Here is a 57671-nt window from a genome sequence, read left to right on the forward strand (position 1 = left end):
CCCTTGAATCACTGAATTTAATTTTCACCGCACTTTTACAAGCCAATTATGGACGGGATACCACCATTATCGCACTTGGCGGCGGCGTGGTCGGTGATGTTGCCGGCTTTGCGGCGGCAAGTTATCAGCGTGGCGTGCGCCTGCTGCAAATTCCGACTACCCTGCTATCGCAAGTCGATTCTTCCGTCGGCGGTAAAACCGGCGTGAACCATGCACTGGGAAAAAACATGATCGGGGCATTTTACCAGCCATGCGCCGTCATTATCGACAGTACTACACTGGAAACATTGCCGAAACGGGAAGTTTTTGCCGGCTTGGCGGAAGTCATCAAATATGGCGCTATCCTGGATATTGCATTTTTCGAATGGCTGGAGCGGCATATCAGCGATTTGGTCAGACTGGACACAAACAAATTGCAAAGCTGTATTCAACGCTGCTGTGAGCTGAAAGCCGAAGTCGTAGCGCGTGACGAAACCGAACAGGGCGATCGTGCACTACTGAATCTGGGGCATACTTTCGGGCACGCAATCGAAACACATTTGGGCTACGGCAACTGGCTACACGGTGAAGCTGTGGCGGTCGGTATGCTGATGGCGGCGGCACAATCCCATTTACTCGGCGATTTGAGTCAAGAGGCCGTTGCCCGCTTGGAAAAACTGTTGGCGCAAGCCAATCTGCCGACCGTTTCTCCGGACGGAATGACGGCCGACGACTATTTACCGCTGATGATGCGCGATAAAAAAGTGTTGCGCGGCAAACTGCGCTTGGTACTGCTCAAACAGCTGGGGCAAGCCTATGTCGCCAAAGACAGTGATCCGCAATTGGTACAACAGGCAATCCACATTTACAGCCAGTTTGATTAACCCATGCCGATTGCCGTCAACAGCCCGCTTAAACACCGCCCCTTTCTCAAATGGGCCGGCGGCAAATTTCGTCTGACCGATGAAATCAATAAGCTGTTGCCGGAAAACAAACATACACTGCTTGAACCCTTTGTCGGCGCCGGTTCGGTATTTCTGAATTCTAATTTCAAACACTATATTCTGGCGGATCTGAATTCGGATCTGATTAATCTTTTCAATGTGGTCAAAACCGATGTCGATCATCTGATCAATGAAAGCGTGAAAGTCTTTCGACATACCGATGCCAACAGTGCCGAATTTTATTATCAGAAAAGAGACGAGTTCAACCGCACTTGCGATCCGTTTCTGCGCTCAATCCTGTTCATCTATTTGAACCGTTTCGGCTACAACGGGCTTTGTCGCTATAATAATAAAGGGTTGTTTAACGTACCGTTCGGGGCTTATGTCAAACCCTACTTTCCGGAGCAGGAAATTCGTTACTTCAGTGATAAAGCACGACAGGCAATATTTCTCTGTGAAGCATTTGACAAAAGTTTTCAACATGCCAGTCATAACAGCGTGGTCTATTGCGATCCGCCGTATGCGCCGTTAGTGCAACTTTCCAATTTCACGCATTATGCCGGTAACGGATTTACTCTGATACAACAGCAAGAACTGGCGGATTTGGCAAAACAGTGTGCGGAACTGCACCATACCACCGTCGTGATTTCCAATCACGATACCCCGTTTACCCGCAAAATTTATCGCGGCGCCAAATTTAAAAAGCTGGTAGTACAGCGTCATATCAGCCAAAACGGCGAAAACCGCAATAAAGTAAACGAGCTGATCGCCGTTTTTCAAGCCGGAAAACGCCAATCTAAAAAGACAATTCCGGATTAATCTTAAACGTCAGTCGTTTTGCCTGCGGAAACACCTGTTGTGCCAATTTCAACAATTCCGCCTGCCGAAACAAAATACCCTGCTTCACCGTCGCACTTGCCACTTCGCAATAAATCACTTCGTCCCGCACATTCGCCACACGAAACCGCCCTTGAAACGGCGCCGGAAAACATTGCTGCAATTGCTTGTTCAGATCCGCAAGAAACAGCCCGTGCTTCGCAATCTGGGCAAACGCACTGCGTTCGACAATCTCTTGAATATTTTTCATTTTATTTCGGCGCATAACTTGTTTTTCCGTAATTCGTCCCGATATTTATGACATTCAGGTCATGATGTTCTATAATAGCACAACATGTTTACCACCCCTATTTTGAAAATCACAAGCTGAGCCGCATAATTGATGAATCCGTTTCACCGTTGTCGCAAACCGCACTTTTGGTCGCAATTCCTTTTAGGAATGTTGGCAATTATGTCGTTGCCGGTCAATGCGTCACTCAGCCAAAATCAACCCGCTTACGATCAAGCTTATCAACAATCGCAACAGCTGCAACAGCATAAACCGGCATCATCGCTGTTTTATCAACAGCAGCAACGCCAAATCCGGCTACAACAGCAGGTTATTCGCGAATTGCCGCACTACCGTCCCGTAATCCGATTGTTGATCAGCCGGCAACATCATGAAGCCGTACCGCCAATCCGTGCCGGACCGTACTTTTCTTTCTGACTCCAATAACAACCATATCGGGCGATAAAACGACTCAAAGTGCGGTTTGACCGCACTTCGCTCAACCAATGAATCCATTATCAATAAAAGTAAAAAAGATTATGTTTAGAACCATTGCAACCAAATTATTCGGCAGCCGTAATGAGCGCGTGTTACGCCGCCTGAACAAACAAGTCCAAAAAATCAATCAATTGGAAACGGAATACCAAACCCTCAGTGATGAGCAATTAAAAGCCAAAACAACGGAATTCAAAACCCGCCTGCAACAGGGCGAAACGCTGGAAAAAATTCTGCCGGAAGCCTTTGCTACCGTGCGTGAAGCCTGTTTGCGCACGCTGGGGATGCGTCCGTTCGATGTGCAATTGCTCGGCGGTATGATTTTAAATGATCGCTGTATCGCCGAAATGCGCACCGGCGAAGGGAAAACCCTGACCGCCACCCTGCCTTGCTATTTGAATGCCTTAACCGGACGCGGCGTTCATGTCGTCACGGTAAACGACTATCTGGCGCGCCGTGATGCCGAAACCAACCGCCCGTTATTTGAGTTTTTAGGCATGACCGTCGGTGTGAATATCCCGGGATTGGCGCCGGAACAAAAACGTGCCGCTTATGCCGCCGATGTGACTTATGCGACTAACAGCGAACTGGGCTTTGACTATCTGCGCGACAATCTGGCACATTCGCCGCAAGATCGCTTCCAACGCCCGCTGTATTATGCCTTAGTCGATGAAGTCGATTCGATTTTAATCGATGAAGCCCGCACACCGCTGATTATCTCCGGCCAAGCGGAAGACAGCTCCGATCTGTATATTGCGATTGACAAACTGATTCCGAAGCTGGTGTTCCAAGAAAAAGAGGACAGCGAGGAATATCAAGGCGACGGTGATTACACATTAGATTTGAAAAACAAACAGGCATTTTTGACTGAGCGCGGACAAGAAAAAATTGAAAATTTGTTGACCGAAGCCGACTTGATGAAAGAAGGCGATTCACTGTATTCGCCGTCGCGCGTTACCCTGCTGCACCATGTTAATGCTGCACTGCGGGCTCATACCCTGTTTGAACGCAATGTGGATTATATCGTCAAAGACGGTGAAATCGTAATTGTGGACGAACACACCGGCCGTACCATGCAAGGGCGCCGTTGGTCTGAAGGGTTGCATCAGGCAATTGAAGCCAAAGAGGGCGTACAAATTCAGAATGAAAACCAAACTACAGCGTCCATCACTTATCAAAACTACTTCCGACTATATGAAAAATTGGCTGGCATGACCGGTACGGCAGATACCGAAGCCTTTGAATTTCAACAAATTTATGGACTTGAAACCGTTGTAGTACCAACCAACAAGCCGATGATCCGCGACGATCGTACCGATTTGATGTATAAAAACGAAGAAGACAAATTTGCCGCCATCGTAGCCGACATCAAAGACGCCGTTGCCCGCAACCAGCCCGTGTTGGTCGGGACGATTTCGATTGAAAAATCCGAATTATTATCACAAACTCTGACCAAAGCCGGAATTAAGCACAATGTGCTGAATGCCAAATTCCACGCACAGGAAGCGGAAATTGTAGCCGATGCCGGTGTGCCGGGTGCGGTAACCATCGCCACCAATATGGCGGGGCGCGGAACCGATATTGTATTGGGCGGCAACTGGCGTTCGGAAATCGCCAAACTTGAAAATCCGAGTGAAGAACAGATTGCCGAAATCAAGGCGGAGTGGGAAGCTCGCAATAAAATCGTAATGGAGGCCGGCGGCTTGCATATTATCGGCACCGAACGCCATGAATCACGCCGTATCGACAACCAGTTGCGTGGCCGCTCCGGCCGTCAGGGCGACCCGGGTTCTTCCCGTTTCTACCTCTCGCTGGACGATGCCTTAATGCGGATTTATCTCAACGAAGGCAAGCTGAATATGATGCGCAAAGCATTCAGCGAACCGGGGGAAGCGATGGAATCCAAATTACTGGCGAAAGTCATTGCCAGTGCACAGGCAAAAGTTGAAGCACACAACTTCGACGGACGCAAAAACCTGCTGCAATTTGACGATGTCGCCAACGATCAGCGTCATGCTATTTATGCACAGCGGAATGATTTGCTGGATCACGACGATATTTCCGAAACCGTCAATGTTATCCGGGAAGACGTGTTTAACAGTGTTATCGATCAATATATTCCGCCGCAATCGCTGGAAGAAATGTGGAATATTGAGGGACTCGAGCAACGCCTGCAAACCGATTTCGCCCTATCACTGCCAATCGGTAAGTGGTTGGAAGAAGACAACAGCCTACACGAAGAGAATCTGCGCGAACGCATTCTGGCGGCAGCCGTTGCCGAACATCAGCGCAAGGAAGAGCTGGTCGGGATTGAAAATATGCGCTCTTTCGAAAAAGGGGTCATGCTACAAATCTTGGACGAATTGTGGAAAGAACATTTGGCCGCCATGGATCACTTGCGCCGCGGAATCCATCTGCGTGGTTATGCGCAAAAAGATCCAAAGCAGGAATATAAAAAAGAGTCGTTCCAAATGTTCACCGAAATGCTGGACACGCTGAAATTCACGGTGATCAGCACCCTGAGTAAAGTACAGGTACGAACACAGGAAGAAGTCGAAGAAGCCGAACGCTTACGCCGTGAAGCCGCCGAACGTCAGGCCGCTGCAATGCAATACCATAAAAACGGTGACGAGCCTGCCGCAGAAGGCGAGAATCAGGGTGAAGTGGCCAAAGTCAGCCGCAATGCCCCTTGCCCTTGCGGTTCCGGCAAAAAATACAAATATTGCCACGGCAAGATTAAATAACTTCACCCGACAAAGGCAGGTATCCCCTGCCTTTATTAAATGGAAAAATCATGACCGCACTTACCCCTAAACCGCTTGTTAAAGTCGCTGTCGGCATTATCCGCAACGAATTCAAACAAATTTTTATCACACGCCGCTTAGAAGGCAAAGATTTCGCCCAAAGTTGGGAATTTCCCGGTGGGAAAGTTGATCCGGGCGAAACCGAAGAACAGGCGCTGAAACGCGAACTGGAAGAAGAAATCGGTATTATGGTGCTGAAAACCGCACTTTACGAGCGCTTTCGATTTGAATATCCGACCAAAGTGATTGAACTCAGCTTTTATCTAGTGGAAGAATGGCTGAATCAGCCCTTTGGTCGTGAGGGACAGGACGGCTTCTGGCTAGAGCAGCATGCGCTTGACAGCGGTCAATTTCCACCGGCAAACAAGAAAATTATCGAACGCTTGCTGAATGAAAATTGAACCGTCATCAGCGACGGTACCTGCGTTGAACCGCACTTTGAAAGTGCGGTTCAATTCGGGAAATCACCTCTCAGCGATAAACTTTTTCATTCTATAATGCGGCGATCATTTGTTCGAATCGTTGCATACCCAAAGTGAACTCAGCATCACTGATATTCAATGCCGGTGCAAAACGCAGGACATTCGGTCCGGCAACCAAAATCATTAAGCCGAATTCATTGGCTTTTTTGCACAGTTCCGCCGCTTTACCGTGATATTTTTCAACCAACTCTGCGCCAATCAATAAACCGCTTCCTCGCACCACGGTGAATAATTTCGCTTTTTGATTGATCGCTTCCAGTGCTTGAACCAACTGCTGCGAGCGATGCCGAACTTGCTGCAAAAAGTGCGGTTCACTGATGATATCCACTACTTTCGCCGCCACGGCACAGGCTAACGGATTGCCGCCAAAGGTTGTGCCGTGTACGCCCGGTGCGAAACTTTTCGAGATTTTATCGCTGGTCAACATAGCGCTGATCGGGAAACCGTTTGCCAGCGCTTTGGCGGAAGTCAGAATATCGGGAATTACGCCGTATTGCATATAGGCAAAAAATGCCCCGGTTCGCCCTAAGCCGGTTTGGACTTCATCAAAAATCAGCAACGCCTGATATTGATCGCACAGTTCGCGCAAACTTTGTAAAAAAGCTTGTGTCGCAGGCTGTACACCGCTTTCACCTTGGATCGGTTCAACAATAATCGCACAGGTGTGATCATCAATCACCGCTTTTACTGCGTCTAAATCGTTAAACGGCACATGCACGATATCCGCCGGTTTCGGTCCGAAGCCGTCGGAATATTTAGGTTGCCCGCCAACGCTGACAGTGAATAATGTTCTGCCGTGAAAACTTTGTTTAAAGGAGATGATTTTACTTTTTTGATAACCGAAATGATCAACCGCATAACGGCGTGCCAGTTTTAATGCCGCTTCGTTGGCCTCCGCCCCCGAATTGGCAAACATTACCCGTTCGGCAAAGGTTTTTTCTACCAGTTTGGAACCCAATTCCAATACCGGTTCGTTAGTGAACCAATTACTGGAATGCCACAAGGTTTCCCCCTGACGTTTCAACACCTCGACCAATTCATCAGGGCAATGCCCCAAGGCATTAACCGCAATGCCGCTAGTAAAATCAATATAATCTTTGCCGCGTTGATCCCACACCGTGCTGCCTTTACCGCGCACCGGAATAAAATCCGCCGGGCTGTAATTTTGAATTAAGACCTGATCAAAGGTCGCTCTGCTGTATTGTGTCATGTTGGTTCCTTATCCTGTACACGCAAATGCTTCATCTAAAATAAAACGATTTGCACAGTGGATCAATAGTTATCGCACGCTAATTTGAGAAGTGCGATGTAGAATTGCGTATTGTCTTGCCATTATGGCATATTTGGGCAAGATCGCATCGCAAGGAAAACTATGCCCTTTTCAGAACAGGAAAAAGCACAATTACGCCGGCTGAAATATGTCGGTGATACGGTAATCAATCGCTTAGAACAAATCGGCATTCACTCTTTCGAACAATTGGCAAAAGAGCGGTATGAAGACATCTGTACGCGAATTGCCGCCTTATTAGGCAGCAATTGTTGAAAAAACAGCCCACAGACAAAAGCGGCGATTAACGCCGCCATCGAGTTGGCAAAGCGTGGTGGTTAACTGGTTCCGCCGACAGTAATACGATCGATTTTCAGTGCCGGCTGGCCGACACCGACCGGCACGCTCTGCCCTTCTTTGCCGCAAACACCGATACCCGGGTCAAGCTCCATTTCGTCTGCCACCATTGAGACATTTTGCATCACCTCGATTCCGCTGCCGATCAGGGTTGCCCCAATCACCGGTTTGGTGATTTTGCCCTTTTCAATCAGATACGCTTCCGAAGTAGAGAATACAAATTTACCGGAAGTAATATCCACCTGACCGCCGCCAAAGTGCGGTGCATAAATACCGTTTTCAACCGAAGCGATCAGCTCGTCAAATTTGCTTTGCCCCGCCAACATATAAGTGTTGGTCATACGCGGCATCGGCAAATGCGCATAGGATTCGCGCCGCCCGTTGCCGGTCGGACCGACCCCCATCAGACGGGCATTCATCTTATCCTGCATATAACCTTTCAGAATTCCATTTTCAATCAATATATTACGCTGACTCGGAACGCCTTCGTCATCCACAGTCAATGAGCCGCGCCGATCGGCCAATGTCCCGTCATCCACGATCGTACACAAGGACGACGTCACCTGTTCTCCGATTTTACCGCTGAATAGCGACGATTTTTTGCGGTTGAAATCGCCTTCCAAACCATGCCCGACCGCTTCGTGCAGCAATACGCCCGGCCAGCCTGCGCCAAGTACCACCGGCATCATGCCCGCCGGCGCCTGAACCGCACTTAACTTCACCAACGCCTGACGCACCGCTTCTTTGCTGAACCATACCGCGCGACTGACACCTTGATAATCTTCCAACAGCCAATCCAACGCAAACCGTCCGCCGGCGCCGCTGCTGCCGCTCTGCCGTTTGCCGTCCTGTTCGACCAATACGGAAACGGAAAGGCGAATTAGCGGGCGAATATCCGCCGCCAGTGTGCCGTCGGTTGCCGCAACCAACATCTCTTCATACAGCGAATTAATACTGGCGGAAACCTGAATAACGCGCGGATCTTCCGCTCGTGCGGTTTGATCGATCAAATGCAGCAATTCGATTTTCTTTTCACGGCTCAGACTAGGCAAGGGATTGAGCGCCGCATAACGCATTTCCGCAATGGTCGGTTTTAAAATAATCGCTGTCGTAGAAGAAGATTTGGTTTGTGCAATCGCTTTGGTTGCCTCCACACATTGTAATAATTGCGGCAAATTAATCTGATCGGCATAGGCAAAAGCGGTTTTTTCGCCACTGACCGCTCTAACGCCCACCCCACGGTCAATATGAAATCCGCCTTCTTTGATAATGCCGTCTTCCAATACCCAATTTTCATCCATTGAAGATTGAAAATAGAGATCGGCATAATCAATTTTCCGTGTCGAAAAATGATCCAAAATATTGCTCAATCGGGCAACGGATAGATCACTGGCTTCCAATAATGCTGATGATACTTTTGTTAACATAATTTTTCTCTATTTAGGCTCGGCTGCGATTACATGATCACAACGTCAAATTGTTCTTGGTTATAAAAGACTTCAGTTTTGATTTGCACCTGTTTACCGATAAACACTTCCAGCTCTGCCAAAATGCCGTGTGCTTCTTCATTGATAAGATAGTCCGCTACCGCTCTTGAGGCATACACCAAAAATTGTTCGCTGTCGTATTGGTGATGGATACGCACAATTTCACGCACGATTTCATAACTGACCGTTTCCACCGTTTTCAAATTTCCGCGCCCTTTACACGCCGGACATTCGGTACACAATATATGTTCCAAACTTTCGCGCGTGCGTTTGCGAGTCATCTCAACCAAGCCCAGTTGAGTAAAGCCGTTGACGCTGGTTTTCACCCGATCACGGGAAAGCGCTTCGTTCAGTGATTGCAGCACCCGCTCGCGGTGCTCCTCACTTTGCATATCAATAAAATCAATAATGATGATCCCGCCCAGATTACGCAGTTGCAACTGCTGGGCGATGGTTTGCGTCGCTTCGACATTGGTATTGAAGATGGTTTCTTCCAGATTACGATGACCGACAAATCCGCCGGTATTAATATCGATGGTGGTCATCGCTTCGGTTTGCTCAATAATCAGGTAACCGCCGGATTTCAGATTGACCCGTTTTTCCAACGCACGCTGAATCGCATTTTCCACACTGTATAAATCAAACAACGGCGAATTACCGCTATACAGCGACAAGCGCTGGGTGAGCTCCGGCATAAATTCCTGTGTGAAAGTTTGAACCTCTTGAAAAGTCAGCTTGGAATCAATGCGAATCAAATCAATCTGCGTGCCGACAAAATCACGCAATACACGCTGTGCCAACGCCAGTTCGCCGTATAGCATCGATCGGGTCGGATACTTCTGTTTGCGCTCCATCACTTTACGCCACAGCCGCTTCAAAAACTGTGCATCTTGGCTCAACTCTTCTTCAGAGCTGCCCTCCGAGGCAGTGCGGACGATAAAGCCGCCCAACTCATCACAATAGCCTTCAACCAATGCTTTTAGCCGTGCCCGCTCCTCTTCGCTTTCAATCCGTTGCGAAACGCCGACATGGCTGTTTTCCGGCATAAACACCAAATAACGGGACGGTAGGGTAATATCGGTGGTCAAACGTGCGCCCTTAGTGCCGAGCGGATCTTTCACCACCTGCACCACAATATCCTGCCCTTCACGCACCAATTCACTGATGTCTTTCACAATAAACTGCTTTTTTTCCGATTCATCGACACATTCGGTATGCGACACGATGTCGGAAGCATGCAAAAACGCCGCCTTTTCTAAGCCGATGTCGACAAACGCCGACTGCATACCCGGCAGCACCCGCATTACCCTACCTTTATAAATATTCCCGACCAGCCCGCGTTTGGCTTCGCGTTCAATATGCACTTCTTTTAACACGCCGGTATCGAGTAACGCAATTCGGGTCTCATTTGGCGTTACATTCACCAATAACTCTACACTCGATGTCATACTATGTCCGTTATTATCGAAAATTAATGCGTTGTATTCTATCGTAAAACCGCACTTGGCTGAAATTGGATTTGACTTTCATTCTCTGATTTTTCAGTTATTGTGATAAAGCGCAAAAAGAAACCCGGACTGGCCGGGTCTCAAATACCTATTTTACGGTAGATTAACGGATTACTGTTCCGCTTCCGAAAAACGTTCGATTCGGGCGCCCAATGCACGCAGTTTTTCTTCAATATGCTCATAACCGCGATCGATATGATAAATACGGTCAACAACCGTTTCCCCGTTAGCAATACAGCCTGCCAATACCAAACTGGCAGAAGCACGCAAATCCGTCGCCATCACTTCGGCGCCGTTCAGATTCGCCACGCCGTAGCAAATTGCCGTGTTGCCTTCAATATCGGCTTTTGCCCCCATTCGTACTAATTCGGGAATATGCATGAAACGGTTTTCAAAAATGGTTTCGGTAATAATCCCGGTGCCTTCCGCCACCATATTCAATAGGGTGAATTGCGCCTGCATATCCGTCGGGAAACCAGGGTGCGGTGCGGTGCGGATATTGACCGCTCTTGGCCGATAACCCAGCATATCCAGCGTAACGGTGTCATCGGTAATATCAATTTGTGCGCCGGCTTCACGCAACTTCTCGATTACCGCATCCAGCGTGGAAGCACGCGTGCCGCGGCAAACAATCCGTCCGCCTGAAATCGCGGCCGCCACTAAAAACGTGCCGGTCTCAATCCGATCCGGAATCACATGGTGTTCCCCACCACCCAAGCGTTCAACGCCTTCGATCGTGATTAAGTCGGTACCGGCTCCGCTGATTTTGGCACCCAGTTTGTTTAGGAAAAGTGCGGTATCGGTAATTTCAGGTTCCCGTGCCGCATTTTCGATAATGGTCGTTCCTTTCGCTAAGGTTGCCGCCATCATCACCGATAAGGTCGCACCGACACTGATTTTATCCATCATGATATGGGCGCCTTTCAAACGCCCGTCGATAAACGCTTTGACATACCCGTCTTCCAGCTTGATCTTGGCGCCGAGTTTTTCCAAGCCGGAAATATGCAAATCAACCGGTCGCGCGCCGATAGAGCAGCCGCCCGGCAACGACACCTGCCCTTGACAGAAACGGGCGGCCAACGGCGCCAACGCCCAAATCGAGGCGCGCATGGTTTTCACCAGTTCGTAGGGGGCAACAAAACTGTTAATACGGGAAGCGTCCAGATAAACCGTATTTTTATCTTTTTTCTCGACCGTGACGCCAAGCTTACTGAGAATTTTCAATGTGGTGGTCACATCTTTCAAATCGGGAACATTAGTCAGCGTCACCGGCTCCTCCGCCAAAATGGCAGCGAACAAGATCGGCAGTGCCGCATTTTTTGCACCGGAAATATCAACACTGCCTTTCAAGCAGGATTTTCCATAGATACGAAATTTTTCCATTATTTTTCCTTTACTCGAATCTGTTGCCGTTCAATCAAAGTCCGTTCAATAACCGCACTTTCCGCCATTTTTCAACGGTAAACGTTTTGATCGACAATGCATGAATATCATTGGTTGAGATATACTGCATTAATGGCGCGTAAATCATCTGCTGCTGTTTTACCTTATTCATGGCGGCAAAATCGTCACTGACGGCGGTCACATTGAAATGTGCGTTTTCCCCGCTGACATACACTTCCGCCAGATTCAGCTGATCACGCAAAATCGCTTCTATTGCTTGTGCATCCATTCTCTTTCTATCCTTGGGCTTTACGGCTGTATAAAAGGTTTAATCCACTGTTCGAGATCGTATAATTCGGCAAAATCCTCGACCAAGTGCGGTACGTCGATCAATTTCACCCTGCTGCGCTGCGAATAGTGATGAATAATTTCACATATTAACACAAAACCGGCAGAATCCACCGTTTCAAGGTGACTTAGCTCAATATATAGACAAGCTTTTTGTTGTGCGGCGCTTTCTTCCGCCAACAACGAAGCGCGCTGCCGCCATAACGGCAACAGCGTGCTGCGGGTCAGAGAGCCGCGTAATTGCAGAGTAACAGCCTGTTCACTACTGCTGACATTCCATTCAAAATGCAAGCTGGTAACCTCTAGTTTTCTAATTTGATCGGCGCTGCCGCACTTTTCCGGATTTGTGCGGTCAGGGCGTCAATGCCTTGCTGGCGTAAAATATTACTCCATTCGTTTTTCTTGGTTTCCACCATGCTGACGCCTTCCGCCGCCATATCGTATGCCTGCCATTGTCCTGTTCTGGTATTTTTTCGCCATTTAAAATCCAAATTAATCGGCGCAGCGCCGGTAGTCTGGATAATATTCACCCTGATGCTGAGGATATTCTGATCGCCGATCGGTTTTTCCGCTTCGATTTGGATACGCTGATTTTTATACATGGTCAGCACTTGTGCATAAGACTGTTCAATAAAACCGGCGAAGGCGCTGAAAAACTGATCACGCTGTGCCGGCGTAGTGCTTTTAAAATATTGCCCCAGCACTAACGATCCCGCATAATTGACATGGATATACGGCATTAATTCCTGCTTGACGATGGTGCGCATATAATTCGGATCTTGCCGGATTTTTGACTGATTGTCGCTAATCGAGGCAAACAGTTTGTCCGACGCCTGCTGCATTAATTGATACGGATTATCCGCCGCCGTTGCCTGTAACGAGGTAAACAGCGCCATCAACAATACCGCACTTACAGTAAACCATTTATTTAACATTTTCTTTAGCATTTGCTTTCTCCTGTTCAGAATGTCTTGTCGACTTTCACACCGGCTTATTCTGCCGTCGCTTCAGCTGCTTTGTTGTCACTCGGTTTGTCACCGTAGAGAAACTGCCCGATTAAATCTTCCAATACCATGGCTGACGTCGTGTCATGAATCGTATCGCCGTTTTTCAGCATGGCAACATCACCGTCGTCAAATCCCATATTCAGCGACAGATACTGCTCGCCCAGCAAGCCGGAGGTTTTAATCGATAACGAGCTGGTCTCCGGGATTTTATTGTATTCTTGATCGATACTCAGGCTGACTTTCGGCAAATAACTTTCCTGATCAAGCGTAATATCCGTTACCCGACCGATAACGACCCCGCCGGTTTTCACCGCCGCCCGCACCTTAAGACCGCCGATATTGTTAAAAGTTGCCTGTAACTGATAACTTTTGCTATCGCTGAATCCTTGCACATTGGCCACACGCAAGCCTAAAAAAACCAGCGCGGCAATGCCCAGCAATAAAAATAATCCGACCCAAAATTCATATTTAATGGTTTGACGCATTTTTCTTTCCTTTCCTGTCTAACGCTTCGTCAAGCGCTTAATTTCCGCCGAACATCATGGCGGTTAAAATAAAATCCAAAGCCAATACGGTCAATGAGGCGTGTACCACCGTTTTGGTTGTCGCCCGACTGATCCCTTCCGATGTCGGGCGCGCGTCATAGCCGTTAAATAATGCAATCCAAACTACCGCAACGGCAAAGACAACACTTTTAATCACACCGTTGAGAATATCCGTTTTCCAACTGACCGAATTTTGCATCACCGACCAGAAGCTGCCGCCGTCTACGCCTTTCCAGTCAACGCCGACCAGTGCGCCGCCCCAGATTCCGATCGCCACAAAAATCACGGTTAAAATCGGCATGGATATAATCCCGGCCCAAAAACGCGGCGAAATCACTCGCCGCAGCGGATCCACCGCCATCATCTCCAGACTGGAAAGCTGTTCGGTCGCTTTCATCAATCCGATTTCCGCCGTCAGCGCCGACCCCGCCCGTCCGGCAAATAAAAGTGCGGTCACCACCGGCCCCAGCTCGCGCAATAACGATAAGGCAACCAGCTGCCCCAGACTGCTTTCCGCCGCAAAGCCGACCAAAACGACATACCCCTGTAAGCCCAATACCATGCCGATAAACAGGCCTGATAATAAAATAATCAACAGCGACTGCACACCTAATACATAAAGCTGTTTCACCAGCAGCGGAAAATATTTTTTCGGTTGCGGTATGCCGACCAGTGCGCCATACAGCATGAAACCGGAACGCCCCAATGCCCGAAACGTGCTGATCACTGCACCGCCGAGTTTAGAAATGGCTGAAATTATCATACAAATAGCTCGTCTATATAATTTTGTGCAGGATAGTGAAATTGCACCGGTCCGTCTTCCTGACCGGACAAAAATTGAATGACTCGCGGATCCTCGCTTTGTTTCAATTGTTCGGCACTGCCTTCGGCAATCACCGTCTGATCCGCTACAATGTAGGCATAATCGGCAATACTCAAGACTTCCTGCACATCATGTGAAACCACAATCGAGGTCAACTTCAGGGTTTTATTCAATCGTTTTATCAGGCTCACGATAACGCCCATGCTGATCGGATCCTGTCCGGTAAACGGCTCGTCATACATCACCAAATCCGGATCAAGCGCTACCGCTCTTGCCAATGCCACCCGCCGCGCCATACCACCGGAAAGCTCCGACGGCATTAGCCCGGCGGCACCGCGCAGTCCGACCGCTTCCAACTTCAATAACGTTAACTGTCGAACCAGCGCTTCCGGCAGATGACTGTGTTCTCGCAGCGGAAAAGCGACATTATCGAAGGTGGAAATATCGGTAAACAATGCTCCCGACTGAAACAGCATCCCCATTCGTTTACGAACCTGATACAACCGGCTGTTCGACAAACGGGTAATATCCTCTCCGTCAAACAGAATTTGCCCCGAATCGGGAAACAGTTGCCCGCCGATAAGCTTCAGCAGGGTTGTTTTGCCTATGCCGGAAGGTCCCATTATTGCGGTGATTTTACCCGTCTCAACCTTCAGATTAAGTCCTTGATAAATAGTTCTTGAGCCGCGTTTAAATATGAGATCTTTCACCTCAACTAAATATTTATTCATTCTACGCCTTGGGTTACTTCGCTTACCGCAAATGGTAATCGGTTCAAATCTTGTATGAAATTCGCCGTAATGTCAAATACTCCCCTGTTTTGAGTCCGGATTAATTCTCTTGGACTTGCCTAAACACAGCAAATTTATGTTAGAATTTCAAATCCCTTAATTTTTGACTCTTCAGCAGGAAAGCAGATGAACGTTCGCTGGAATATGATTCTGATCGTGATAACCCTGAGTTTGCTCGGCTGGTATTACACCTTAAATCAGCAAGAGGAAAGCGCGCTGACCACCCGCATTCAGGCCGATAAAAGCCCGGATTATATTGCCAATCAAATGGAAACGACTCTCTATTCGCTCGACGGACGAAAACAATATGTCGCCAGCGCGGAACAGGTCGAATATTTTCAGCAAAGCGGCGACACCGTCTTTAAATCACCGGTGGTTTATCTGTTCGAAAGCGCCAAAAACAGCGATAATTTGGTGCGCAGCTGGAAACTGAGTGCCGATCAAGCAAAAATCACCAATGACAAAATGTTATACCTTGATAATAATGTGGCGATCGAAAGCTTATTGCCCGAAAGCAAGATTCACAGCCTTAAAACCTCAAGTGCGGTTGTCAATCTAACGACACAGGATATAACATCTGATACAATGGTCACTGTTGTCGGTCAAAGTTTCACCACAACGGGAAAAAGCATGGCCGGAAATCTTCGTCAACAGATTGCAACGTTAAAAGAGCAGGTACAAACCCATTATGAAATTCAAAATAACTAAACCGCTGGTATTATTCAGTGCGCTGTTGCTCTCTTTTTCAGCGTCGGCATTAAAAAGCGATACCCAACAACCGATTAATGTCAGCTCCGACAACCAATCGTTGGATCTGGAAAACAACATCGTGACGTTTACCGATCACGTTGTGATTACGCAAGGATCGATTCTGATTCATGCCGATAAAGTGACGATTATCCGTCCTAACGCCAATGACGGCAACGGCAAAGAAAAAATCGACGCCAGCGGTAATCCGGTGACATTCCAACAACAGCTGGATAACGGCAAATTGATCAACGGCAGCGCCGGCAAAGTGAATTATGATCTAGGCGCACAATACTTAGTGCTGACCGGCAATGCCCGCCTGAAACAACAGGACAGCCGGATTGAAGCCGACGTTATCACCTATGATGTGCAACAACAGAAAATGATCGCCAAAAACAGCGGCAAAGGGCGCGTTAAAACCGTTTTATATCCGTCGCAATTACAACAAAAATAACAGGTTAAGGTTAATATTTCATGTCTATTCTTACGGCGCAAAATTTGGCCAAATCCTATAAAGGACGACAAGTCGTACACAACGTGAGCCTGACAGTCAATTCCGGCGAAATCGTCGGTTTGCTCGGCCCTAACGGCGCCGGCAAAACCACGACGTTTTATATGGTGGTCGGTTTAGTCAAAAACGATCACGGTACAATTAAAATCGATGAACAGGACATTACCCTGTTACCGATGCATAACCGCGCACAACAGGGGATCGGCTACCTGCCGCAGGAAGCCTCGATTTTCCGTCGTCTGAGTGTTTATGACAACCTGATGGCGGTGCTGGAAATCCGCAAAGATCTGAACGGCAAACAGCGCCAACAACGGGCGGAAGAGCTTATCGACGAATTCCACATCGATCATATCCGCAATAATCTGGGGCAATCCTTGTCCGGCGGCGAACGCCGTCGCGTTGAAATTGCACGGGCATTGGCAGTGAATCCGAAATTTATTCTGCTGGACGAACCGTTTGCCGGCGTGGATCCGATTTCGGTGATTGATATTAAAAAAATTATTCTGCATCTGAAAGATCGCGGTTTGGGTGTGCTGATTACCGATCACAACGTGCGAGAAACACTGGACGTCTGCGAACGGGCATACATTGTCAGCGCCGGTAACATGATCGCCACCGGAACCCCGAGAGAAATTTTGGAAAATGAAGATGTGAAACGGGTTTATTTGGGCGATCAGTTCAAATTATAATCCCGTTTGTTCCGCAAGAGGGAGGACATATTAATGAAGTTTACTCATCTACTCACATCAGACAATATTCGCCAAGGCGTCATGGCCTCAAGCAAAAAACGTGTGCTTGAAATATTGAGCGAAATAGTCACCGCCCAAACCGGCGGCGAAACACAGATTTGCTTTGAAACGCTATGCGAACGGGAAAAGGTCGGCTGTACCGCACTTGGCAACGGTCTTGCCTTACCGCACGCCAAACTCCCGGAAGGCAGCAAACCCATTGCTATTTTTTTGCAGTTGGTTAATCCGATTGATTACAAAGCCTTGGATAATCGAGCGGTAGACTTAGTCTTTGCGCTGTTTATTCCGGAAAATCTCTGCGCCAACTGCAAACCGCTATTGCCTGAAATCGCTAAAAAATTAAACAATAAAACGCTGATCAAACAGTTGCGTGCCGCACAAAGTGAAGAGGAAATCTGGAATATTTTCGCCAAACTGGATTTACACGAAGAACAAGACGGCTCGCCTACCGATCCGCAGCCTGAACACTCAGCGGAACACGCCGCCGCATAATCGGAATTAATGAGGGGAATATGGAACTGATTATCGTCAGCGGACGCTCCGGATCCGGTAAATCCGTAGCGTTACGCGCACTCGAAGATATCGGTTATTATTGTATCGATAATCTGCCGCTTGCCTTATTTGCTCAATCGGTTGAAATCCTGACCCAAAAACAAGAGGCTGTCGCAATCAGTGTCGATATTCGTAATATGTCCGATTCCCCTGTGCAACTGGATCGTATCTTACAAAACCTTCCCGCTGAAATCCATGTAAAAATGATTTTCCTGGATTGCGATGCGGGCACACTGATTCGGCGCTACAGCGACAGCCGCCGCCTTCACCCGCTCTCGGTAAAAAATGTCACGCTTGAAACAGCGATAGCACTCGAACGAGAATTATTAGAGCCTTTGTTCCAACAAGCCGATTTAGTGTTGGATACCTCATCTATTTCCACACATGAGCTGGCTGAAAAACTACGCCACTTCCTGCGTGGAAAATCGGATAAAGAATTGAATATCGTCTTTGAATCCTTTGGTTTCAAATACGGCATTCCACTTGATGCCGATTATGTTTTTGACGTTCGTTTTTTACCGAACCCGCACTGGGATCCTGCGCTACGCCCAATGACCGGACTGGACGAAGCGGTTATTGATTTTCTGAATCGACATAATGAGGTGCATAATTTTATCTACACCACCCGTAATTATATCGAAACCTGGCTGCCCTTGCTGGAACAGAATAACCGCAGTTATTTGACAGTCGCTATCGGCTGCACCGGCGGCAAACACCGCTCAGTCTATATAGCCCAACAGTTGGGCGAATATTTCTTAGGGCGCGGTAAAAAAGTACAAATCCAGCACACTTCACTCAGTAAACATAAATCCCCATAACCATTACGAATGTGTAGCTCAGCCGGATAGAGCAATCCCCTCCTAAGGGATAGGTCGGCGGTTCGAATCCGCCCACATTCGCCATCATATAAATCTACTCTATTTTTGATTTAACATCGGTTTTGTGATGATTGCCCTCTCTTTTTGATTTTACTCCTGATAAAATACGCGCCATCTGATTTTACCGATCGCAATAGGTTTACCGAACCGATTGGTCACAATCTGATTTTAAATATGATGACTCTCTTGCTTTGCCGGAGAGTTTTTCCTTTTATAACTAAAATGATGGAGCAGTTATGTTTCTATTACAATTTGCCATAGTATTACTATGTATTTTAATCGGTGCCCGCATCGGCGGAATCGGTTTGGGAGTCATGGGGGGAGTCGGCTTGGCCATTTTAGCCTTCGGCTTCAATTTACAACCTACCAGCCCGCCAATCGATGTCATGTTGATGATTATGGCCGTTGTGTCTGCCGCCGCCGCCATGCAGGCAGCCGGTGGGTTAAACTACATGATTCAAATTGCCACTCGCATCTTGCGCAAAAACCCAAAATACATCACTTTCATCGCCCCTGCGGTAACTTACATCTTTACCGTACTGGCCGGAACCGGGCACGTTGCCTATTCGGTATTGCCGGTGATTGCGGAAGTCAGCCGTTATAACGGTATCCGCCCTTCCCGTCCGTTATCGATGGCGGTCATTGCCTCACAGTTTGCAATTGTTGCCAGCCCGATTGCGGCGGCAGTGGTTGCGATGGTAGCCTATCTTGAGCCGCAAGGCATTACGTTGACCAATGTGCTCAGCGTTACCGTGCCGTCAACGATTTTAGGAATTGCACTGGCCTGTGTTTTTGTTAATAAAATGGGCAAAGAACTGAAGGACGATCCCCACTATCAGCGCTTATTGCAAGATCCAAAATATGTACAGAAAAATGCGGTCAAACTGGACGTAGAAAATATGGAAATCAGCAAAACGGCCAAACTGTCTGTGACACTGTTCCTGTTTGGTGCATTATTGGTGGTCATTATGGGTGCATTCCCTGAATTACGACCGCACTTTGACGGTAAAGCGATGGGCATGGCACATACCATCGAAATTATCATGCTGACGATTGCCGCATTAATTGTCGTCATCTGCAAACCTGACGGCAACGAGATCACCCAAGGCTCGGTTTTCCATGCCGGTATGCGGGCGATTGTGGCGATTTTCGGGATTGCCTGGCTGGGCGACACCTTAATGGGCGCACACAGCAGCGAAGTCAAAGAGATGGTTTCCGGTTTGGTTGAGTTTGCCCCTTGGACTTTCGCTTTTGCTTTGTTTGCTCTGTCGGTCATGGTCAACAGCCAAGGCGCAACCGTTGCGGTATTAGTGCCGTTGGGAATCCTGCTCGGCTTACCGCCCGAAGTGATTATCGCCACCTTTGTTGCGGTTAACGGGTACTTCTTTATCCCGAACTACGGGCCGATTATTGCTTCTATCGATTTTGATACCACCGGCACTACCCGTATCGGCAAATTTATCTTTAATCACAGCTTTATGCTTCCCGGCTTATTAAGCATGATTTTCAGCCTGATCTTTGGCTTTGTGTTTGCCGGCATTTTCCTATAACCCACTCAAGCTATACCGCATTTTTGCGGTATAGCTTTTACTGCGATATTTAACGACTCTCCACCCACGTTTTCAATGCCGCCAAAGATGGTTGCCACTCCTCTTTCATCATGGCAATCCAGCGGGCAATATTTTCTTCCCATTGCGGCGAATCCTCATGCTGCGCCGATTCTGCGACCTCACGAATATCGTTTAATCCGATTGAAGCGGCTGCACCTTTTATTTTATGCGCATCTTCCGCAACCGCTCTTTTTTGCGACACATCCGATTGATAACGGCGATAATGCCCGTCCAGTTCATGCAAATAACCCGGCATCAGTTGTTCAAACAGCTCGATACTTTTCAGTACGGTTGCTTTTCCCAGCAGATCCAATAATTCATTAAGTAACGGATAATCAAAGCGCATGGTATCGTTTTTATTTTCAACAGTATGCAACGGCGCCGACGGCAAAATCGCTTCTTCATCGCCAAACAAGCGTTTCAGCGTACTATTCAGCGCTTCCAGCGCCAATGGTTTGGACAATACATCATCCATACCTTGCTGCAAATAGTGATTTTTGTTATTCATCACATTTGCCGTCAGCGCCACCAATGGCGGCAGATACGCAATTTCATCCTGTTGATATTGTCGGCGCAATGCCATTGCCACGTCAAAACCGGACATATCCGGCAATTGGATATCCAATAACAATAAATCATAGGCATTTTGATGAAATTTTTGTAGCGCTTGTTCTCCGGTCATCGCCACATCCACATGGTAGCCCAATTTTTCCAAAATGGATTTGGCAACAATAATATTCACTTCAATATCTTCAACCAACAAAATATTCAACGGTTGGCTTAGTGGCAGTACTTCAGCATCGGCTTCCGTCTCGACTTGCTGCGCCTTGATATGCAAGGTAAACGTTGTACCGATATTTTCTGCGCTCTCCACCGTCAGATCGCCGGACATCAGAGATGCAATCTGTTTGGATACCGCCAAACCGATTCCGCTGCCTAAGGCACGCATGTTATCTTGTGATTTCACTTGATAATACATCGTGAAAATATTGTTCAATTCCGCCTGCGGAATCCCGATACCGCTATCACTGATTTTAAAACACAACCCGTCACTGCCCGTTCTGGACACCGACAGTTTTACCCAGCCTTGCTTGGTAAATTTGACCGCATTACTGATCAGATTCCACAGCACCTGATTGAGACGAATCGCATCAACTAGAATCCAATTCGGTAAATCATTGTCCAACTTCATTTCAAACCGCAGGTTTTTCTGCATTGCCATCACTGAGGCAATATTATTGATATCATTCAGTAAATGATTGAAATCACATTCTTTTTCAAACAATTCGATTCGATGTGTTTCAATTTTCTCCAAATCGACCAAGTCATTGAAAATATGCCCCAACGACACCGCACTGACTTTAATCGTCTGAAGATAATTTCGTTGCTGCTCATTTAATGTGCCGTCCAATAGAATTCTACTCAGCCCGATAATGCCGTTCAACGGGGTTTTCAATTCATGACTGATCGTCGTCATCAAGTTGGTTTTGTCACGGCTGTTCTTCTCAATGGCTTCGCGATAACTGGTTCGCTCGGTAATATCCCTGCCAAAGCCGATAATAATATTCTGTTTGCTGACTTTATCGTAATAAGGCACTTTTAAAATTTCAAAACACGCCGTTTTGCCGTCAGGGTAGTACAGCCATTGTTCGTAACGTAATCCCTGTTGTTGCCTGCTGACCTGCCGATCACTGTTGACCGCTCTTTTGGCTGCTTGTTCGCTATAGAGATCAAAAGGAGTCAGCCGGACAAGTTCTTCGAGTGTCTTCCCGGTTAATTTTTCCATCGCTTTATTTGCCCCGAGAAAACGATGATCCTCCCCTCGGTAAAAGACCAGATCCGGCGAAGCGTCAAAGAAAGAACGCAATAACTGGGCACTTTGTTCCAATTCCAACTGGATACGGCTCCGTTCCTTAATTTCCTGCTCCAGATGCAGCAGTGCCGAGGTCAGCTCCTGTTCGGCTTTGGCTCGCTCATCAATCTCACGGCTCAAAAGCAAATTTTTCTTATTCAATTCTTGATTTAATTGATAATCCTGCATGCGTAACGTTTTTAACTGGATCAGTGTTTTTTCCAGCCCCTGCCGCGCCAGCTCGAGTTTTTCCACAATCACCAAGAAAAAATAAATCACAAACGGTGCCGAACACAGCCCGAAAATTACCGAGCGCAGAATGTCCCCCCAATCCAGCGATCCGGTGAACCATAACGTACTTCCTGCCTGAATCAACAGTGCGTAAATCGCCAGAATTACCAATCCCAACAAAGAGAATTTGATCTTGCCGATACGGATAATCCAATCAATATAATTTTGTAGATAGGTTTTAACGTTTTTCATAATCTCGTTTCACTAAGGCAAAGTGCGGTTCTGATCCCGATCGCATGATCGTCATCGAATATTTCAAAAAAGGCGGATATCATATCCGCCTGCTTTAATTACTGAACATCAATCTGCCGTTAACGTTTATTTGGTCAATAAATCCAACGCTTCCTGATATTTATCAACGGTTTTTTGAATGATGTCCGCCGGTACTTTCGGTGCGGGCGCTTGTTTATTCCACCCGCTTTGCTCCAGCCAGTCACGAATAAACTGTTTGTCGAACGACGGCGGATTCGTGCCTTCCCGATAATGTTCAATCGCCCAAAAACGGCTGGAATCCGGTGTCAGAACCTCGTCCATCAGGGTCAAAACACCGTCTTTATCCAGCCCGAATTCAAATTTGGTATCGCAGATAATAATCCCTTTGCTCAAGGCATAATCCGCCGCTGTACGGTAAAGTTCGATGGCTTTACCTTTTACTTCGGCAGCCAGCTCTTTACCGATTAATTGTTCACACTGGCGATAACTGATATTTTCATCATGATCCCCGACTGCCGCTTTGCTGGACGGTGTAAAAATCGGCTCAGGCAATTTACTGGCTTCTTGCAAGCCCTGCGGCAATTGTAAACCGCAAATCGTACCGCTTGCCCGGTAATCTTTCAGACCGCTTCCGGTTAAATAACCGCGTACAATCGATTCTATTTTGATCGGCGTAAGGCGCTTGCAAACCACCGCACGATGCTCAATTTGCTCCGCCTGCGCTTCGGGCAAAACATCATAAACCGTATCGCCGGTAAAATGATTCGGCATAATATGTGCCAACTGTTTAAACCAAAAATTGGAAATTTGCGTCAAAATTTCGCCTTTGCCGGGAATCGGATCATCTAAAATCACATCAAATGCCGATAAACGATCCGTCGCTACCATCAGCATTCTTTCCCCATCAATCTCATAAAGATCACGCACTTTGCCCGAATAAATTTTCTTTAAACCGATTTGTTGCATTGCCTTGTCCCGCCTCAGTAAGTTCCGTATCAATAATCCGTTTTTATTGTAACGCACTTTAAACCGCACTTTGCACTATATTTTTATCTTAAACAATAAAAAAGCCATATTTCTATGAAATATGGCTTCTAAATCAAACATCAGGTTAGATCATAATTTGTGCAGGCACCAAGTAGCCTTGCGGTATTTTTTCTTCATTGGTAAACGTTACATATTCCCAAGCTTCCTGATCAGTCAATACCGCTCTTAACAGCTTATTATTCAAACCGTGACCGGATTTATACGCTTTGAAAGCACCGATAATATTGTGGCTTGCCATATATAAATCACCGACGGCATCGAGCAATTTATGACGCACCAATTCATCTTTAAAACGTAATCCGTCTTCATTCAAAATGCGGTAGTCATCCAGTACAATAGCATTATCCAAGCTGCCGCCCAACGCTAAACCTTGCGATTGCAGATACTCAATATCTTTCATAAAGCCAAAAGTTCGGGCACGGCTGATCTGTTGAATAAATGCTTGGGTTGAGAAGTCCAATTGATAATTCGTCACGTCACCGGAAATCGCCGGATGTTTAAAATCAATCGTGAAATCCAAATAAAAACCATTGTAAGGTTTAAATTCCGCCCATTTGTCACCGTCTTCGACCCGAACCGGTTTCTTAATGCGGATAAACTTTTTCGCCGCCGCCTGTTCTTCAATGCCGGTATCCAACAACAAATAAATAAATGGTGCCGCACTACCGTCCATAATCGGAATTTCAGGCGCATCAACCTCAATAATGATATTGTCGATTCCCAAAGCTGCTAATGCCGAGTTGATATGCTCAACAGTAGAAACCCGAACGCCGTCGTCATTGACCAAGCAAGTACACAACATCGTGTCGCGAATCGCATCCGCTTTCGCGACAAAGCTCACCGGCGGATTAAGATCGGTACGACAGTAGATCACCCCCGTATTCACTTCGGCAGGACGCATCGTCAGCGTTACTTTTTTCCCGCTGTGCAAACCGATTCCGGTCACTTTTACACTCTGTTTTAATGTTCTTTGTTTCAACATAATTTAAGTACCTTTTCAAGATACAGCGCCGCCCTTAGTCGGCCTGATTACGTAAGAATGACGGAATATCAAATAAATTGTTTTCGTCAAACTCTTTGGGTTTGGCAACTTCAGCCCCAACGGCGGTTTTATTGCCGTAATGATTATATCCCTGATTATTAGACTGTTGTTGCGGATTAAAGTTCGTTTGTTGTCCGTCAAAACCGGATTGCACCGTGCCTGCTTGCGGTGCTGCAATATTATTGGCTTTCGGCGTAATAACTTTTAATTCGTTTTCTTCTTTTCTACCGATGCCTGTGGCTACGATGGTAACACGAATTTCTTCGCTCATTTCCGGAATCAGAGTACTGCCAATCACAACCGTGGCATCTTCGGAAGCAAATGCCCGCACAGTATCCCCCACCGTTGAGAACTCGTCCAGAGACAAATCCATACCGGCGGTAATATTGACCAGAACACCGCGCGCTCCGGACAAATCCACATCTTCCAATAACGGGCTGGCAACCGCATCTTGAGCGGCTTTATCCGCACGACCGTCCCCGACTTCACCGGAAGCAACGCCCGTTCCCATCATGGCGTGTCCCATTTCCTGCATAACGGTTTTCACGTCGGCAAAGTCAACGTTGATTAAACCCGGAGAGGTAATCATATCGGAAATACCGCGTACTGCGTTGCGTAAAATTTCATTAGCCGTTGCAAAAGCATTAACCAGGGAGATATTTTTGCCTAATACTTTTAATAATTTTTCATTCGGGATAACGATCAGGGAGTCGACAAATTTGGATAATTCACGAATCCCCATTTCCGCCAATTGCATCCGTTTTTTACCTTCAAAACCAAAAGGTTTGGTCACGACAGCAACCGTCAAAATGCCGAGTTCTTTTGCAATCTGGGCGACAACGGGGGCTGCGCCGGTTCCGGTACCGCCGCCCATTCCGGCGGCAATAAACACCATATCGGCACCTTCCAGAATATTACGAATAGCATCTTTATCATCTTCCGCCGCTTGACGTCCAACGTTGGGATTAGCGCCCGCACCCAAACCTTTGGTTGTGTTGCCGCCGATTTGTACCGTTTGTTTCACCAAACTTTTACGTAATGCTTGAGCATCGGTGTTAATAGAAAAAAATTCAACACCGTGCATTTCTTCCTGCACCATATGATTAACGGCATTACCACCGCCACCACCGACACCGACAACTTTAATTACCGCATCGGTAATGTCGTCAAATTCAATAGGCTCAAACATATATTCTCCCCGTTATGTTTGTTTTATTTCGCAAACTAATAATTTCTATTCTATTCGATAACCAAGAATTATCAAAACTGATTTTTTATCATTGTAAAAAATTTAACAATATTTTCTTTTATACCTGAAATCACACCGATTGAACCGGCTGAAGCGTCACGCTGCCGCATTTCATCTGCATTATTATAATTATGATGCAGTAACCCGAGAACCGTTGCATACTGCGGCTTACTGACATAATCGGTCAATCCGGCCAAATTCAGCGGTGTACCGACCCGCACTTGCGGTCCGAAAATATCCGCTGCGCATTCGGCAATATCTTCGATTTGGGAGCCGCCGCCGGTCAACACGATGCCGGCAATCAAATCAGACTTGATTTGTTTGGCTTCCAGCTCATGTTTTAATACGAGCAATTCTTTTTCGACCAATTTCAGTAATTCCTGATAGCGTGCCGACGTCACGACCGACAGCATTTCTTTTGCCAAACTGCGTGGAGCACGCCCGCCGACACTCGGCACTTCAATTTTCTTGTCCGGATTATTGCGTGGCGGCGTTACCGCACTTCCGTGGGCAACCTTAATTTTTTCCGCTTCCATTCTGGAGGTGCTGAATGCATATGCCACATCGTCTGTTACCCGATTGCCGGCATAAGGGATCACTTTGCTGAACCGCAACGATCCGTTGGTGTAAACAATAATGTCAATCGTTCCACCGCCGATATCAATCAAACAGACACCGAGTTCTTTTTCATCTTCGGTCAATACCGAATAACCGGATGCAAGCCCGGAAAAGACCACTTCATCTACTTTCAAGCCGGCGCGGACTACCGCTTTTTTCAAATTATTCAACCAACTTTGATGACAGGCAATCAAATGCGCCTGCGCCTGCAAGCGAACGCCTTGCAGTCCGAGCGGATTTTTGATGTTTAATTGTTTATCTACGGCGAATTCCTGCGGAATGACGTGCAAAATACTCAGCCCTTCCCCCATTTTGACCGATTGGGCAATATTCATTGCACCTTCAATCTCGTCTTGTGTTACCTCACCGGCGGCAATCGGCACCAAACCGCTCTCGTTCAGACTCTGAATATGCTCTCCGGTAATCGCCAGCGACACGCTGACAATCTGGCAATCGGCAATCGATTCCGCCCCTTCAATCGCCCGTTGAATCGAGTTTACTACCGCATCCAGATCAGTGATACTGCCGCGATCAATGCCTTTTGACGGGCTGCTGCCCACCCCCAGTACATTGACGACACCGTCGGGCAGAACCTCACCGACGACTGCCACGACTTTGGACGTTCCGACTTCTAAACCTACTTTTATTTTCGCTTCAACAATCTTTGCCATATGTGTGTACTTACTTGCCAATTAATTTTCGTTTATTTCCGGTTGTTGGGGAATTGCCTTAAACCCGACAGCCGCCCCGCTGTTATAACGCAAATCGACATAATCGATCATCTGTTGATCGGGTATTTCGATTTGCGGATAAATCGTTGCAAAACGGTCTATTTTTTCTTTCCATTCGCCGCGCCCGAGTTTGAGCTCGATACCGTTGCTCAGGCTGACCTGCCAAGCGCCGCGATTATCAATCCGCATAGCTTGCAATGTCATATTCTTCACTTTTAAAGCATGGCTAATCTGGTACCAAGCGGAAAGCACTTCACGGCTCTGGAAATCATTGCCCTGCAATTTAGGCAACTGTAAGCCTTTGCGTTTATCGGTCGGCAGGCTGAAAATAGCACCGTCAGCAGCCAATAATTCATTATCATTCCAAAATGCTACCGGCGTATATTCCGCTAATGCAATACTGAGTTTATTAGGCCAGATTTTGCGTACCAATGCGCCCCTGATCCAAGGCATTTTCTCAATTTGCTGCTGTAACGCCACGACATCTTGTGAAAAATACCCTTTCAGCTCGCCGTATTGCACCAAACTGTCACGAATATCATCATACGAGGTATATTTCGGCTGTCCGACTACGGCAAACGAATTCAGCGGCTGCTGATCCAAATATGCGAGAAAATTCTGCCAGTGGGTGTAGCAATAATAACCAAATCCTAAGCATAATATCACAAATAGCGATTTTAACGGCAGAAAAAACTTAAAACCGCTCTCTTCTGCCGTTTGTGGATGAATACGATTAGGTTTTACCGCCATGGCTATACACTCAATTCTAAAATTTTGGCCACCAGCTGTTCAAAACTGTAACCCTTGACTTTTGCCGCCATCGGAAACAGGCTGTGGCTTGTCATGCCCGGCGTGGTATTCACCTCCACCAGATTAAACCGCCCTTTGCCGTCAGTCATCACATCCACACGGCTCCAGCCGCGGCAACCGACACTGTCATAGGCGAGCTTGACCAGATCTTTTAATTCCCGCTCCCGCTCTTCGCTCAACCCTGCCGGACAAAAATAACGGGTATCGTCGGAAATATACTTCGCATTATAATCATAAAATTCTGCCGCCGGTTGAATACGGATCGGCGGCAACACTTCTCCGTCCAATACCGGCACCGAATACTCCTCGCCCGCCAGCCACTCTTCAATCAGCACGGTTTCATCATATTGAAAAGCATATTCAACCGCACTTTGCAATGCTTCGCCGTGTTTCACTTTGGTCAGGCCGACACTGGAACCTTCCAATGAAGGCTTCACCATGAGCGGCAATCCCAATTTGGCGACCACCTGCTCCGCATTAAATTCGGCAAAATCGGATTTCGTTACCACCACCATGTCGGCAACCGGCAAACCGAATCCTTTCCATAACATTTTCGTGCGCATCTTATCCATCGTGAGTGACGATGATAAAATACCGCAGCCGGTATAAGGAATACCGAGAAACTCCAATACGCCCTGCACGGTTCCGTCCTCACCGCCGCGCCCATGCAGAATATTAAACGCCCGTTCAAAGCCTTGTAGTTTAAGCTGTTCCAATCCGACTGCTTTGGTATCCACGCCGTGCGCATTAAAACCTTGATTGCGCAAAGCTTCCAGCACCGCTTTGCCGGAATTCAAGGAAACTTCGCGTTCTGCCGATGTGCCGCCGTATAAAACGGCAATTTTTTGTTGTTTTAAGGGTTTCATCAATTTGTCCAACCTGATTATTTTTCGTTATTATTCCACAAATCAACCAAATTACGGGATAATTTACTCACATTGCCGGCGCCCTGCGCCAACACAAGATCTCCGTTTTGCAATACTTGATCCATAATTTCCGGCAATTTTTCCACATCGGATAATAAAATCGGATCGACTTTGCCCAGATTCCGAATCGAACGGCACAGCGCCCGACTGTCTGCACCCGCAATAGGATCTTCCCCGGCGGCATAGACTTCCAGCATGATCAAGACATCGACCGTTGACAATACTTGGACAAAATCATCGAACAAATCACGGGTTCTCGAATAGCGGTGCGGCTGGAATACCATCACCACACGCTTGTCTTTCCAGCCGGAACGGGCAGCCTCAATCGTTACGTTAACTTCTGTCGGATGATGGCCGTAGTCATCGACCAGCATCACATTACCGCACGGACGTTTGAACACCCCCAACTGATCAAAACGCCGTCCGGCACCCTGAAATTCGGCAAGTGCGGTCAGAATAGCTTCGTCTCCCAGCCCTTCTTCTTTCGCAACCGCCAACGCCGCCGTTGCATTGAGGGCATTGTGTTTTCCCGGTACGTTCAGCACAACGGAAATCCGTTTTCCCGAAGGGTAAATCACCTCATACAAGCCCTGAAATGCCGTCTGACGGTAATTTTCGATACGGTAATCGGCGTTTTCACTGAATCCGTAAGTAATCACCTGCCGCCCGACACTCGGCATAATCTCTTCCAGCACTTGATCATCGGCACACATTACCGCCAAACCGTAAAACGGCAAATTATGCAAGAAATCTACATAAGTCTGCTTCATTTTGGCAAAACTGCCTTGATAGGTTTCCATGTGATCCGGTTCGATATTGGTCACAACCGACACCATCGGCTGTAAATGCAGGAATGAGGCGTCACTTTCGTCCGCTTCCGCAATCAGATAACGGCTTAACCCCAAATGCGCATTAGTGCCTGCCGATTTAACCAAACCGCCGTTAACAAAGGTCGGGTCAAGCCCCGCCTGTGCATAAATCATAGCAATCATCGCCGTCGTGGTTGTTTTTCCGTGTGTACCGGCAATCGCGATGCCGTGACGAAAACGCATGATCTCCGCCAGCATTTGCGCCCGCTGAATCACCGGAATCCTTGCCTCACGAGCGGCTACGACTTCGGGATTGTCCGCTTTAATCGCACTGGAAACCACCACCACACTGGCTTCTTGAATATTGGCGGCTTCATGGCGGAAAAATATTTTCGCACCTAATTCAGCCAAACGTCGGGTAACCGCACCGTCGGCAATATCCGAACCGCTCACCATGTAGCCCTCGTTCAGCAACACTTCCGCAATTCCGCCCATGCCGGCACCGCCAATGCCGACAAAGTGAATCTGCTTCACGCGACGCATTCCCGGCACAAAATCTCTCAGGCGTTTTTGAAAATCATGTTCTTTCATTATTATTCACTCATCATTCCACGTATTTTATTCAATCGGATTATTTCGCAATCTCGACAATCACTTCCGCCACGCGATCCGCTGCCAACGGCTTGCCCATTCGTTTTGCCGTTTCCGCCATTGCCGCCAATTCGTTTCTGTCCAATTGTTCAAGCAACGCAACGATGCGCTCCGGTGTTAATTCAGTCTGCGGTACAATTCTGGCGGCGCCGACATCAGCCAGATAGCAGGCGTTCAAATATTGTTGCTGATCTTGATGCTGAAACGGCACAAAAATCGCAGCACTGCCGACAGCGGCGATTTCACACACCGTCAACGCGCCGGAACGGCAAATAATCACATCCGCCCATGCGTAAGCTTGCGCCATGTCATCAATAAATTCGCTAATCCGAACATTGGCTTTTTCGGGATAACGCGCCTGAATACCGGCTACATTGCCCTGGCCGACTTGATGGCGAATCTCCAGCGCCAATGCCGACTGTTTCACCACGTCAGGCAGCAGCATATTCAATACTCTGGCGCCTTGACTGCCGCCGACAACCAATACCCTTAACGCGCCGCTGCGTTGTTGATACCGCACTTCGGGCGCCGGCTGTTCGAATAATGCCTGCCGCACCGGATTCCCGACCACCTCTGCCTCGGCAAATGCTTTCGGAAATGCCTGCAACACGCGTGTGGCAATTTTAGCCAGCCACTTGTTCGTCAAGCCTGCCACGGCATTTTGTTCGTGCAGCACAATCGGTACGCCGCACAGTTTAGCCGCAATGCCGCCCGGCCCGGATACATAACCGCCCATGCCCAATACGGCGTGCGGTTTATAGCGTCGGATAATTTTTACCGCCTGCCAAACCGCTCTTGTAATCGCAAACGGTGCGACCAGCAACGCTTTCAACCCTTTGCCGCGCAATCCTGAAATTTGAATAAATTCAATCGGAATGCCGTGTTTCGGCACCAATGCGGCTTCCATTCGGTCTTGAGTGCCTAGCCAGCAAATCTGCCAGCCCTGCTGCTGTAATTTCTGTGCAACGGCAATGGCCGGAAATACATGGCCGCCGGTTCCGCCCGCCATCACCAGTAAACGTTTTTGTTCTGCCATTTAATCGTCCCTCAAATGAGCATGGCCGCGCATAAGCCGATTTTCATGATCAATTCGCAATAAAATCGCAATCACCAGCGCATTAATAATCAAGCTGGAACCGCCATAACTGACAAACGGAAACGTGAAGCCTTTGGTCGGCAAGATTCCCATCGTCATGCCTAGATTGAACGCCCCCTGAAAAAAGAACCACGCCACTACGCCGAAGGCAAAGTAGCCGCCGAAACGCTGCTCCAGCAGCAAAGACTCTTTGCCGATTTTCAGAATCCGAATCAGCATCAGGGTAAATAACACGATTACGCCGATAATCCCGATTAAGCCGAACTCTTCCCCGACAATCGCCATAATAAAATCGGTATGTGCTTCCGGCAGATATTCCAGTTTTTGGATTGAATTGCCTAATCCCGTTCCCCAAAACTCACCGCGCCCAAAAGCGATCAAAGAATTGCTGAGCTGAAAGCCGGAACCGAACGGATCGGCAAACGGATCGGTATATGACGTGATACGTTTCAGACGATATTCCGAGCTCAAAATCAGCAGGTAAATGGCAAAGAAACCCAGCACCGCCAAGGCGACAAACTGAAAAATTTTCGCCCCGACCATAAACAGCATCATGAAAACAATAAATCCCAATACGACACTGCTGCCCAGATCCGGTTGCAGCAGCAGGAACCCCGAAATGAAAATCAGCACCACCGTCGGTTTCACTACGCTAAGTTGCTTGTTGCGTACCTCTTCGTAGCGGCGCACAAAATAGCTCGACAAATAACATATCAAAGCAAATTTGACGAATTCTGCCGGCTGGAAGTTAAACAGCACCAGCGGAATCCAGCGTCTGGCACCGTTTACCGTTCTGCCGATGCCGGGAACCAGCACCAAAATGAGCAACAGTAGCGCAATCATCAGCAGGTACGGGCTCCATTTCTCCCATTTTTCCACCGGTACAAACACAAAAATATAAGTGGTCAAACACGCCAGTGCCACATAAACCAAATCGCGAACCGCAAAATGGAACGGATCATCATACAGCCGGCTGCCTTCGGCTACCGAAGCCGAAGTGATAATGATAAACCCCAATGTCATCAATGAAATAAACAACCAAAACAAAGTGCGGTCATATAACAAGTTAGTCGGTGTAATCCTTACCCAGCGCGTTGTTTCTGATTTTAGATTTTCGAATGCCGACATCTATGCCTCCGCCGCCAAACGGGCGAATTCATTGCCGCGCTGTTCGAAATTAGCAAATTGATCAAGGCTGGCGCAAGCCGGCGACAGCAGCACCAGATCCCCCGCTTTCAATTGCGGTCGCAAGCTGTCCACCGCCTGCCTCATCGTGTCGAACAGTCGACTTTGCCCGGACAATTTGGCAAGCTCTGCGCCATCACGCCCGAAGCAATATAATTGAATATTCGGTTTGTTGACCGCACTTGCCAATTCGGAAAAATCAGCCCCTTTGCCGTCACCACCGAGCAAGAGATACAACGTTCCGCCAACCTCCAGTCCATTCAGTGCGGCTAACGTGCTGCCCACATTAGTGGCTTTCGAATCGTTAATCCAGCTGATCCCCGCCTTGCGTTGCACCAGTTGGAAACGGTGTGCCAAGCCGGCAAATTCGCGCAAAGCGCTGCATGACGCCGCGCTTGGGATACCCGCAGCATCAGCCAATGCCAACGCCGCCAGTGCATTCATATAATTATGTCTGCCGACTAATCGGATTTCGTCCGTGGCTAAAACGGCTTGTTGTCGGTAGGCCAGAAAAGTGCGGTTATCTTGTTGTAACAGGTGATAATCGCCTTGCGTGCCGAAGCTGAATTGTGCGACCGCACTTTGATTTTCGATGAACGTCAGCGGATCGTCCCGATTGACAATAGCCGTCTCCGCATGAGCGTAAATACCCAGTTTGGCTTGACGATAGGCGGCTAAGTCGGCATAACGATCCATATGATCTTCCGTAACATTCAACACGGTTACCGCTTTAGCGCACAGAGAACGGGTTGTTTCCAACTGAAAACTGGACAGTTCCAACACATACAAATCACAATTCTGTTGCAACAACGACAATGCCGGAATGCCGATATTCCCGCCCATACCAACGTTGATCTCCGCCGCTTGCGCCATGGCATAGACCAGCGAGGTGACGGTGCTTTTGCCGTTAGAGCCGGTAATCGCAATAATCGGTGCTTTCGCTTCGCGGCAGAACAGTTCGATATCGCCGATCACCTCCACCCCCGCCTCAAGTGCGGTTTTGACCTCAGCCGTTGCCAACGCCAAACCCGGGCTGATAACCACCAAATCGGATTCCAACAGCCATTGTTGCGGAATACCGCCGAAATGCGCCTCACGTACATAAGCCGGCAATTGAGGCCGCTTGTCGGCAGGTAGCCGACGGGTGTCAATCACTCGCAAATCGACATGTTTATCTTCAAAGAACGCAATACAGGAGAGACCGCTCTTACCCAATCCCAAAACGGTGACTTTTTTCCCGCTGTAATCATAAGCGGACTGCTGTTTCATCGCGCCGACTCCCTTTGTAAAGCAAAATTAACGTAGTTTAAGGGTAATCAACCCTAACAAAACCAAAATTAAGGAAATAATCCAAAAACGGATGATCACTCTCGGCTCCGGCCAGCCTTTTAATTCGAAGTGGTGATGAATCGGCGCCATGCGGAAAATTCGCTGCTTGCGGATTTTATACGATCCCACTTGCAGAATCACCGAAATGGTCTCCATCACAAACACCCCGCCCATAATCAGCAGCAGAAACTCCTGACGCACCAAAACGGCAATTGTGCCCAATGCTCCGCCCAGCGCCAATGAGCCGACATCGCCCATAAAAACTTGCGCCGGATAGGTGTTAAACCACAAAAAACCCAAACCGGCGCCCACAATCGCCGTACAGACAATCACCAATTCGGCACTCAGTTTGATATAAGGAATATGCAGATAATCGGCAAAATTCACGTTACCGGTCGCCCATGCCACAAACGCAAACGCCCCGGCGACGAACACTGTCGGCATAATCGCCAATCCGTCCAGTCCGTCGGTCAAATTCACCGCATTACTGGTACCGACAATGACAAAATATGCCAAAACGATATAAAACAGCCCCAGTTGCGGCATGATTTCCTTGAAAAACGGCACCACCAGTTTGGTCGCATCGCTGTCTTTACCCAGCGCATACATGGCAAATACGGCAATTAAAGCGACCAGCGACAACCAAAAATACTTCCAGCGCGCAATCAAGCCGTCACTGTTTTTATGTACCACCTTGCGGTAATCGTCGACAAACCCGATTGCGCCGTAACCAAACAGCACAAACAGCACGCACCAGACATACGCATTGCTCAAATCGGCCCACAACAAGGTGCTGATACCGATTGAAAACAGAATCATCACCCCACCCATCGTCGGCGTGCCGCGTTTGCTGAAATGGCTTTCCGGCCCGTCATGACGAACAACCTGCCCGATTTGCAACATCTGTAAGCGGCGAATCACTTTCGGTCCTATCCATAATGAAAGGAAAAGTGCGGTCAAAAGCGCAATAATGGAGCGGAATGTCAAATACGAAACCACATTGAAAATCGAATGATATTGAACCAAGTAATCCGCCAGCCAAACTAACATAATTTATCCTTCAATGAATCGATCACGTCTTCCATTTTCATGCTGCGTGATCCTTTTGCCAACAACACTACATTGTTTTTATTGTTCACTTGTTGTTGAATTTGTTGTTGTAAAAATAAAATCAAATCCGCTTTGTCACTGAAATGCCGTCCCTGCGACAACCGACTGATCACCTCGCTATGCTTGCCCAAACTGACGACCATATCCAGTTTTGCCTGCTGTGTAAATTCCGCCACTTGCCGGTGGCAAAGCTGACTATTTTCGCCTAATTCCGCCATATCTCCAACAACAAAAATGCGGAATCCGGCATAATTTTTTAACACCGCCGCCGCCGACTGCATGGAATCGACATTGGCATTATAGGTGTCGTCCAATAACAGCACGGCAGGATTCACTTGGATCGGAAACAGCCGTCCTTTAACCGCCTGTTTTTGCTCCAAACCGCACTTTACCTGCGCCAAATCCGCACCTGCCGACATGGCAAGTGCGGTTGCCGCCAACGCATTGCCGACATTATGTAATCCCAGATAAGGAAGCTGAATTTCGCTCTTGCCGTAAGGCGTGATCAGCGTAAAATTTGCACCTTGTGCTTGCAACTGAATATTTTCGGCATAAAAATCCGCCTCTGCATTCGATACCGAAAAGGTATAACAACGACGAGTGCCGATCTCTTTTTGCCAATAGCGATCCAAATAATGGCAATCCAGATTCACGATTGCTTTGCCTTGCTCCTTCAGACCGCGATAAATCTCCCCTTTGGCTTGCGCCACGCCCGCCAGCGAACCGAAGCCTTCCAAATGCGCCGGCGCTACATTATTCACCAATGCGACATCCGGTTGTACCAAATCGGTGGTATAGGCAATTTCCCCGGCATGATTCGCACCCAATTCAACCACGGCAAAACGGTGTTTCGGCTCCAACCGCAATAACGTCAGCGGCACACCGATGTCATTATTAAAATTGCCTTGCGTAAACAAGACGTCGCCTTTTTGGCTTAAAATCGCCGCCGTCATCTCTTTAACGGTAGTTTTACCGGAGGAACCGGTCACGGCAACCGTTATCGGCGCCAATTCGGCTTTCAGCCATTTCGCCAACCGTCCCAATGCGAGACGGGTGTCAGCCACCACTAACTGCGGAATATTCAGCGAAACATCGGCCTTTTCAACCACCAACGCCACAGCGCCCTGTTCAATCGCCTGCGCCACATAATGATGACCATCGAAATTCGCCCCTTTCAAGGCAAAAAACAGTGCCTGTTCGCCGGGCTTGCGGGTATCGGTCATGATCTGAGCCACCCGAACCGCACGTTGCCCGATCAATTCGGCGGATAAAATCGCCGCCACAGTTTTCGTATCTAAGCTAATCATTGTTTACTGTACTTATTATTCTGCCAAGAGTAATTGTTGTACAATTTCCCGATCAGAGAAATGTAATTTTGTTTCACCGAGAATTTGGTAATCTTCATGACCTTTACCGGCAATCAGCACCACATCATCAGGCTGCGCCTGCTGTAAGGCAAACTGCAATGCCCGCTCCCGCCCGTGAATCACGGTGGCATGTTGCGGTTGGCGTAAGCCGGCTTGAATATCGTGTAAAATCAATGAAGGATCTTCGGTGCGGGGATTGTCATCAGTCAGAATCACCATATCGGCAAACCGTTCGGCAATTGCGCCCATCAACGGGCGCTTGCCGCTGTCACGATCGCCGCCGCAACCGAACAGACACCATAACCGACCTTTGCAATGTAGCCGAGCCGCCTGTATTGCTTTTTGTAGCGCATCGGGGGTATGGGCGTAATCGACAATCGCCATCGGCTTGCCAAGTGCGGTGAACATTTCCATTCGCCCGCAGACACCGTTCAGTTGCTGCACGCTGCGGCATAACTGTGCTATCGGATACCCCAACTGCAACATTGCCGCTGTCGCCAGCAATACATTACTGACGTTGAACGAGCCGATCAAACGACTGCGCAATGTGCCGCCGCCCCAAGCAGACTGAAATTCGATGGTTGCGCCGTCCTCGTGATAATCAATATTTGAAGCATACAAATACCACTGTCGATCCACCTTATAATCGGCACAGCAGCTAACGGCAACCGCTTGCGGCAGCTGTTTCAGCCATTCGGCACCGATCGCATCATCCGCATTGATGATTCGATTTTCACACGCCAATTCGGAAAATAAACGGAATTTTGCCGCGGCATAAGCTTCCATGGTGTGATGATAATCTAAGTGATCACGGCTTAAATTGGTGAAAAGTGCGGTTTTAAAATGCAGCGCTTCGACCCGATACTGAACCAATCCGTGTGACGACACCTCCATCACCGCCAATTCCGCCCCTTGCCGCACAAAATCGTCCAGATTCGCCTGCACGTCCACCGCCGAACCGGTTGTATTCAGCGCTTCAACGGTTTTGCCGTATAGTCCGTTACCGATTGTCCCCATCACCGCCGCTGTTTTCCTCAGCAGCTGTACCCACTGTGCCAAAAGTTGTGCGATTGTCGTTTTGCCGTTGGTGCCGGTCACGCCCAGCAACGCCAGCCGCTGTGACGGATTGCGATAAAACTCGCCGGCAATTGCCGAAAGGTGTTTGTCGAGCTGATAATAATAAATAATCACAACGTTATTTTGCGTTGTGATTGTTAAATGCCGTTCGGCGAATTCCGTTTGTGCCAACACCGCACTTGCGCCGTTGGCTATCGCCTGCGGGATAAATTCCCGACCGTCTCGCTGATGCCCTATCAGGGCGACAAATAAATCTCCCGACCGCACTTTGCGGCTGTCGGTTGCAATCCGTTGCAACGGTTGATCGGGCAATCCCGGCAGGGAAAAAAGCGTGGCCAATCTTTGCATAACCGCCCCTTACTGAAGATGGTTGGTCGCTGATGAAACCGCCGACTGCTGTTGATCCAATCGGATAATACGCGCTGCGGTTTCCTCGTCACTCAAGGCGTCCGGTTTCACATTTTGCGAACGCAGAGTATGTTCCATAATTTTCGAGAATACCGGTGCGGAAATTGCGCCGCCGTAGTATTTTTCACCCTTCGGTTCATTAATCAGCACCACCAGCGCATAGCGGGGATTACTGGCCGGTGCGACACCGGCTGTATAGGCAATGTATTTATCCACATATTTGCCTTTTTCGATTTTTTTTGCCGTACCGGTTTTGATTGCGACTCGATACCCTTTCACTGCCGCGGCAATACCCCCGCCGCCGGGCAACGCCACCGTTTCCATCATTTCGACCACATCACGTGTCGTTTTCTCCGGGAAAACCCGTGTTCCCAGCACCGGCGGATCAACTTTGGTAATCGACAACGGACGGTAGATACCGAAACTGCCCAACGTGACATAAGCTCTTGCCAATTGCAGCGGCGTGACCGTCAAGCCGTAGCCGTAAGACATGGTTGCCCGTTCGATATCCGCCCAACGTTTACGGTTTTCAAGCTGCCCGCGCTGTTCGCCCACCAGTCCCAGATTGGTCGGTGCGCCGAATCCGGCTTTGGAATAAGCGTCAACCAACGCACTCGGCGGCATCGCCAACGCCAAATGGCTCACCCCGATATTACTGGATTTTTGTAAAATCCCCGCTATCGACAATTTTTCCTGGCGAGATACATCACGAATCGTATGTCCGTTGACTTTGAACGGACGGGTATCAATCACGGTATGTTTGTTTACGATACCGCGTTGAAGTGCGGTCAACACCACAAACGGTTTTACGGTCGAGCCGGGTTCGAAGGTATCGGTAATCGCGCGGTTACGCATCAAATCGGCTTTCACACCGCTTCGATTGTTCGGGTTATAAGACGGCGCATTCGCCATCGCCAACACTTCTCCGGTGCGGATATCCACCAACACCGCCGTGCCAGACTCCGCTTTATTTTCCGCAACCGCTTCTTTGATCTGGCGATAAACCATCGATTGTAATTGTTCATCGATACTGAGCGTCACATTGTGCGCATCATATTTTTTGGTATCATCGACCGCCTCGACCATATTACCATAGCGATCTTTGCGGTAAGTACGTGATCCGTCCTGCCCGATCAGCAATTTGTCAAAACTTTTTTCGATGCCTTCAATGCCGACACCGTCAATATTGGTATAGCCGATCAAATGTGCGGTTTCTTCCACTTTAGGATAGAAACGGCGGAATTCAGTTTGCAAGCTGACGCCCGGAATTCTTAATTCACGCACATAATTGGCAACACTCGGGGTAACTTGTCGGGCAAGATAGAGAAAGCGGCTTTTCGGATTCTTGCTGATTTTATCTTTTAGGGTTTTATTGGAAACCGCAAGCGCTTCCGCCAACGCTTTCCAGCGCTCTTGATCCTGTAATGAGCCTTTTTCAAATACTTCTTTCGGATCAGCCACAACCGAGAACATCTGCACGCTGACCGACAACCATTGCCCGTTACGATCCAAAATCATTCCGCGCGAAGAGTGAATCGCCTGCGTGCGCAAAGAACGTTTGTCCGCTTCTTGATTCATTTTGGCGGAACTGCTGATCTGCACGTCGACCGCCGTTGCCACCAAAGAGGCCATACTGGTCAAAATCACCCCGATCACTGTCCAATAACGCCATTTCACAAATGCATTCATCGGTGGTTTTGCCGCACTTTTTGTGGTGCGGACGACCGGCGTTTTAGGGTTAAATTGCGCACCCTGCCGGTGATTATTTTTATTAAAAATAGCCATTGCAGTACCCTAATGATTGTTCTCAATGATGATAACCTGTTGATTAGGCGTGATATATCCCATCTTCAGACGATTTGCGATGGACGTAATACGCACATTGTCGTCCAGCGCCCGCTCTTCGAGTTTCAAATTAATATATTCGTTTTCCAGCGCCTGTTTCGCCAAAATCAATTCGCCGTTCTCGCTGTTCAGGCGGCGGGTCTGGTGGATAATCCAAATCGTTGCCACCGCACTGACAATCATGCCCGCCAGCAGCAATAATGCTATCTTGTTGGAAACGAACAAATCGTCCAAAATCAATTTTCTTAAAGGATAACGTTCGCCGTTCATCTTTTAACCCGTTCTTTCCGCAATGCGTAATACCGCACTTCTTGAGCGCGGATTTTGTTGTTGTTCTTGTTCACTCGGCATAATCGCTTTGCCGATGGTTTTTAACGTTTGCTTGCGGTCAATCTGATCTTCCCGCAACGGAATGCCTTTCGGAATTTCCTCACCCTTGCTTTGCTTGCGCATAAACCGTTTTACCATGCGATCTTCCAATGAGTGAAAACTGATGATCGACAAACGACCGTGCGGTGCCAATACCTTCAAGGAGGATGCCAACGCCCGTTCCAATTCGTCCAATTCACGGTTGATGAAAATACGAATCGCCTGAAACGTACGGGTTGCCGGATGTTTATGTTTATCCTTGAACGGCACCGCCTGACTGATCACTTCCGCCAATTGCAAAGTGCGGTTCAAACCGCTTTGCCCGTTTTCACGGGCGGTTTTGTTAAAATTCACAATTGCGGTGGCAATCCGCCGGGCAAACCGCTCTTCGCCGAATGTTTTCAATACCCAGCTCAAATCATCAATCGACACCTGATTCAGCCATTCCGCCGCCGACATGCCCTGTGTCGTATCCATGCGCATATCCAGCGGACCATCATTCATAAAGCTGAACCCGCGCTCGGCTTCGTCCAGTTGCGGCGAGGAAACGCCGAGATCGAGCAAAATACCGTCAACCTTGCCCGCAAGCCGATGTTGGCGACAAATCGCTTCAATCTCAGAAAATGCACTGTGTACAATCTCGAAGCGGGGATCGGTAATGGTTTCTGCTTCGGCAATCGCACGCGGATCACGATCAATGGCAAGCAGACGTCCGCCTTCGCCCAAGCGGGAAAGAATCAAGCGGGAATGCCCGCCACGTCCGAACGTGCCGTCAATATAAGTGCCGTCTTCTTTTATCGCCAATCCTGCCACGGCCTCGTTCAGCAACACCGTAATATGCGGGCGTTCGGCTTTCTCTACAGGCAAACTCATATTCTTATTCCATTCTTGGTAAAATGGGGTCGCGGCGTACCCAATATACGCCGCTTGCCCTGCTAGTGCTGCCGCCATTGACGGAAAGATTTTTCTTTCTCTTTTACAATGACAGCGTTTTTAATGCTTCCGAATCGGCAAAGGCACCGCTGCTGCCGATTTCTATGTCTTCAGCGATTTGTGCCAGCCACGCTTCTTCGCTCCAAATTTCAAATTTGTTCAGCTGACCGACCAGCATGATGCTTTTATCCAGCTTGATATGCTCGCGCAGTGTCGGGCTCAATAAAATACGACCGCTCTTATCCAGACTGCATTCGCCGGCATAACCAAGCATAACCCGCTGCAAGCGGCGTTGTTCAGGGTCGAAATTGGAGAGCGCCAATAATTTTTTTTCGATGATTTCCCATTCGCTCAGCGGATAAAGCAATAAACAAGGTTGGCGGATATCAACGGTACAAACCATCTGCCCCTCATTTTGCTGCAAAATTTCGGCGCGATAGCGAGTCGGAACGGCAAGCCGTCCTTTGCTGTCCAAGCTGACTGAAGTCGCACCACGAAACATGAGAAACCCTATTTTTTGCCGATTGTCGCCACAATTTTTTACTGAACGATGTTTTATGTCATTTTATCCCACAAAACACCACAATTCACCACTTCAAACCAAGTTTATTATCTGAACACGCTTGTTGCAAGTTTTTTGTCAATTATTTCTGTGGGGTAGCTCACATTTGCTGTGCATTTTTTAATCTGTCCTGAGACAAAAAAACAAGCAGAAAGGATTTTACGATTTTGTCGCGGATGACGGCATGGGATCCGCACCTCGATCGGCGGATGATTCGCCTGAATTGTAAGGAAATTTACACTACATACTCAGCCTTGCGGCGGAAACTCTTCAGCCAAACAAGCCGAAAGCGCCTGCCGCAGGCACATCAAACGCTGTTTTTTGCTCAATTTGTCGTTTTGCAGGTGTGACGATAACGTCAAGTGCGGTCGGCTTCGGATCAAACGGCTTAGTGCAGGACGGGTTGATGCTAATGTGCGGTTTGCGTCGGCAAAGCCGTGCAATTGGCGCAGATCATCGGCGTTGAGCAACCAATCTATTTCGGGAAAATCAATCTGCCGTTGCAATATCGACAATAATGGATGTTCGGCGAGTGGGAAATGACGTAAAAATCGGCGTTGCGCCTGTCGGCAAAAACGTTCACCATCAGGCGAAAGCGGATAAATCGCCATCGCGCTGTAACAACCGCTACTGGCTTCAGTGCCGTGACTGAGGTGGATCAGTTCAAAACCGCACTTTTGCCAAAATGCCGCCAAAGGTTCGCTATAGCCGAAACTGACCGAGATAAAATCCGGCTCCGTGCGGCAATCCTCAATCAGCTGTTGCAGTAACCGTTTGCCAAAACCTTGCCGCTGCAAGTGCGGTAATACCGCAATACGCGAAATTCGTAATGAATGCAATTCACACGCTTGGGGTAAATCAGCCTGAAAACATAACGCTTGAACCAGTAAATTTCCTTTCGGCCGCCGTTCTCCCAGCCAAATCCGCTCAATTAATGCCGAATCGGTCATTCCGCCCTCTTCAAGCGCCCAAATCCCAGCGACCATCTCGCTACCGAGCTTTGCGATCCAAAATCGCTGCCCGTCGGCGTCCAGCAAACGCCGCAAATCCAACGGAGAAGTGCGGTAATGTGCCAACGTCAGCAGACGATAAAATGCAGTGAGCTTGCGGCTGTCCGCGCGCAATTTGTCGCTGGCAATTTCAAACCGCCGTACTTCACCGCTGATGCGCCCGCCGCTCGGCATCACTTCCCTATCCAGCAATAACAAGGCGTTAATCCATTGCTCCAACGGATCATTCAGCGGATAACGCAAGGGATGAGATAAATGCAAAAACTGCCAAGTGCGGTCGAGCCGTTGGGTTAATTTCAATTCAAAACCACGCCCCGTGCCTTCGTAGCCGTGCGTGGTGCCGGTCAGCAAAATATGGCAAAAATGGCGACAAATCGTTGCTAACATATCGAGCGGAATCATCGCCGCTTCGTCGACAATCAGCCAGTCCTGCGCAAACTGCTGCGGATTTTCCGTCAGTTGCCGAATTAAGTCGTCCGGCGCTATAAAGTGCGGTTTGGTTTGTCCGCAATGGCGATAAAAGGTTTGCACCGCAGTTTGATTCGGGGCGGTCAAAAATACACGCTGTTTTGCCGCCAGTTCTTGTGCCAACATGCCGGCAAGTGCCGATTTACCTCGTCCGCGTGCGGCGGTCAGCACATAAATATCGCACTGTGCCGAGAGGATATGGCGTAACATCCGTTGCTGCTGTTGCAATGCGGTATCCGGCAGCTGCCAGCCTTGCCCCTTCGGTTGCGGCAACCGCACTTCGCTGTCGTGTTGCCGATAGTATGAAATAGAATGCATGCCCAACGAACGTTGCAGCCAGCGATAAAAATGTCGCGGAACCGACGCCTGTGCAGTGCCGTTCCAACGCAGCGAATCCCAATCGGGGCAGTGCGCCAATCTGTGCCAATCCGGCAGTAAGATCAGCAATACGCCGCCCGCTTTCACCATTGCCGCCACGATTGCCAGCGCTTCCAGATTAAAATTCAGCGAATTCTGCTGTCGACCGTCATAAACCGCTGTATCAAATTCCTGTCCGAGTAGATTCTTAGCTTGGGAAAAGGCATAGAACAGGCAATTTTCGGGCTGTGCTTCAATTTGCCGAGCTGCACAATAGACCGCACTTTGTTGCGGACAAGCCGTGAAAAAAGCGGTGAGTTGCCGCTGTAACCAAGCATCATCACCGCTTAAAATCACCGTTTGTCGAAAAAAAGGATTTTCTGCCGCCGCCATTATTCGAAGGCTTCTTGTTCGCTCAAATAAGGATCATCAAACCCTAATTCCGCCATAATCGCACGCTCCAAGCTTTCCATCTCTTCCGCTTCCTCATCGTCAAGATGATCATAACCAAGCAAATGCAAACTGCCGTGCACCACCATGTGCGCCCAATGCGCCAACACCGGTTTTTGTTGTTCGGCGGCTTCCCGTTCCACCACTTGACGGCAAATCACCAAATCCCCCAACAGCGGCAATTCAACCTCCGCCGGCGATTCAAACGGAAACGACAACACATTGGTCGGATAATCTTTGCCGCGATAAGTGCGGTTCAGGGTTTGGCTCTCTTCTTCATCGACAATCCGCACCGTCATTTCCAAATCGTCGATTGTCGGCCTGACCGCACTTTGCGCCCAATGCGCAATTTGTGCCGCTGACGGCAGATTTTGCGGCTGTTTAACGGCTATCTGTAAATCGATTACTATTTTTTTCATGGCGTTTTTTCCGTCTGCTGTACGAATAACCGCTCTTGGCGGCGTTGTTCCGCCTGTTGCTGACGGCGCACTTCTTCTTCTCGTTCCCAAATTTCATAGGCTTGCACCACTTTCGCCACGACAGGATGACGCACCACATCGGCACTGTCGAAAAAATTAAAACTCAGCTCAGGCACTTCTTGCAGCACTTCCATCGCATGACGCAAGCCAGATTTTTGGCTACGCGGCAAATCCACCTGCGTGATATCGCCGGTAATCACCGCTTTGGAATTGAAACCGATACGGGTCAAAAACATTTTCATTTGCTCGACCGTTGTATTCTGACTTTCGTCCAGAATAATAAACGCATCATTTAATGTGCGACCGCGCATATACGCCAGCGGAGCAATCTCGATGACATTGCGCTCAATCAGCTTTTCAACCCGTTCAAAACCGAGCATTTCAAACAATGCATCGTACAGCGGACGTAAATACGGCTCAATTTTCTGCCCCAAATCACCGGGTAAGAACCCCAGTTTCTCACCGGCCTCGACTGCGGGGCGGGTCAGTAAAATACGTCGGATTTCCTGTTTTTCCAACGCTTCGACTGCGGCGGCAACCGCTAAAAATGTTTTTCCGGTACCGGCAGGCCCAATGCCGAAACTGATGTCGTGCCGCAAAATATTGTGCAGATACTGGATCTGATTCACTCCGCGCGGTTTAATCACACCCCGTTTGGTTTTAATTGACGTGGCATGGACAGCCGTTTTGTCGCCCTGTTCACTGTCCGTTTGCAGTAAAATACGGCTTTCCTGAATGGCAATATGCACATCTTCCAAATCCAGTTCCTTTATTTTCCCTTTCACCGGCGCCGTTTCCGCATAAAGCTGCTTAATCAAGTCAGCCACCGATCGTAATAACCGCTCATGCCGGGCGTGCTTGTTATCTGATGCCGCCCTCAGCATAAAAGAGAAATCCCGCCGTGAAATATTCAGGTTAAATGCGCTTTCGATACGCTGTAAATGCCCGTCAAACGCGCCGCAAAGCGACTGCAAACGCGCATTATCCTGCGGCTCCAAAGTAAAAGATTCGGTGAGTTGGTTAGTCAAAAGTGCCTCGTTTTTCGGTATTAACATAGTCATCAGTATATAACTTTTTTAGATATTCGGGAAAAGAAAAAGCCAAGTGCGATCAAAACCGCACTCGGCTAGGTTAATAGCCTAATGAGAGCATTTAATACTGTTCAAATGCCTCAATCATATCAAGCCGCTTTTGGTGCCGACCGACATCATAAGGGGTATTTAGCCACAGTGTCGCCAGCGCTAACGCTTTTTCGCAAGATATGATATTTGCACCAAATGCAATAATATTACTATTATTATGCTCCCGCGACATCAAGGCACTAAATTCATCAGCACACAACGCACAACGAATCCCTTGTAATTTGTTCGCAGCAATTGAAATACCGATTCCCGTTCCACAAATTAATATCCCCGCATTTGCATTACCCGAAACAATTAATTCAGCTACTTTTTCTGCATAAATAGGATAGTCTGTTCTCTCTTTACCGAATGTTCCAATATCAATTAATTGGTACCCTTGCTTTTCTAATTTTTCAATCAAAAATTGTTTATGTTCAAATCCAATATGATCGGAACCTATCGCTACAATTTTATTCATACATTAATTCCTTTGGTTAGCCAGTAACGCTGCACCGATCGCGCCGTTAAACGAAGAGGATGATGCTTTTAATAATTTAAGTTTATTATACGGCAATGGTTTTCTAACATAAGACATACAATATCTTTCCAATAACGCATATGGGAAATCTTTCATATCCATAACGCCACCTCCTAAAATAACAACATCGGGATCAAATAAATTAATACAAGTACTCACAGCTTTAGCGATCCTTATAAGATAACGGTGGATGAAACCATCTTTTTCAGCTTGGCTAAAAATCTCATCGATTGGATAGCCTTTTATAGAACTGTCATGCCAGCGTTTTAATGCAATACCGGAACAATTTGTTTCCAAGCATCCATAATTACCACAGCCACAACGCAAATCATCATCACCATAAGGAATATGCCCTAACTCACCGGCAACACCATGTGCACCTAAGAATATTTCGCCTTCATTCCAAATCGAAAACCCCATTCCTGTTCCCACATATAATCCAAGAACAAGTTTCTCCTTGAGATTAAAATGCATAACATCATATGTCATTTGTAAATTGACATCTCTTTCCAATAATACATTGCAGCCAAACTGAGTACTGAGATACGGAACAAGTTGATCTAATTCGGCTTGACTAATAAACAAATTAGGAACCGATAATACTTTTTGTCTATTACGTGATATAGCCGCCGGTAAACCGATAACAATCTTTTTAACAAGATAAGATTGACAAAAGGAAAAACAAAACGCCTTAATTCCTTGCAAAAAATCATTGCCAATAATATCAGTTGTTTTGCTTTTATCTGTCAATAACACCTCACTCTGTGGATTCATCATACAAATACGAGTATGGGTTGCCCCCATATCAATGCCGATAAAAACTGAAGTCGGAACTGTCATACACACCTCAAGTTAACAGTATTGAGAAATATTTTGCTGCATAATATCCCAAGCTTTTTCAATATCCGGATCATTATTAAATAACCCAGAACTTCCGACAATTAACACGTCGGCACCAGCAGAGATTAATGTTTTATAAGTTTTAGGATTACAGGAACCGTCAATTTCAATTTCATATGATAAATTATTTTTTTCTCTAAATTCTTTTAGCTCATTTATCTTAAGTAACATTTCAGGAATAAAGGATTGTCCTGCAAATCCCGGATCAACTGTTAATACTGTAACTTTATCGACTTTATGTAAATAGTATTTTGCAAATTCTAATGAACTTTCCGGATTAAAAATCAATCCAACTTTCATACCTAAACATCTTATTCTATCAAATAGCCTAAATGCCTGCCCAGAAATAGTTTCCACATGCACAGTAACCATATCACAACCCGAATCAGCTAAATCATCAATATAGTTTTCAGGATTGGTTACCATAAGATGGCAATCTAATGGTTTAGTCGATATTTTATTCACTTGACTTACAAAAAATGGTGATAATGTGATGTTCGGCACATAATGCCCATCCATAATATCAATATGAAAATACCCCACTTTCTTATCTAAAAATTCAATCTGATCTTTAAATTTAACTAAATCCATACACATTAAAGATGGTGAAATTAAAATATTTTTTCTCATAAAACCCTCTACTATTTAACGACTAACCAATCTATCTAATGCGACCGCAGCAATAATAAGGCTACCCATAACAACCAATTGATAATATGTTTGAACTTGAAGAATATTTAGTCCATTATTGATAGCTCCTATAATTAATCCGCCAATGACAACTGAAAAAATTCGACCTTTTCCGCCAAAAAAGCTAGTTCCCCCAATAATTGCACTTGCTATCGCATAAGTTTCAAACCCTACTCCTGCCAGAGGCTCGGCAGCTCCTAATCTTGCTGTCGAAACAATACCTGCTAACCCTGCACATATACCGGAAATAACAAACACTGCCAGGGTATGAAATTTAATATCAATACCAGAATAATATGCAGACTCCCTATTACCACCTAATGCATAAATATTACGTCCTAATCTCATTTTCGTTGTTAAAAACCATAGCAAAATAGCAATAATAACAGCAAAAATAACAGGGATAGGAATACCTATTACATTCCTAGCAAAAAAATCAACAAATTCGAACGAAAATCCATATACTGAATTTGCATCTGAAATTACTAAGGTTGCTCCACGAAAAATAGCATTAGTACCTAATGTAATAATAAAAGGGTGTAATCCTGTATAGTTCACTAATAGTCCATTAATAGCACCCAATCCGCCACCGACAAATACACCTCCAATAATTGCAGCCCATATAGGATCTAAACCCGCCAACATTAATTTTGCAGTTACCATTCCGGATAAAGCTAAAATTGCTCCAACGGATAAATCAATTCCTGCAATCAAAATTGCAAAAAACTCACCCATACCAATTAATACTGTTACTGAACTTTGGACAAAAATTTGTTGGATATTATTTCCAGTTAAGAAATATTGAGGAGAAATAGTTCCAAAAATAATAACAATGATAGCAAGAATAAAAAAAGTCCCATATTTCTCCCAAAAAATAGGGAAATTGAATTTTCTATTCATTATTAATAGCTCCTTCTTCATTAGGTAATGCCCAATTCATAATCAACTCCTCTGTCAGATGCTCATCATTATTCAGAATTTTAGATATTTCCCCTTCCCTAAAAACAACTATGAGATCACACACAGCCATAATTTCAGGCAACTCCGAAGACACCATCAATATTGCCTTACCATTATTTGCTAATTCTCGCATTATTCTATATATTTCTGATTTAGCACCAATATCAATTCCTCTTGTTGGCTCATCAAATATCAAAACTTTAGGCTGACACACAATCCATTTTGCAATAATAACTTTTTGTTGATTACCTCCAGATAGCTCTGAAATATTTTGTTCAATAGATGAACATTTTATTGACAATTTAATTTTCTGTTTTTCCGCCAATTCTGATTCTTCTTGTAAATTAAAAGTTCCTAACGCTCCTTTAAAACCACCATCTTTTAAACTTTTTGAAATCACAATATTTTTATTTATAGAAAAATTAGAAAAGAAACCATTTTCTCTTCGGCTTTCCGTAATATAAGCCATTCCTTTTATAACGGCATCAAACGGAGATGATGGGGTAATATTTTCTCCATTCAGATATATTTCTCCAGAGATTTTCTTATCAATTCCAAAAATACAATTCATTAATTCAGTTCTACCTGCTCCAACTAATCCGGCAAACCCTAGTATTTCACCTTTATTTAGTGAAAAAGAAATATTATTAACCTGCTTTCTTTTTTTTCCTGTCAAGTTTTTTATTTCAAAGATAATATCATTAATTTTTTCAGGCTTACCTACTTGCTTAAACTGCTGTTGTAGCTCTCTACCTACCATTAATCGAACAATATCTGAGTTAGATACATCTTTAATCATACCAGATGTAACACTTTTTCCATCTTTTAAGATCGTATATCTATCACATATTTTTCTTATTTCATTTAACTTATGAGAAATATAAATAATAGCTTTACCATCTATTCTAAGTTGATTCATTATTAAAAATAAACACTCTATTTCTGAATTCGTTAAAGATGAAGTTGGCTCATCCATAATAATAATATTTACATCGGAGATAAGGACTTTCGCAATTTCAATCATTTGTTTATATGATATGGAAAGATTAGCAACCTTCTCATCTAATCCAACTTTAATCCCTAGTCTCAAAAGAATTATTGCTGCTTGAACCCGCATTGCTTTCCAGTCTACAACCGGCACACCGAATACCTTTTTATATAACAACCGACCTATATATAAATTTTCTAATACCGTAAGCTCATCTATCAAACTAAGCTCTTGATAAATAATGCCTATTCCTAATTCAGATGCGGCTTTATGATCCAAAAATTCATATTCGTTTCCTTTGACAATAATTTTTCCTGATGTCGGTCTATGAATACCTGACAGCACTTTCATTAAAGTTGACTTTCCTGCACCATTCTCTCCTAGTAAAGCATGTATTTCATGAGTATAAATATCAATATCTATATACTTTAAGGCGTTAACCACACCAAAACTTTTTGAAATTCCTTGCATACTAGCTAATAATTCACTCATATACATTCCCATTCAAAATAGGGAATAATTGCTATTCCCTATTTTTCTGACAGTAATTATTTAGTAACCAAAATTGAATCAATAGTTTCAAATTTTGGCTCTTGCTCAACAGGAATTTGTTTTCCACTTTTTACTGCATTAACCAATACTATTAGTCCTTTAGCCCCTATTTCAGCTGGATTTTGCGCTATAGTTGCAGTTAATTTTCCTTCTTCAACCATTTTTTTGGCTTCAGGAATTCCATCAGTCCCGACAACTAATACAGAATCCAATTTTCCGGCATTAATTACAGCTTGAGCAACTCCCATAGCCATAGTGTCATTGGCGGCATAAAATGCTTTAATATTTGCATTACGAGACAGTACATTAGTCGCAACATCCAGTGCTTTGATCCTATCCCAATCAGCGGGTTGGCTTGCTACCAATTTAATTTTTGGGTTTTTCTCGAAAATCTCGGTAGCTCCACGACGTCGAGCCTCACCGGAAGCATTTCCCGCTTTACCTTCAATAACTGCAACTTCTCCGCCTTGTTCTCCTAATCTATCTACAATAAATTGAGCTGCTTTTGCACCTACAGACTGATTATCAGTAGTTATACATGCTTCAATATTTCCCTTAGCTTTACGCAAATTATCTAAATCGGCTTTTTCATCAAGATTCACTAAATAGATCCCTTTACGATATGCCTTTGCTGCCGGCATAACTAAATTTGCTGGAGATAGTGGAGCAAATGCAATACCTTTGTATCCTTTGTTTATTAAATCTTCAAAAAGTTGTAACTGTGACTGATAATCTCCTTCTGATGGAGAAGCAAAAATATCTACTGTCACATCTAATTTTTGAGCTTCATTTTCAATCCCCTGTTTCATCTCAACCCAGAAAGGGTTAGAAAGTGTTTTTAAAATAACCGCATATTCTGCGGCTTTAGCCGTCATAGAAAATACCATACCTAAAACCGCCAAGCAGGAAACAATTACTCTGGAATTCTTTTTCATAATTCATCCTTATTCTTAATTTACAATGATCACTGTATGCTCAATGTACCGTACAAAATCCAACAAAGACGAAAGCGCCGTGCTCAGGCATTACTTTATATAAAATATAATTTTGTACAGATAATGGTACTTATAGCACTAAAAAAGAATAAAAAAAGCGATCAACTTCACAAATTTAATATTTTTGTGAAGTTGATCTGTAAATAGTAACTAATCAAGCTAAAACAATTATAATTCACTAAAAATTGGCTTTTAAATATAGAAGGGAATAAATAGAATACAGATCAAGGAGTTATCTAAAGCATTATATAACTATCACAACCTATTTCTGACGAAAATAATCAGTAATATGTGATGTTTTTTCTAAGTTGATTTCAGAGAATTCCATATTTTGTAGGGCGACAGAGACAAAAAAAGCATCTACCAAGATCAATTGAAGGATACGCGCTGAAGCATTTTTACCGAGCAGAGGTGTGTCCGGAGCAGGCGTACAAATAATAAAATCAGACAGATCGGCAATTGGCGAAGTATAACTATGTGTAATGCAAATGATTTTTGTACCATTCTTTCTTGCAACACTAACAGCTTCCAGTAGATCACTTGTTTTCCCGGAATGGGAAACCACCACCACGACATCTTCTTCCGACAACATTGAAGCTGACATCATCATAAGGTGAATATCCCGATATGTATTACAACGAATACCTAACCTTAGAAATTTATGTGCGATGTCATCTGTTACGCTACTTGAACCACCAGCAGCATAAAGATCCCGATTTTTTGCATAAAAAAAACATTTTGCTGCATCCTCTATGACCTTAGAATCAACTATTGATTTTCCTTCCTTGATCGTCTGCAATGAAATATCGAATACTTTGTGTACCAACTCATGCACAGTATTATTTTCAGAAAGCTCAATATTAATGGCATTTTTATCATGAAAATAAAGAGAGAGATTTGCTCTTAAATCACGAAAGCCACTAAAACCCAGTAATTTTGCGACCTTGACGACTAAGGCTTCGGAGACTGACAAGCTTTGTGCCACAGTATGAAGTGCAGTTTTATTGGTTAAATTTTTCGGATTGAGCACCCACTCCACAATTTTCTTTTCAGTCAATGTCATATTTTCTTGAATCATTCTGATTCGTGGAATTAATGATTCAGATTTTCTACTGTTCAATCAAGTAATCTCCATGAGTATTATCCATTGTTCTTTTTATATATAACACTTTACCACACTCGATACCTAGAACTGCCTCACAAAAATTTTATCTACCATAAAAATAGCCTGTTATTAACAGGCTATTTAGCTTAATTCCATGGTCAATTACCATTAACTACATACTTCCCGACCCCGAGTTCATCTTCCTGACGGGTACGTTGAATTACGCTTTGCGGGCTTTGCTGTATGCGCAGCCCCATTTGATCTTCAGTGCGCACCACTTCGCCGCGCAGCGAGTTGGTCCAGACATCGGTGATTTTAATATCGACAAATTTGCCGATCATGTCCGGAGTACCGGCAAAGTTAACAATACGGTTGGTTTCGGTGCGGCCGGTGAGTTCCATCACATCTTTTTTGGACGGTCCTTCAACCAATACCCGTTGTTCTGTTCCCAACATTTTGCGGCTGTACTGCATAGCTTGCTGGGTGATACGTTGCTGTAGCAGATATAACCGCTCTTTTTTCTCGTCTTCACCGACATTGTCGGGCATGTCTGCCGCCGGGGTTCCCGGACGTGCGGAATAAATAAAACTAAAGCTCATATCAAAATTCACTTGCGCAATCAGATCCATGGTTTGCTGGAAATCCTCTTTACTTTCCCCCGGAAAACCGATAATAAAATCGGAGCTGATCTGAATCTCAGGCCGTACTTTGCGCAGCTTGCGAATAATTGATTTATACTCAAGTGCGGTATGATTCCGCTTCATCATGGTCAATACGCGATCGGAACCGCTTTGCACCGGCAAATGCAGAAAACTGACCAGCTCCGGCGTATCGCGGTACACATCAATGATGTCGTCGGTAAATTCAATCGGGTGACTGGTTGTAAAACGCAGGCGATCAATCCCGTCAATCGCCGCCACTAAACGCAATAATTCGGCAAAAGTACAGATCCCGCCGTCAAATGTCGCCCCACGGTAGGCATTCACGTTCTGCCCCAGCAAATTGACTTCCCGCACGCCCTGCTCCGCCAGCTGTGCAATTTCAAACAATACATCGTCCGCCGGACGGCTGACTTCCTCGCCGCGAGTATAAGGCACGACACAGAACGAACAGTATTTATTGCAGCCTTCCATAATCGAAACAAATGCGGTCGGGCCTTCCGCTTTCGGTTCAGGCAAGCGGTCGAATTTTTCGATTTCCGGAAAACTGACGTCGACAACCGCACTTTTTCCGCCCCGAATTTGATTCAGCATTTCCGGTAAGCGATGCAATGTTTGCGGACCAAAAATAATATCGACATAAGGCGCACGATCCCGAATATGCGCCCCTTCCTGAGAAGCCACACATCCGCCCACGCCAATCACTAGTTTCGGATTGGATTTTTTCAAATCTTTCCAACGCCCTAATTGGTGAAACACTTTCTCTTGTGCTTTTTCACGAATCGAACAGGTGTTCAGTAGTAAAACATCGGCTTCTTCCGCCTGTTCCGTCAGTTCAAACCCGTGCGTACTGTTTAATAAATCCGCCATTTTTGATGAATCGTATTCATTCATCTGGCAGCCCCAGGTTTTAATGTGTAATTTTTGTGTCATCTTTATTTCTTCGTTAGGCCGCGGCTTAACCGCACTTTGATCAACATGGGAAACCGTAGCGCGTGTTTGCGATCCGGTTTAAAGTGGCGCTATTTTACAGATTTGCATGATTGCTGACCAGTAAAAAACCGATTTTATTTGTGATTTGCTTTAGAAAACGGGCGGCGACAGGTAAAATAGTCGGCAAACAAACGGGACGAGGTGGATATGGTTCATCAAAAAGAGATAATTGTCGTCGGGGGCGGAATGGTCGGTTCCGCCGCTGCGCTCGGTCTGGCACGCTTGGGGGTGAATGTTCACCTTATCGAACGTGCGGCACTGCCGCACTTTGAACCCGGACAGGCTTACGATATTCGAATTTCCGCCATCAGTGCCGCTTCCGTCAATCTACTGAACGCATTACAGGCCTGGCCGAAAATTGCCGCTATGCGCACTTGTCCTTACCGCCGTTTGGAAACGTGGGAAATCGACGGATTTTCAACGCAGTTTCACGCCCAAGATCTCGGCTTGTCCGAACTGGGCTACATGGTGGAAAACAATCTGATCCAGCTCGGATTATGGCAAACCTTTGCCGATTATCCGAATTTGACCTATAGCGTAAACCGTGATATTCGAGCGGCACAAAAGTGCGGTCATGACTGGCAGATTAGCGTAAGCGGTGGGGAGCGCTACGCCGCACCGCTGTTATTGGCGTGCGACGGCGCAAACTCTAAGCTGCGCCAACTGGCCGGAATCGGCCTGAGCGGTTGGCAATATCGCCAAAGTTGTCTATTGATTCTGGTTGATACCGCACTTGAACAGCAGGATATTACTTGGCAGCAATTTTTCCCGACAGGTCCGCGTGCGTTTCTACCGCTGCCGGGGAACCAAGCCTGTTTGGTTTGGTACGACAGCCCGGAACGCATTCGTCACTTACAACAATTGCCGCTGGTGAGCCTTAATCATGAAATCCAACACGCCTTTCCCGCCCGATTGGGCGAAGTGAAAAGTAAAACCACCGCTTCATTTGCTCTCACCCGCCGCCATGCGCAAACGTATTTTAAAAACGGCATCGCTTTGCTCGGCGACGCCGCTCACACAATTAATCCGCTAGCCGGACAAGGTGTCAATTTAGGGTTTAAAGATGTCAAAGTCTTGTTAGATGTCATCGCCGAGGCGCAAAAGTGCGGTCAAACGATAACCGATGAGGCGGTATTGAGGCGTTATTCGCGTTTGCGCACACCGGATAACGTATTGATGCAAACAGGCATGGATCTGTTCTACAAGAGCTTCAAAGAAACGCACTTACCGCTCAAAATTTTGCGTAATGCGGCGTTAGTCGCAATCGATAAAGCTCTGCCAATCAAAAAACAGGCGTTGAAATATGCACTGGGACTGTGACTTGCATCACCATGCCTATTGCACAACCAACATGCCCATACAGCCTTTATCCGCCAGCATTAAATCACTGCTGCCGAAGGTAAAAGGATAGGTATTGGACGAGGTGTGATCAAATTTGACCAAAATGGAAAGATTGCCGTTCACCCAAACCGTATCACGCCAGCTCAACTGGGAGACATCAACCGGCAGTCCGTTGAAAGATTCCAGCATAAATTTCGCCCCTTGCACGCTAAATCCGATCGGCGCGGTTGCGGTTAAATTCCAACGTTCATACGAACCTAGTTTCGCATTAACATCTACACGACGGGGATCGAATTTTTGCTGATTAATTAAGGCATTATCTACATCAATAAAAAATTCCCGCTGTCGGGCGACCTCAACCTGCAATGAAAGCTGTTCGGCCCGCTGAAAATCCGGCTGCTGATTGAATACCGACACCAAACCGTCCGGTCGCAATGTCAATACCGTATTATCCGACAGCTCATCGTCGTCGGCAAACCACATACTGAATTTATCCAAAAAACCACGTTTCTCGCCACTAATTAACGATACTGCGCCGCCTTCATTCAAATCGACCAAGATTTCCGCCCGCTCGCCCGGCGGGACAAAAATCGACCGCACTTCACGCAATTGCGGTAAAAATCCGAGACTGCCTGCCAAAATCAGCATACTGCGCCCGTCGTCCAGACTGAGCTGATAGCTGCGTGAAACCGAGGCATTCAAGATTCGCAGCCGCACCCAACCGCGCGCCACATTCAAATACGGCGCTTCACCGCCATTAACAAATAAACGGTTGCCCAAAAACTGTTGCTGGTTCAGATTAAACAATTGTTCGCCCTGACTGTTTAGACTGAGATCCTGTAAAATTAACGGAATATCGTTGATACCGTATTTATTCGGTAAGCGTGCTTTCAGACTTTCGGCATCATCAATCAGCCACATTCCCGCTAAGCCGCGATAAACCTGATAGGCGGAGTGCGCAAGGGTATCAGCATGATACCAACAGGTTGCCGCCGGTTGTGTAATCGGCACAATCGGCGCCCAAGACGCCGCAGCTTGAAACTGCCGCCCTACGCCGCCATACAATTCTCCGTTCACCTGCAAGCCCTGTAAACTGATGGAGATCGCTTGCGGCAATTGATTATGATAATTCAGTCGGACAAAATCGCCCTGTTTACAGCGTACTGTCGGCCCTAAATAAAGTCCGTTAAAACCCCAAGTCTCGACTTTCTTCTCATCATCGAAAAATCGCTTGCTACTGCCCATTGAAAGCAGTACCGGCCGACCACGCCCGACATCCAACAACGGCGGAATATAGAGCGGCGACTGCGCCGCAGCGACGGCAAACGACGGTAATACCGCACTTGCACCAAGTGCGGTTGCACTTTTCAGTAAACGCCTACGAGATAAGCCAAACTGCATTCCAAACCAATCCTCTATTGTTGTGCCAGCTCTTGATCAAGCCGTTCAATTGTTTGCTTCATCACATCATGGCAATGGGCGGCAAGCTCACGGACATTCTCACGGCTATAGCCTGATGTCTCAATCGGCGGTAACATTTCGCAAATCACTTTTCCGTTGTTCCAACGGTTCAGGTTGATTTTATTATGCAAATTGCTACAGCAAACCGGCACAATCGGCACACCCGCCGCAATGGCGGCATGAAACGCGCCGGTTTTAAACGGCAACAGCCCCCTGCCACGACTACGAGTGCCCTCCGGAAACATCCAAATAGAGAGATTATCCTGATGAATGCGCTTTGCCAGTTCCCCCATTGTTGAATGGGCTTTGCTCTTATTGTCGCGATCCAGCAAAATATTCCCACTCGCCCAGTACAAAATGCCGAAAAAAGGAATAAACAATAAACTTTTTTTACCGACACTGACCGTACGCGGCCTAACCATATACGCCATCGTCACCATATCGTAATTATTCTGATGGTTGCCGATATAAATACAAGGGCCGTTATGACTTGCATTTGCTGCAAAACGGTGTTCTACTTCAACGCCGAATAATGGATGCAAACGCCCGAACCAACGAGCAACAACACCGACATTACTCGGATTTTTGAAGCGGATAAGCGAATAAACCGTTCCGAATAAACAGATAAAAAGTGCGGCAAAAATCACCGCTATCACACGTAACAATAATAACATATACTCTTTTCCTCAAATTTTGCTAGAGTATAGCGAAA

General features: G+C 46.7%; 55 protein-coding genes and 1 tRNA gene (1 of these 56 running past the window's edge). 14 read left to right on the forward strand and 42 right to left on the reverse strand.

The genetic code is table 11. The features are described 5' to 3' along the window. Together aroB and OA57_RS09805 are read left to right on the forward strand one after the other, a co-directional pair. Positions 1–863, forward strand: the 3' portion of a protein-coding gene (aroB, locus tag OA57_RS09800) for a 3-dehydroquinate synthase (RefSeq protein ID WP_034617190.1). It extends 229 nt beyond the left edge of the window; the window shows 863 of its 1092 coding nt (coding positions 230–1092); its start codon lies off the left edge, out of view; its stop codon occupies positions 861–863. A 3-nt stretch (positions 864–866) separates the two neighbouring features. Beyond that, positions 867–1742, forward strand: a complete 876-nt coding sequence (locus tag OA57_RS09805; protein WP_034617006.1) for a Dam family site-specific DNA-(adenine-N6)-methyltransferase — start codon at positions 867–869, stop codon at positions 1740–1742. Here the strand turns inward: OA57_RS09805 and OA57_RS09810 are convergent. After that, the gene (locus OA57_RS09810; RefSeq protein WP_034617009.1) at positions 1720–2025 is read right to left on the reverse strand and encodes a DciA family protein; all 306 of its coding nucleotides are present in this window, start codon (positions 2023–2025) and stop codon (positions 1720–1722) included. The two genes, OA57_RS09805 and OA57_RS09810, sit on opposite strands and share 23 nt — an antisense overlap. Before the next feature lie 117 nt (positions 2026–2142). Between OA57_RS09810 and secM the strand changes: the two genes are divergently transcribed. The 3 genes from secM to mutT all read left to right on the forward strand — a co-directional run bounded on the left by secM (position 2143) and on the right by mutT (position 5728). Continuing rightward, entirely contained in the window at positions 2143–2466 is a 324-nt protein-coding gene (gene secM / locus OA57_RS09815) for a secA translation cis-regulator SecM (RefSeq protein WP_034617012.1), read from the forward strand. A 101-nt stretch (positions 2467–2567) separates the two neighbouring features. Further along, a complete protein-coding gene (gene secA, locus OA57_RS09820) occupies positions 2568–5267 on the forward strand; it encodes a preprotein translocase subunit SecA (protein ID WP_034617016.1) in 2700 nt (899 codons plus the stop codon). Positions 5268–5317: 50 nt separating this feature from the next. Then, complete coding sequence (gene mutT / locus OA57_RS09825) at positions 5318–5728, forward strand: 8-oxo-dGTP diphosphatase MutT (RefSeq protein WP_034617020.1); 411 nt, start codon at positions 5318–5320, stop codon at positions 5726–5728. Positions 5729–5819: 91 nt separating this feature from the next. Here mutT and OA57_RS09830 read toward each other — a convergent pair whose 3' ends face one another. Further along, entirely contained in the window at positions 5820–7019 is a 1200-nt protein-coding gene (locus OA57_RS09830) for an aspartate aminotransferase family protein (protein ID WP_034617024.1), read from the reverse strand. Between the two features lie 162 nt (positions 7020–7181). Between OA57_RS09830 and OA57_RS12630 the strand changes: the two genes are divergently transcribed. Beyond that, positions 7182–7352 (forward strand): helix-hairpin-helix domain-containing protein, encoded by a 171-nt coding sequence (locus OA57_RS12630; protein WP_152596745.1) that lies wholly within the window; start codon positions 7182–7184, stop codon positions 7350–7352. A gap of 62 nt (positions 7353–7414) precedes the next feature. Here OA57_RS12630 and tldD read toward each other — a convergent pair whose 3' ends face one another. The 9 genes from tldD to OA57_RS09880 all read right to left on the reverse strand — a co-directional run bounded on the left by tldD (position 7415) and on the right by OA57_RS09880 (position 15265). Next, positions 7415–8860: a metalloprotease TldD gene (gene tldD / locus OA57_RS09840; RefSeq protein WP_034617027.1), complete on the reverse strand. Its 1446-nt coding sequence runs from the start codon at positions 8858–8860 to the stop codon at positions 7415–7417. Between the two features lie 29 nt (positions 8861–8889). Next, the gene (rng, locus tag OA57_RS09845; RefSeq protein ID WP_034617028.1) at positions 8890–10368 is read right to left on the reverse strand and encodes a ribonuclease G; all 1479 of its coding nucleotides are present in this window, start codon (positions 10366–10368) and stop codon (positions 8890–8892) included. Positions 10369–10539: 171 nt separating this feature from the next. Continuing rightward, entirely contained in the window at positions 10540–11811 is a 1272-nt protein-coding gene (gene murA / locus OA57_RS09850) for a UDP-N-acetylglucosamine 1-carboxyvinyltransferase (protein WP_034617029.1), read from the reverse strand. A gap of 34 nt (positions 11812–11845) precedes the next feature. Beyond that, positions 11846–12100 carry a BolA family protein gene (locus OA57_RS09855; RefSeq protein WP_034617032.1) on the reverse strand — a complete coding sequence of 85 codons (255 nt, stop codon included), beginning with the start codon at positions 12098–12100 and terminating at the stop codon, positions 11846–11848. Between the two features lie 20 nt (positions 12101–12120). Then, complete coding sequence (locus OA57_RS09860) at positions 12121–12450, reverse strand: STAS domain-containing protein (protein ID WP_034617035.1); 330 nt, start codon at positions 12448–12450, stop codon at positions 12121–12123. A gap of 11 nt (positions 12451–12461) precedes the next feature. Continuing rightward, positions 12462–13106 carry a phospholipid-binding protein MlaC gene (mlaC, locus tag OA57_RS09865; RefSeq protein ID WP_034617037.1) on the reverse strand — a complete coding sequence of 215 codons (645 nt, stop codon included), beginning with the start codon at positions 13104–13106 and terminating at the stop codon, positions 12462–12464. A 44-nt stretch (positions 13107–13150) separates the two neighbouring features. Beyond that, the gene (gene mlaD, locus OA57_RS09870; RefSeq protein WP_034617040.1) at positions 13151–13651 is read right to left on the reverse strand and encodes an outer membrane lipid asymmetry maintenance protein MlaD; all 501 of its coding nucleotides are present in this window, start codon (positions 13649–13651) and stop codon (positions 13151–13153) included. Between the two features lie 37 nt (positions 13652–13688). Next, the gene (gene mlaE / locus OA57_RS09875) at positions 13689–14474 is read right to left on the reverse strand and encodes a lipid asymmetry maintenance ABC transporter permease subunit MlaE (RefSeq protein ID WP_034617041.1); all 786 of its coding nucleotides are present in this window, start codon (positions 14472–14474) and stop codon (positions 13689–13691) included. Further along, a complete protein-coding gene (locus OA57_RS09880) occupies positions 14471–15265 on the reverse strand; it encodes an ATP-binding cassette domain-containing protein (RefSeq protein ID WP_034617042.1) in 795 nt (264 codons plus the stop codon). The genes mlaE and OA57_RS09880 overlap by 4 nt, the downstream gene beginning before the upstream one ends. Before the next feature lie 186 nt (positions 15266–15451). On the opposite strand from OA57_RS09880, the gene lptC reads away from it, so the two are divergent. From lptC to OA57_RS09915, 7 genes are all read left to right on the forward strand, one after another. Beyond that, positions 15452–16033, forward strand: coding sequence for an LPS export ABC transporter periplasmic protein LptC (gene lptC / locus OA57_RS09885; RefSeq protein ID WP_034617044.1), 582 nt, complete (start codon positions 15452–15454; stop codon positions 16031–16033). Continuing rightward, the gene (lptA, locus tag OA57_RS09890) at positions 16014–16526 is read left to right on the forward strand and encodes a lipopolysaccharide transport periplasmic protein LptA (RefSeq protein ID WP_034617046.1); all 513 of its coding nucleotides are present in this window, start codon (positions 16014–16016) and stop codon (positions 16524–16526) included. The genes lptC and lptA overlap by 20 nt, the downstream gene beginning before the upstream one ends. Positions 16527–16546: 20 nt before the next feature. Next, positions 16547–17272, forward strand: coding sequence for an LPS export ABC transporter ATP-binding protein (gene lptB, locus OA57_RS09895; RefSeq protein ID WP_034617049.1), 726 nt, complete (start codon positions 16547–16549; stop codon positions 17270–17272). Positions 17273–17305: 33 nt separating this feature from the next. Then, on the forward strand, positions 17306–17824 hold the full coding sequence (ptsN, locus tag OA57_RS09900; protein WP_034617052.1) for a PTS IIA-like nitrogen regulatory protein PtsN: 519 nt from the start codon (positions 17306–17308) through the stop codon (positions 17822–17824). Positions 17825–17844: 20 nt separating this feature from the next. After that, positions 17845–18702 (forward strand): RNase adapter RapZ, encoded by an 858-nt coding sequence (rapZ, locus tag OA57_RS09905; protein ID WP_034617055.1) that lies wholly within the window; start codon positions 17845–17847, stop codon positions 18700–18702. A gap of 7 nt (positions 18703–18709) precedes the next feature. Continuing rightward, positions 18710–18786, forward strand: a tRNA-Arg gene (locus OA57_RS09910). A 212-nt stretch (positions 18787–18998) separates the two neighbouring features. Further along, the gene (locus tag OA57_RS09915; protein WP_034617058.1) at positions 18999–20312 is read left to right on the forward strand and encodes an anaerobic C4-dicarboxylate transporter; all 1314 of its coding nucleotides are present in this window, start codon (positions 18999–19001) and stop codon (positions 20310–20312) included. 49 nt (positions 20313–20361) lie between these two features. Here the strand turns inward: OA57_RS09915 and arcB are convergent, their stop codons facing one another. The 29 genes from arcB to miaB form a co-directional block, all read right to left on the reverse strand. Beyond that, the gene (gene arcB, locus OA57_RS09920; RefSeq protein WP_034617061.1) at positions 20362–22707 is read right to left on the reverse strand and encodes an aerobic respiration two-component sensor histidine kinase ArcB; all 2346 of its coding nucleotides are present in this window, start codon (positions 22705–22707) and stop codon (positions 20362–20364) included. A gap of 126 nt (positions 22708–22833) precedes the next feature. Then, positions 22834–23694 carry a phosphoribosylaminoimidazolesuccinocarboxamide synthase gene (locus tag OA57_RS09925; protein ID WP_034617063.1) on the reverse strand — a complete coding sequence of 287 codons (861 nt, stop codon included), beginning with the start codon at positions 23692–23694 and terminating at the stop codon, positions 22834–22836. Between the two features lie 145 nt (positions 23695–23839). Then, entirely contained in the window at positions 23840–24757 is a 918-nt protein-coding gene (gene lpxC / locus OA57_RS09930) for a UDP-3-O-acyl-N-acetylglucosamine deacetylase (RefSeq protein WP_034617065.1), read from the reverse strand. Between the two features lie 34 nt (positions 24758–24791). After that, a complete protein-coding gene (gene ftsZ, locus OA57_RS09935; RefSeq protein ID WP_034617067.1) occupies positions 24792–26006 on the reverse strand; it encodes a cell division protein FtsZ in 1215 nt (404 codons plus the stop codon). A gap of 71 nt (positions 26007–26077) precedes the next feature. Further along, a complete protein-coding gene (gene ftsA, locus OA57_RS09940; protein WP_034617068.1) occupies positions 26078–27355 on the reverse strand; it encodes a cell division protein FtsA in 1278 nt (425 codons plus the stop codon). Positions 27356–27376: 21 nt separating this feature from the next. Further along, entirely contained in the window at positions 27377–28165 is a 789-nt protein-coding gene (locus OA57_RS09945) for a cell division protein FtsQ/DivIB (RefSeq protein WP_052122464.1), read from the reverse strand. 2 nt (positions 28166–28167) lie between these two features. Beyond that, a complete protein-coding gene (locus tag OA57_RS09950; RefSeq protein WP_034617197.1) occupies positions 28168–29094 on the reverse strand; it encodes a D-alanine--D-alanine ligase in 927 nt (308 codons plus the stop codon). Between the two features lie 14 nt (positions 29095–29108). Next, positions 29109–30551 (reverse strand): UDP-N-acetylmuramate--L-alanine ligase, encoded by a 1443-nt coding sequence (gene murC, locus OA57_RS09955; protein WP_034617070.1) that lies wholly within the window; start codon positions 30549–30551, stop codon positions 29109–29111. Positions 30552–30591: 40 nt separating this feature from the next. Beyond that, a complete protein-coding gene (murG, locus tag OA57_RS09960) occupies positions 30592–31647 on the reverse strand; it encodes an undecaprenyldiphospho-muramoylpentapeptide beta-N-acetylglucosaminyltransferase (protein ID WP_034617072.1) in 1056 nt (351 codons plus the stop codon). Beyond that, positions 31648–32835: a putative lipid II flippase FtsW gene (gene ftsW, locus OA57_RS09965; protein WP_034617075.1), complete on the reverse strand. Its 1188-nt coding sequence runs from the start codon at positions 32833–32835 to the stop codon at positions 31648–31650. Beyond that, positions 32836–34161, reverse strand: coding sequence for a UDP-N-acetylmuramoyl-L-alanine--D-glutamate ligase (murD, locus tag OA57_RS09970; RefSeq protein ID WP_034617078.1), 1326 nt, complete (start codon positions 34159–34161; stop codon positions 32836–32838). 27 nt (positions 34162–34188) lie between these two features. Then, positions 34189–35271, reverse strand: a complete 1083-nt coding sequence (gene mraY / locus OA57_RS09975; protein WP_034617081.1) for a phospho-N-acetylmuramoyl-pentapeptide-transferase — start codon at positions 35269–35271, stop codon at positions 34189–34191. Continuing rightward, on the reverse strand, positions 35265–36638 hold the full coding sequence (gene murF / locus OA57_RS09980) for a UDP-N-acetylmuramoyl-tripeptide--D-alanyl-D-alanine ligase (protein ID WP_034617084.1): 1374 nt from the start codon (positions 36636–36638) through the stop codon (positions 35265–35267). Before murF ends, mraY begins: the two co-directional genes overlap by 7 nt. Positions 36639–36653: 15 nt before the next feature. Beyond that, entirely contained in the window at positions 36654–38123 is a 1470-nt protein-coding gene (gene murE / locus OA57_RS09985; protein ID WP_034617087.1) for a UDP-N-acetylmuramoyl-L-alanyl-D-glutamate--2,6-diaminopimelate ligase, read from the reverse strand. 9 nt (positions 38124–38132) lie between these two features. After that, a complete protein-coding gene (ftsI, locus tag OA57_RS09990) occupies positions 38133–39968 on the reverse strand; it encodes a peptidoglycan glycosyltransferase FtsI (RefSeq protein ID WP_052122465.1) in 1836 nt (611 codons plus the stop codon). 9 nt (positions 39969–39977) lie between these two features. Beyond that, positions 39978–40298, reverse strand: a complete 321-nt coding sequence (ftsL, locus tag OA57_RS09995) for a cell division protein FtsL (RefSeq protein ID WP_034617089.1) — start codon at positions 40296–40298, stop codon at positions 39978–39980. A gap of 3 nt (positions 40299–40301) precedes the next feature. After that, positions 40302–41270 carry a 16S rRNA (cytosine(1402)-N(4))-methyltransferase RsmH gene (gene rsmH, locus OA57_RS10000; RefSeq protein WP_034617091.1) on the reverse strand — a complete coding sequence of 323 codons (969 nt, stop codon included), beginning with the start codon at positions 41268–41270 and terminating at the stop codon, positions 40302–40304. A gap of 103 nt (positions 41271–41373) precedes the next feature. Then, positions 41374–41832: a division/cell wall cluster transcriptional repressor MraZ gene (gene mraZ / locus OA57_RS10005; RefSeq protein ID WP_034617094.1), complete on the reverse strand. Its 459-nt coding sequence runs from the start codon at positions 41830–41832 to the stop codon at positions 41374–41376. A gap of 308 nt (positions 41833–42140) precedes the next feature. After that, entirely contained in the window at positions 42141–44120 is a 1980-nt protein-coding gene (locus tag OA57_RS10010) for a tRNA(Met) cytidine acetyltransferase TmcA (protein ID WP_052122466.1), read from the reverse strand. After that, positions 44120–44596 (reverse strand): rRNA maturation RNase YbeY, encoded by a 477-nt coding sequence (ybeY, locus tag OA57_RS10015; RefSeq protein WP_034617097.1) that lies wholly within the window; start codon positions 44594–44596, stop codon positions 44120–44122. The genes OA57_RS10010 and ybeY overlap by 1 nt, the downstream gene beginning before the upstream one ends. After that, positions 44593–45684, reverse strand: coding sequence for a PhoH family protein (locus OA57_RS10020; RefSeq protein WP_034617207.1), 1092 nt, complete (start codon positions 45682–45684; stop codon positions 44593–44595). The genes ybeY and OA57_RS10020 overlap by 4 nt, the downstream gene beginning before the upstream one ends. Before the next feature lie 124 nt (positions 45685–45808). After that, entirely contained in the window at positions 45809–46255 is a 447-nt protein-coding gene (gene rpiB, locus OA57_RS10025; RefSeq protein ID WP_034617102.1) for a ribose 5-phosphate isomerase B, read from the reverse strand. Between the two features lie 3 nt (positions 46256–46258). Continuing rightward, on the reverse strand, positions 46259–47155 hold the full coding sequence (gene alsK / locus OA57_RS10030) for an allose kinase (RefSeq protein ID WP_034617105.1): 897 nt from the start codon (positions 47153–47155) through the stop codon (positions 46259–46261). A gap of 12 nt (positions 47156–47167) precedes the next feature. After that, a complete protein-coding gene (gene alsE / locus OA57_RS10035) occupies positions 47168–47845 on the reverse strand; it encodes a D-allulose 6-phosphate 3-epimerase (protein WP_326979604.1) in 678 nt (225 codons plus the stop codon). Positions 47846–47860: 15 nt separating this feature from the next. After that, entirely contained in the window at positions 47861–48805 is a 945-nt protein-coding gene (gene alsC / locus OA57_RS10040; protein ID WP_235424665.1) for a D-allose ABC transporter permease, read from the reverse strand. Then, positions 48798–50345 carry a D-allose ABC transporter ATP-binding protein AlsA gene (alsA, locus tag OA57_RS10045; protein ID WP_034617109.1) on the reverse strand — a complete coding sequence of 516 codons (1548 nt, stop codon included), beginning with the start codon at positions 50343–50345 and terminating at the stop codon, positions 48798–48800. Before alsA ends, alsC begins: the two co-directional genes overlap by 8 nt. Before the next feature lie 56 nt (positions 50346–50401). Beyond that, on the reverse strand, positions 50402–51340 hold the full coding sequence (alsB, locus tag OA57_RS10050; protein ID WP_052122468.1) for a D-allose transporter substrate-binding protein: 939 nt from the start codon (positions 51338–51340) through the stop codon (positions 50402–50404). A 322-nt stretch (positions 51341–51662) separates the two neighbouring features. Continuing rightward, the gene (gene alsR, locus OA57_RS10055; RefSeq protein ID WP_268746709.1) at positions 51663–52520 is read right to left on the reverse strand and encodes a transcriptional repressor AlsR; all 858 of its coding nucleotides are present in this window, start codon (positions 52518–52520) and stop codon (positions 51663–51665) included. A gap of 143 nt (positions 52521–52663) precedes the next feature. Next, on the reverse strand, positions 52664–54097 hold the full coding sequence (gene miaB / locus OA57_RS10060; protein ID WP_034617112.1) for a tRNA (N6-isopentenyl adenosine(37)-C2)-methylthiotransferase MiaB: 1434 nt from the start codon (positions 54095–54097) through the stop codon (positions 52664–52666). Between the two features lie 207 nt (positions 54098–54304). Here miaB and OA57_RS10065 point away from each other — a divergent pair, with 207 nt between their 5' ends. After that, entirely contained in the window at positions 54305–55477 is a 1173-nt protein-coding gene (locus tag OA57_RS10065) for an FAD-dependent monooxygenase (RefSeq protein ID WP_034617114.1), read from the forward strand. 15 nt (positions 55478–55492) lie between these two features. Here the strand turns inward: OA57_RS10065 and OA57_RS10070 are convergent, their stop codons facing one another. Further along, positions 55493–56899 carry a multicopper oxidase domain-containing protein gene (locus OA57_RS10070; RefSeq protein WP_034617116.1) on the reverse strand — a complete coding sequence of 469 codons (1407 nt, stop codon included), beginning with the start codon at positions 56897–56899 and terminating at the stop codon, positions 55493–55495. 14 nt (positions 56900–56913) lie between these two features. After that, positions 56914–57633, reverse strand: coding sequence for a 1-acylglycerol-3-phosphate O-acyltransferase (locus OA57_RS10075; protein WP_034617119.1), 720 nt, complete (start codon positions 57631–57633; stop codon positions 56914–56916). Positions 57634–57671 lie beyond the last annotated feature (38 nt).

Origin of the sequence: Chelonobacter oris, assembly GCF_000772535.1 — a bacterium.
GTDB classification, from domain to species: domain Bacteria; phylum Pseudomonadota; class Gammaproteobacteria; order Enterobacterales; family Pasteurellaceae; genus Chelonobacter; species Chelonobacter oris.

Coding starts and splice junctions, on each gene's coding strand:
- OA57_RS09805 (WP_034617006.1), top strand. CDS start 867: ATGCCGATTGCCGTCAACAGCCCGCTTAAACACCGCCCCTTTCTCAAA.
- OA57_RS09810 (WP_034617009.1), bottom strand. CDS start 2,025: ATGCGCCGAAATAAAATGAAAAATATTCAAGAGATTGTCGAACGCAGT.
- secM (WP_034617012.1), top strand. CDS start 2,143: ATGAATCCGTTTCACCGTTGTCGCAAACCGCACTTTTGGTCGCAATTC.
- secA (WP_034617016.1), top strand. CDS start 2,568: ATGTTTAGAACCATTGCAACCAAATTATTCGGCAGCCGTAATGAGCGC.
- mutT (WP_034617020.1), top strand. CDS start 5,318: ATGACCGCACTTACCCCTAAACCGCTTGTTAAAGTCGCTGTCGGCATT.
- OA57_RS09830 (WP_034617024.1), bottom strand. CDS start 7,019: ATGACACAATACAGCAGAGCGACCTTTGATCAGGTCTTAATTCAAAAT.
- OA57_RS12630 (WP_152596745.1), top strand. CDS start 7,182: ATGCCCTTTTCAGAACAGGAAAAAGCACAATTACGCCGGCTGAAATAT.
- tldD (WP_034617027.1), bottom strand. CDS start 8,860: ATGTTAACAAAAGTATCATCAGCATTATTGGAAGCCAGTGATCTATCC.
- rng (WP_034617028.1), bottom strand. CDS start 10,368: ATGACATCGAGTGTAGAGTTATTGGTGAATGTAACGCCAAATGAGACC.
- murA (WP_034617029.1), bottom strand. CDS start 11,811: ATGGAAAAATTTCGTATCTATGGAAAATCCTGCTTGAAAGGCAGTGTT.
- OA57_RS09855 (WP_034617032.1), bottom strand. CDS start 12,100: ATGGATGCACAAGCAATAGAAGCGATTTTGCGTGATCAGCTGAATCTG.
- mlaC (WP_034617037.1), bottom strand. CDS start 13,106: ATGCTAAAGAAAATGTTAAATAAATGGTTTACTGTAAGTGCGGTATTG.
- mlaD (WP_034617040.1), bottom strand. CDS start 13,651: ATGCGTCAAACCATTAAATATGAATTTTGGGTCGGATTATTTTTATTG.
- mlaE (WP_034617041.1), bottom strand. CDS start 14,474: ATGATAATTTCAGCCATTTCTAAACTCGGCGGTGCAGTGATCAGCACG.
- OA57_RS09880 (WP_034617042.1), bottom strand. CDS start 15,265: ATGAATAAATATTTAGTTGAGGTGAAAGATCTCATATTTAAACGCGGC.
- lptC (WP_034617044.1), top strand. CDS start 15,452: ATGAACGTTCGCTGGAATATGATTCTGATCGTGATAACCCTGAGTTTG.
- lptA (WP_034617046.1), top strand. CDS start 16,014: ATGAAATTCAAAATAACTAAACCGCTGGTATTATTCAGTGCGCTGTTG.
- lptB (WP_034617049.1), top strand. CDS start 16,547: ATGTCTATTCTTACGGCGCAAAATTTGGCCAAATCCTATAAAGGACGA.
- ptsN (WP_034617052.1), top strand. CDS start 17,306: ATGAAGTTTACTCATCTACTCACATCAGACAATATTCGCCAAGGCGTC.
- rapZ (WP_034617055.1), top strand. CDS start 17,845: ATGGAACTGATTATCGTCAGCGGACGCTCCGGATCCGGTAAATCCGTA.
- OA57_RS09915 (WP_034617058.1), top strand. CDS start 18,999: ATGTTTCTATTACAATTTGCCATAGTATTACTATGTATTTTAATCGGT.
- arcB (WP_034617061.1), bottom strand. CDS start 22,707: ATGAAAAACGTTAAAACCTATCTACAAAATTATATTGATTGGATTATC.
- OA57_RS09925 (WP_034617063.1), bottom strand. CDS start 23,694: ATGCAACAAATCGGTTTAAAGAAAATTTATTCGGGCAAAGTGCGTGAT.
- lpxC (WP_034617065.1), bottom strand. CDS start 24,757: ATGTTGAAACAAAGAACATTAAAACAGAGTGTAAAAGTGACCGGAATC.
- ftsZ (WP_034617067.1), bottom strand. CDS start 26,006: ATGTTTGAGCCTATTGAATTTGACGACATTACCGATGCGGTAATTAAA.
- ftsA (WP_034617068.1), bottom strand. CDS start 27,355: ATGGCAAAGATTGTTGAAGCGAAAATAAAAGTAGGTTTAGAAGTCGGA.
- OA57_RS09945 (WP_052122464.1), bottom strand. CDS start 28,165: ATGGCGGTAAAACCTAATCGTATTCATCCACAAACGGCAGAAGAGAGC.
- murC (WP_034617070.1), bottom strand. CDS start 30,551: ATGAAAGAACATGATTTTCAAAAACGCCTGAGAGATTTTGTGCCGGGA.
- murG (WP_034617072.1), bottom strand. CDS start 31,647: ATGGCAGAACAAAAACGTTTACTGGTGATGGCGGGCGGAACCGGCGGC.
- ftsW (WP_034617075.1), bottom strand. CDS start 32,835: ATGTCGGCATTCGAAAATCTAAAATCAGAAACAACGCGCTGGGTAAGG.
- murD (WP_034617078.1), bottom strand. CDS start 34,161: ATGAAACAGCAGTCCGCTTATGATTACAGCGGGAAAAAAGTCACCGTT.
- mraY (WP_034617081.1), bottom strand. CDS start 35,271: ATGTTAGTTTGGCTGGCGGATTACTTGGTTCAATATCATTCGATTTTC.
- murF (WP_034617084.1), bottom strand. CDS start 36,638: ATGATTAGCTTAGATACGAAAACTGTGGCGGCGATTTTATCCGCCGAA.
- murE (WP_034617087.1), bottom strand. CDS start 38,123: ATGCAAAGATTGGCCACGCTTTTTTCCCTGCCGGGATTGCCCGATCAA.
- ftsI (WP_052122465.1), bottom strand. CDS start 39,968: ATGGCTATTTTTAATAAAAATAATCACCGGCAGGGTGCGCAATTTAAC.
- ftsL (WP_034617089.1), bottom strand. CDS start 40,298: ATGAACGGCGAACGTTATCCTTTAAGAAAATTGATTTTGGACGATTTG.
- rsmH (WP_034617091.1), bottom strand. CDS start 41,270: ATGAGTTTGCCTGTAGAGAAAGCCGAACGCCCGCATATTACGGTGTTG.
- mraZ (WP_034617094.1), bottom strand. CDS start 41,832: ATGTTTCGTGGTGCGACTTCAGTCAGCTTGGACAGCAAAGGACGGCTT.
- OA57_RS10010 (WP_052122466.1), bottom strand. CDS start 44,120: ATGGCGGCGGCAGAAAATCCTTTTTTTCGACAAACGGTGATTTTAAGC.
- ybeY (WP_034617097.1), bottom strand. CDS start 44,596: ATGAAAAAAATAGTAATCGATTTACAGATAGCCGTTAAACAGCCGCAA.
- rpiB (WP_034617102.1), bottom strand. CDS start 46,255: ATGAATAAAATTGTAGCGATAGGTTCCGATCATATTGGATTTGAACAT.
- alsK (WP_034617105.1), bottom strand. CDS start 47,155: ATGACAGTTCCGACTTCAGTTTTTATCGGCATTGATATGGGGGCAACC.
- alsE (WP_326979604.1), bottom strand. CDS start 47,845: ATGAGAAAAAATATTTTAATTTCACCATCTTTAATGTGTATGGATTTA.
- alsC (WP_235424665.1), bottom strand. CDS start 48,805: ATGAATAGAAAATTCAATTTCCCTATTTTTTGGGAGAAATATGGGACT.
- alsA (WP_034617109.1), bottom strand. CDS start 50,345: ATGAGTGAATTATTAGCTAGTATGCAAGGAATTTCAAAAAGTTTTGGT.
- alsB (WP_052122468.1), bottom strand. CDS start 51,340: ATGAAAAAGAATTCCAGAGTAATTGTTTCCTGCTTGGCGGTTTTAGGT.
- miaB (WP_034617112.1), bottom strand. CDS start 54,097: ATGACACAAAAATTACACATTAAAACCTGGGGCTGCCAGATGAATGAA.
- OA57_RS10065 (WP_034617114.1), top strand. CDS start 54,305: ATGGTTCATCAAAAAGAGATAATTGTCGTCGGGGGCGGAATGGTCGGT.
- OA57_RS10070 (WP_034617116.1), bottom strand. CDS start 56,899: ATGCAGTTTGGCTTATCTCGTAGGCGTTTACTGAAAAGTGCAACCGCA.
- OA57_RS10075 (WP_034617119.1), bottom strand. CDS start 57,633: ATGTTATTATTGTTACGTGTGATAGCGGTGATTTTTGCCGCACTTTTT.